Below are 57,671 nucleotides of genomic sequence, written 5' to 3'. Positions count from 1 at the left end.
CGCATCGCGGTCAACGACTACGACGTCGTGGTGCTCGACCGCGACCTTCCGCTGGTCCACGGCGACGACGTGTGCCGCAAGATCGTCGAGCTGGGCATGCCGACCCGGGTCCTGATGCTCACCGCCTCCGGCGACGTCAGCGACCGGGTCGCGGGGCTCGAACTCGGCGCGGACGACTATCTGCCCAAGCCGTTCGCCTTCAGCGAGCTCATCGCCCGGGTGCGAGCCCTGGGACGCCGTACGACCGTCGCGCTGCCGCCCGTCCTGGAACGGGCCGGGATCAAGCTGGACCCCAACCGCCGTGAGGTCTTCCGGGACGGCAAGGAGATCCAGCTGGCGCCCAAGGAGTTCGCCGTGCTGGAGGTGCTGATGCGCAGCGAGGGCGCCGTGGTCTCCGCCGAGCAGCTGCTGGAGAAGGCCTGGGACGAGAACACCGACCCGTTCACCAACGTCGTACGGGTCACGGTCATGACGCTGCGCCGCAAGCTCGGCGAGCCCCCCGTGATCGTCACCGTGCCCGGCTCCGGCTACCGGATCTGACCCGCATGGCCGCCACCCCACCGCCGCCCCACGTCCCCCCGAGGCCCACCCGCGACCCGTGGCTGCCCGCGCCGCGGCATCCCTGGCTGCGCCCCACGATCCGGATACGGCTCACCCTCCTGTACGGCGGGATGTTCCTGATCGCCGGCGTCGTGCTGCTGACGATCATCTACCTCCTGGCCGCCCAGGCCCTGAACGTGGGCAATGAGCTGCCGTTCAAACTGGTCACCGGCCGGGTGCTGCCCACCAACGACACCTGCCCGGAGATCGTCGGCAAGCAGCTCCAGCCCGACGTCTTCAACCAGGCGCTCAACGACTGCATGCAGGAGCAGCGGCAGATGGCCCTGGACGGCCTGCTGCGCCGCTCACTGCTGACCCTCCTCGGGCTGTCGGTGATCGCCTTCGCGTTCGGCTTCGCCATGGCCGGCCGGGTGCTCTCGCCGCTGGGCCGGATCACCCGCACCGCGCGCCAGGTGGCGGGCTCGGACCTGTCCCGGCGGATCGAGCTGGACGGGCCCGACGACGAGCTCAAGGAGCTGGCGGACACCTTCGACGAGATGCTGGAGCGGCTGGACCGGGCGTTCACCGCGCAGCAGCGGTTCGTGGCGAACGCCTCGCACGAGCTGCGTACGCCGCTGGCGATCAACCGGACCCTGCTGGAGGTCCAGCTCTCCGATCCGGCCGCGTCGCCCGAGCTCACCCAGCTCGGCAAGACGCTGCTGGCGACCAACGAGCGCAGTGAGCAGCTGGTGGAGGGCCTGCTGCTGCTGGCCCGCAGCGAGAACGAGATCGTCGACCGCAAGCCGGTGGATCTGGCCGAGGTGGCGACCCAGGCGCTCGACCAGGTGCGGGGCGAGGCGGAGGCCAAGGGCGTGGAGCTGCGCGGGTTCCGCCGGGCGGTCGTGGTCCAGGGCAACGGAGTGCTGCTGGAGCGGATCGCGCTGAACCTGGTGCAGAACGCGGTGCGCTACAACGTGCCGGACGGGTGGCTCGAGGTCACCACCGAGGCGCAGGGCGGCCACGCGGTGCTGGTGGTGACGAACACCGGTCCGGTCGTTCCCGCTTACGAGGTGGACAACCTCTTCGAGCCCTTCCGCCGGCTCCGTACGGAGCGTACAGGCAGCGACAAGGGCGTCGGCCTGGGGCTTTCCATCGCGCGCTCGGTGGCGCGGGCGCACGGCGGGCGGATCTCGGCGGAGCCGCGCGAGGGCGGCGGGCTGATCATGCGAGTCGTTCTTCCGCGCTGAGATCTGAGACCATGTCCCCAGGTCGTGCGATCGCGCACTGGTTCGCTTTAGGCGGAATTTTCCTGATCCGATCACCACCTTGTTCGTGTGTGATCGATCACAGGGACGAATTTCCGGCCATCCACGCTGAGTGATCGCCACGGTCGGCGGAAGGCCGGGAAAATCCGGGTTTCCGGGCGTCCCGCTCACGGGAAGTACACGTCAAGGCGGGTGCGCCACGCGCCTCGCGGACCGTGTACGGTCCCCTTCGCCACTCAACTCGATCGCCTCTTGGAGGCGCGGTTGGGTGTCGATTGAGTAACAGACCTTGATGTGAGGCAAAATCTCCGCCTCGGGTCGGGCACAAGTCCGGCCTCTCACGCGTTACGTGCGCTGGAGACACCGCAGACACCCAGAGGGGGAGAGCGACATGGCAACGGACTACGACACCCCACGCAAGACCGACGATGACGTCAACGAGGACAGCATCGAAGAGCTGAAGGCTCGCCGGAACGACAAGTCGACCTCGTCGGTCGACGTCGACGAGTTCGAGGCCGCCGAAGGGCTGGAGCTGCCCGGCGCGGACCTCTCGAACGAGGAGCTGGCCGTCCGGGTGCTGCCGAAGCAGCAGGACGAGTTCACCTGCATGAGCTGCTTCCTCGTGCACCACCGCAGCCAGCTGGCCGAGGAGAAGAACGGCCATCCGATCTGCCGCGACTGCGCGGCCTGAGGCGTGGGACCGGCGTGAGCGCGGAGCTGGGCGACGCGAGCGTCGAGCGGGGCCGCGGGGCCTCGCTCGCGGCCGCGGTCGGCCGGCGCGCCCGCGTAGGCGGCCGAGGTGTGCGGACGGGGCTGACCACCACCGTCGAGCGCATCATCGCGAACGCCCCGCGCGTCCCGGTCCGCGACCTCGCGACCCTGCGCACGCAGTTCCCCGGGCTCGGCCCCGAGGAACTGGCCGACGCACTGGTGGCCGGTGCCGTCAAAGGCACCTCCACCGTGGGTGCGGGCATCGGCGCGGCGGCGATGCTGCCGGTTCCCCCCGCGCTGCCCGCCGAACTGGCGGCCGAGATCATCGGCGTGGCCGCCGTGGAGTTCAAGCTCGTCGCCGAGCTGCACGAGGTCTACGGCCTGCGCGCGCCCGGCGGCATTCGCCAGCGCACCGCCGCGTACCTCGCCTCCTGGGCCGAGGAGCGCGGCATCGACGTGGCCGCCCCGGTCACCGTCAACGCGGCGCTCGGCGTCCAGCTCCGGCGCGAGCTGCGCCAGAAGGTCCTCAAGCGGTCCTTCCGCAATCTGCCCGGCCTGGCGCCCTACATGATCGGCGCGGCCGTCGGCGCCACGACCAATCGGCGCGAGACCAGGAGACTCGCCGAGAAGATCCGCAAGGATCTGCGCGCCCGGCAGCTGACCTGGGAGGCGCTGCCGCTTCCCGAACCGCTTCCGCCGGGCTGACGGGCGAACCGCCTTCGGGGGCCGGCGAGCCCGCCCCGCGCCGTCGTCCCGCTCAGCCCGCCCGTACGGCGTCCAGCGCCGCTGCCAGCCGCTCCGGATGGCGTGTGGAGAGATAGACGTACGGCGTCGGATCGGACGGGTCGGTGACCTCCACCCGCACCGCGGTCCGGATGTACCCCCGCAGCAGCATGAACGCCCGCGGATCGGCCTTGTGCGTGCGCCAGGCCGCCGCCTCGTCCGCGTTCAGCGCCTCGGCGGTGCCCAGGGCCGACACCGGGATCCGGGCGTCCCCCGCGACCAGCGACCCCGCCACCACCCGGACCCGTGCCGAGCCGTACGAACTCACCGCCACGGCCGCCAGCGCCGTCCCGCCGATCAGCCCGCCCACCAGCGGCAGCGTGCCCAAGGGCAGCATGATCAGCCCCAGCGCGACCCCCACCAGGGCCGTCATGAACCACCAGGAACGGGGCGCGGTCAGACGTTCTTCGTAAGGCTGCATGACAGCAAGCTTGGCACGGCGGAGGATCCGCACCTGTCGCGCGGGTAAGGTTCGGCGCTGTGAGTGGAAGAACGACAGCGCTGACGCCGCCGGCCGGGGCGAAACCGCCGGTACGGCACCCCGACGCCCCCGCGCCCGGGGAGCCCTTGGGATCGCACTACGCGCAGTGCTTCGGCTGCGGCGAAGGGCAGCCGCACGGGCTGCAGCTCGCCGTGCGGGCGGGCGAGGGCGTGAGCCTGACCGCCGAGTTCACCGTGCAGACCGCCCACCAGGGCGCGCCGGGCCTGGCCCACGGCGGGGTGCTGACCACGGCGCTGGACGAGGCGATGGGCGCGCTCAGCTGGCTGCTGCGGGTGATCGCGGTGACCGGCCGCCTGGAGACGGACTTCCTCTCACCGGTGCCGGTCGGCACCGTACTGCACCTGGAAGCGCGGGTGACCGCCGTGGACGGGCGCAAGATCTACTCCACCGCGACCGGCCGGATGGGCGGCCCGGACGGACCCGTCGCGGTCCGCGCCGACGCCCTCTTCATCGAGGTGAAGGTCGACCACTTCATCGAGAACGGCCGCGCGGAGGAGATCGACGCGGCACTCGCCGACCCCGACCAGATCCGGGTGGCGCGTGCCTTCGAGGTGAACCCGTGACCGTATGCCCCGCAGGCGGCAGGCCCGTGACCGCGGGCATGGAAGCGAACAGGAGGACGGCGTGACCCGGACGCCCGTCGATGTGTTGATCCGCAGGGTGGACCCCGAGGTGCCCCTGCCCGCGTACGGCCACCCCGGTGACGCGGGCGCGGACCTCGTCACCACCGAGGCCGCCGAGCTCGCCCCTGGTGAGCGGGCGGTGCTGCCGACGGGGGTGTCCATCGCCCTCCCGGACGGGTACGCGGCGTTCGTGCACCCGCGGTCGGGCCTGGCGGCCCGCTGCGGTGTGGCACTGGTGAATGCCCCGGGGACGGTCGATGCCGGGTACCGTGGAGAGATCAAGGTGATCGTGGTCAACCTGGACCCCCGTGCGAACGTGCGGTTCGAGCGGTTCGACCGGATCGCCCAATTGGTCGTCCAACAGGTCGAGAAGGTGCGCTTCCACGAGGTCGCGGAGCTTCCCGGTTCGGCTCGGGCCGACGGGGGCTTCGGGTCCACCGGCGGACATGCCGCCGTGGACGGCTCGACGGGTGGGAATGGATACGCTTCGGTCGGTTCCGACCGGGAAGGACAGTGACGTGTTCGGACGTCGCCGCAAGCGCAGCGAGGAAGACGTCGAGAAGCTCGACGTCGCCGCCGAGGAGTTGGCCGAGGACACCGCGGAGGACGCGGAGGACGCGGCCGTGAGCAGGGTGAGCCTGCCACCGGCGCCGCGCCCCGACGGCCCTTGGGACGTCTCCGAGGTGGCCCGGCCCGCTGAGGGCCGGGTGGACCTCGGGGGGATGTTCGTGCCCGGCGTCGAAGGCATGGAACTGCGGGTGGAGGTCGCGGGGGACGCGATCGTGGCCGCCACCGTGGTGCTGCGGGACAGCGCCGTGCAGCTCCAGGCGTTCGCCGCGCCCAAGAAGGAAGGCATCTGGGGCGAGGTACGGGAAGAGATCGCCGGCGGCATCACCCGGCAGGGCGGCGTCGTGGACGAGGTCGAGGGCCCGCTCGGCTGGGAGCTGCGCGCCCAGGTGCCGGTGCAGCTGCCCGACGGGACCAACGGCGTGCAGATGGTGCGGTTCGTCGGCGTCGACGGCACGCGCTGGTTCCTGCGCGGCGTGATCTCCGGCCAGGGCGCGGTCAAGCCCGAGACCGGGAGCCTGCTGGAGGCGATCTTCCGGGACACCGTGGTGGTCCGCGGCGAGGGCCCGATGGCTCCGCGCGACCCGATCGTCCTCAAGCTTCCCGAGGACGCGCAGATGGTGCCGGACGGCGTGCAGCAGGACGAGGCGCAGGGCTCGCGGTTCGCGGGCGGCGCCGACAGGCTGCAGCGCGGGCCCGAGATCACCGAGGTGCGCTGAGACAAGGCAGAACCGGCCGCGAACGGCCGGAAGCGGCCGTTCCAAGAGGGCCGCACTCCGTGATTCGGAGTGCGGCCCTCTGGCGTTTCCGCAGGTAGAGGCGATCGGCGTATGGATGTCGTCAAGAGCGCGCTAATGGCCGTAAGGGAGCCGTCAACGGCGTTCTTGCGGGGGCGGGCAGACGGTTTCCTTTGGGGGTCCGTTCAACCGAACCTCATCTTGTAGGAGCACCGATGGCCGACGTGGCCTTCGTCGTCACCACGCTCGCGGTCTTCGCGCTGGTGGCATTCGTCGCCAAGGGGGTCTCGAAGCTATGACCGTCGAGAATGTCGTCGGCTTGGTCGTGGCGGTGGCCCTGCTGGGCTACCTGGTCCTCGCCCTTGTCTTCCCGGAGAGGTTCTGAGCACCAATATGAGCCCCGTCCTCGCTGATGTGCTCCAGGTCTCCGCGCTGATCGTCGCGCTGGCCCTGGTCCACCGTCCCCTCGGCGACTTCATGGCCGCCGTCTACACCTCCAAGAAGCACCTGCGTGTAGAGCGGCTGATCTACCGCTGTGTCGGCGCCAACCCCGACGCCGAAATGCGCTGGCCCGCCTACCTCCGCGGCGTCCTGGCGTTCTCCGCGGTCGGTGTCCTGTTCCTCTACGCGCTCCAGCGCTTCCAGGACAAGCTGCCGCTCTCGCTGGGCTTCAAGGCGATCACCCCGGATCAGGCGTTCAACACCGCCGCGTCCTTCGTCTCGAACACCAACTGGCAGTCCTACTCGGGCGAGTCGGCCATGGGCCACCTCGTCCAGACCGGCGGCCTCGCGGTCCAGAACTTCGTGTCGGCGGCCGTCGGCATGGCGGTCGCGATCGCGCTCGTACGCGGCTTCGCCCGCTCCCGCACCGGCGACCTCGGCAACTTCTGGGCCGACCTGGTCCGCGGCGTCGTGCGGATCCTCGTCCCGATCTCCGTGGTCGCGGCGATCCTGCTGGTCGCGGCCGGCGCGGTGCAGAACTTCTCGGACGTCCACCAGATCACCACGCTCACCGGCGACAAGCAGAGCATCACCGGTGGCGCGGTCGCCTCGCAGGAGGCCATCAAGGACCTGGGCACCAACGGCGGCGGCTTCTACAACGCCAACTCCGCGCACCCGTTCGAGAACCCCAACGGCTTCTCCAACCTGCTCACGATCTTCCTGCTGCTGGTGATCCCGTTCTCGCTGCCCCGCACCTTCGGCAAGATGGTCGGCAGCGTGAAGCAGGGCTACGCCGTCGTCGCGGCCATGGGCATCATCTGCTTCGGCGCGGTCATCGCCGTGACCGTCACGGAGTTCGCGCATCCGGGCACCGCCTCGCAGCTGGCCGGCGGCGCCATGGAGGGCAAGGAGCAGCGGTTCGGTGAGGGCGCCTCCTCGCTGTTCTCGGTCGCCACGACCATGACCTCGACCGGTTCGGTCAACTCCTTCCACGACTCGTTCGAGGGGCTCAGCGGCGGTGTGCTGCTGCTCGGCATGATGCTCGGCGAGATCGCGCCCGGCGGCGTCGGCTCCGGCCTCTACGGCATGCTGGTCATGGCCATCATCGCGGTCTTCATCGCGGGCCTCATGGTCGGCCGTACGCCCGAGTACCTCGGGAAGAAGATCGGCACCCGCGAGATCAAGCTCGCCGCCTGCTACATCCTCGTCACCCCGGCGCTGGTGCTCACCGGCACCGCACTGGCGATGGCGCTGGGCAAGGGCGAGAGCTCCATGACCAACACCGGTGCGCACGGCTTCTCCGAGGTGCTGTACGCCTACACCTCGGCGTCGAACAACAACGGCAGCGCGTTCGCCGGATTCGTGGCCAACACGGAGTACCACAACACCGCGCTGGGCCTGTGCATGCTGCTCGGCCGCTTCATCCCCATGGTGTTCGTCCTGGCGCTGGCCGGCTCGCTGGCCGAGCAGAAGCCGGTCCCGGCCACCGTGGGCACGCTGCGCACCGAGAAGCCGCTGTTCACCGGGCTGCTGGTGGGGGCGATCCTGATCATCACCGGCCTCACCTTCTTCCCGGCCCTGGCGCTCGGTCCGCTCGCTGAGGGGCTCTCGGTATGAACACTGAAGTAACCAAAGAGGAGCCTCGCTCCATGTCCACCACGCAAGCCCCGACCACCGCGCCGCACCAGGACGTGCCCACCGGGCACAAGCCGGAGGGTGGCCGGGTGGGCGGCGGGCTCTTCGACCCCAGCCAGCTGGTCAAGTCCCTGCCGGACGCCTTCCGCAAGCTCGACCCGCGGGTGATGGTCAAGGCCCCGGTGATGTTCGTCGTAGAGATCGGCTCGGTGCTCACCACCGTGCTGGCGGTCAAGGACCCGGGCGACTGGTTCGGCTGGGCCATCACGGCGTGGCTGTGGCTGACCGTGATCTTCGCCAACCTGGCGGAGGCGGTCGCCGAGGGCCGCGGCAAGGCCCAGGCCGACACCCTGCGCAAGGCCAAGACCGACACCGTCGCCCGCCGGCTGTCCAAGGACGGCACGAGCGAGGAGCAGGTGCCGGGCACCCAGCTGCGCGTCGGCGACCTGGTGGTCTGCGAGGCGGGCGACATCATCCCCGGCGACGGTGACGTCGTCGAGGGTGTCGCGTCCGTCGACGAGTCCGCGATCACCGGTGAGTCGGCTCCGGTCATCCGTGAGTCCGGTGGCGACCGGTCCGCGGTCACCGGCGGTACGAAGGTGCTGTCCGACCGCATCGTCATCAAGATCACGACGAAGCCCGGCGAGACCTTCATCGACCGGATGATCAACCTGGTCGAGGGCGCCGCGCGGCAGAAGACGCCGAACGAGATCGCGCTGAACATCCTGCTCGCCTCGCTCACGATCATCTTCCTGCTCGCGACCGTCACCCTGCAGCCCTTCGCGGTCTACGCCGACGCCGAGCAGTCGCTGATCGTGCTGACCGCGCTGCTGGTCTGCCTGATCCCGACCACCATCGGCGCGCTGCTGTCCGCGATCGGCATCGCCGGCATGGACCGCCTGGTCCAGCGCAACGTCCTGGCGATGTCCGGGCGCGCGGTCGAGGCGGCGGGCGACGTCTCCACGCTGCTGCTGGACAAGACCGGCACCATCACGTACGGCAACCGCCAGGCGGCCGAGTTCGTGCCCGTCAAGGGCACCACGGCCGCAGAGGTGGCGGACGCCGCCCAGCTCTCCTCGCTCGCCGACGAGACGCCCGAGGGCCGCTCGATCGTCGTCCTGGCCAAGGAGAAGTACGGCCTGCGCGAGCGCCACGAGGGCGAGCTCGTGGGTGCCGAGTGGGTGCCGTTCACCGCGCAGACCCGCATGTCGGGCGTCGACCTCGTCGAGGACGGCGTGTCCCGCAGGGTCCGCAAGGGCGCGACCGCCTCGCTCATCACGTGGGTCAAGGAGCGCGGCGGCACGGTCGCGGCCGACGCCGACGAGCTCGCCAACCAGATCTCGCAGGCCGGCGGCACCCCGCTGCTGGTCGCCGTCGAGGACGACAAGGGCGCCCGCGTCCTGGGCGTCATCCACCTCAAGGACGTCGTCAAGGACGGCATGCGGGAGCGGTTCGAGGAACTGCGCCGCATGGGCATCAAGACCGTCATGATCACGGGTGACAACCCGCTGACCGCCAAGGCGATCGCCGACGAGGCGGGCGTGGACGACTTCCTCGCGGAGGCCACGCCCGAGGACAAGATGGCGCTCATCAAGCGGGAGCAGGCGGGCGGCAAGCTCGTCGCCATGACCGGTGACGGCACGAACGACGCGCCCGCGCTGGCCCAGGCGGACGTCGGCGTGGCCATGAACACCGGCACCTCGGCCGCCAAGGAGGCCGGGAACATGGTGGACCTGGACTCCAACCCGACCAAGCTGATCGAGATCGTGGAGATCGGCAAGCAGCTGCTCATCACGCGCGGCGCGCTGACCACCTTCTCGATCGCCAACGACGTCGCGAAGTACTTCGCGATCATCCCGGCGATGTTCGCCAGCTTCGAGGGCCTGGAGGGCCTCGACAAGCTGAACATCATGCAGCTGGGGTCGGCGCAGTCCGCGATCCTGTCCGCGGTCGTCTTCAACGCGCTGGTGATCATCGCGCTCGTGCCGCTCGCCCTGAAGGGCGTGCGCTACCGGCCGGTCAGCGCGGACAAGATGCTCCGCCGCAACCTGGGCATCTACGGCCTGGGCGGCCTGATCGCGCCGTTCATCGGCATCAAGCTCATCGACCTGATCATTTCTGCGATCCCCGGGATCGGGTGACCCTCATGATGAAATCCGTACAGAGCACCACCCGGCTGGTGGTGGCCGCGTTCCGCGCGCTGCTGGTACTCACCGTGGTCACGGGCGTGCTCTACCCGCTCGTCATCACGGGCGTCGCCCAGGGCGCGTTCCACGACAAGGCCAACGGCTCCATGATCAAGGTGGACGGCAAGGAGGTCGGGTCCAAGCTGATCGGCCAGACCTACAACCTGCCCGCCAAGGAGGGGGAGGAGCCGAAGCCGGACCCGAAGTTCTTCCAGGGGCGGCCGTCCAACAGCGGCTACGACCCGCTGACCACGGGCTCCAGCCAGCTCGGCACCAGTGACTCGGATCTGGTCGGGATGGTGCGCAAGGCCAAGGCGCAGGTCGCGGACTTCAACAAGGTGGAGGAGTCCGACGTCCCCAAGGACGCGGTCACCGGCTCCTCCTCGGCCATCGACCCGCACATCTCCAAGAAGTACGCGGAGATCCAGATCAAGCGCGTCGCCAAGCACAACGGCCTGACCGAGGCGCAGGTCGAGCAGCTGGTGAAGGACAACACCGAGGGCCGCACCGCCGGCTTCCTCGGCGAGCCGCACGTCAACGTGCTCAAGCTCAACATCGCGGTGCAGAAGCTCGCCAAGAGCTGATCGCCCGGCGCCAAGAGCTGACCGCCCGACGGTCCGGCGGCCCGTGGCCCCCCGTACGAGGGGCGCCACGGGCCGCTCCCGTTTGCGGGCGGGGCAGCGGGAAGGGCACGTCAGGACTGTGTCAATACCGCCGTACCGCTGCCCCCGTGTCTCATTTGTCCGCTCCCTGGGCCGTAGAGTCGAGGTTGCATATTCGATAGGCAGGGCGGTCTACCGGCCCAAGCACGAAAATGGGGCCCATGGGACGCGGCAAACTTCGGATCTACCTCGGTGCGGCACCAGGCGTCGGGAAGACCTATTCGATGCTGTCGGAAGGCCACCGGCGGGTCGAGCGGGGCACGGACCTCGTCGTCGCGCTGGTCGAGCACCACGACCGCCCCCGCACCGAGGTCATGCTGCACGGGCTGGAGGAGGTGCCGCGCCGCGCGATGGAGTACCGGGGGACCACCTTCACCGAGATGGACGTGGACGCCGTCCTCGCCCGCCGCCCCGCCGTCGCGATCGTCGACGAACTGGCCCACACCAACGTCCCCGGCTCCCGCAACACCAAGCGCTGGCAGGACATCGAAGAGCTGCTCCAGGCCGGCATCGACGTCATCTCCACCGTCAACATCCAGCACCTCGAATCGCTGGGCGACGTGGTGGAGTCCATAACGGGCGTCCGCCAGCGCGAGACCGTGCCCGACGAGGTGGTCCGCCGCGCCGACCAGATCGAGCTGGTCGACATGTCGCCCCACGCGCTGCGCCGCCGCATGGCCCACGGCAACATCTACAAGCCGGACAAGATCGACGCGTCGCTCTCCAACTACTTCCGGCCCGGCAACCTCACCGCCCTGCGCGAACTGGCGCTGCTGTGGACCGCCGACCGGGTCGACGAGTACCTCCAGCAGTACCGCGCCGACCACCGGGTCTCCACCATCTGGAGTGCCCGTGAGCGCATCGTCGTCGGCCTCACCGGAGGCCCCGAGGGCCGCACCCTCATCCGCCGCGCCGCCCGCATGGCCGCCAAGGGCGCCGGCGGCGAGATCCTCGCCGTCTACATCGCCCGCAGCGACGGGCTGACCTCCGCCTCCCCGAAGGAGCTGGCCGTCCAGCGGACCCTCGTGGAGGACCTCGGCGGAACCTTTCACCACGTCATCGGCGAGGACATCCCGCACGCGCTGCTGGAGTTCGCACGCGGCGTCAACGCCACCCAGATCGTGCTCGGCTCCAGCCGCCGCAAGGCATGGCAGTACATCTTCGGGCCGGGCGTCGGCGCCACCGTGGCGCGGGACTCAGGACCGGACCTGGACGTTCACATCGTCACCCATGACGAGGTCGCCAAGGGCCGCGGCCTGCCCGTCGCCCGCCGCGCCCGGCTCGGCCGGCCCCGCATCGTCGCCGGCTGGCTGGTCGGCATGGTCGGCCCCGTCCTCCTCTCACTGCTCCTCACCGGCATCAACGCCAACCCCGACGCCTACGACTCCGGGCCGGGCTTCGCCAACGAGGTGCTGCTGTTCCTGTTCATCAACGTGGTGGCGGCGCTGCTGGGCGGCATGCTGCCCGCCCTGGCCTCCGCGGCCTTCGGCTCCCTGCTGCTCAACTACTACTTCACCCCGCCCACCCGCACGCTGACGATCCAGGACCCGAAGAACATCGTCGCGATCGTGATCTTCTTCGCGGTCGCCGCCCTGGTCGCGTCCGTCGTCGGCACCGCCGCCCGCCGCACCCACCAGGCCGCCCGGCTGCGCGCCGAGTCCGAGGTGCTCTCCTTCCTCGCGGGCAGCGTGCTGCGCGGGGAGACCAGCCTGGAGGCGCTGCTGGAGCGGGTCCGGGAGACCTTCGGTATGGACTCGGTGGCGCTGCTGGAGCGCACCAGCGAGGTCGAGCCCTGGACCTGCGCGGGCAGCGCGGGCAGCGGCGACGCCCCGCCGCCGGTACGGCCCGAGGACGCCGACGTCGACATGCCGGTCGGCGACAACATGGCCCTGGCGCTCAGCGGCCGGGTGCTGCCCGCCGAGGACCGCCGGGTGCTCGCCGCCTTCGCCGCCCAGGCCGTCGTCGTACTGGACCGCCAGCGGCTGGTCGGCCAGGCCGAGCGCGCCCACGAGCTGGCCGAGGGCAACCGGATCCGCACCGCCCTGCTGGCCGCCGTCAGCCACGACCTGCGGACCCCGCTCGCCGGCATCAAGGCGGCCGTCACCTCGCTGCGCTCGGACGACGTCGCCTGGTCGGAGGAGGACGAGGCGGAGCTGCTGGAGGGGATCGAGGAGGGCGCCGACCGTCTGGACCACCTGGTCGGCAACCTCCTGGACATGTCCCGGCTCCAGACCGGCACCGTCACCCCGCTGATCCGCGAGGTCGATCTGGACGAGGTGGTCCCGATGGCCCTCGTCGGCGTCCCGGAGGGCAGCGTCAGCCTCGACATCCCCGAGGCGCTGCCGATGGTCGCCGTGGACCCCGGCCTGCTGGAGCGCAGCGTCGCCAACATCGTCGAGAACGCCGTCAAGTACAGCCCCGCGGACACCCCGGTCCTGGTCAAGGCCAGCGCCCTGGGCGAGCGGGTGGAGCTGCGCGTCGCCGACCGCGGTCCCGGCGTCCCCGACAGCGCCAAGGACCGCATCTTCGAACCCTTCCAGCGGTACGGCGACGCCCCGCGCGGCGCCGGGGTCGGCCTCGGCCTCGCCGTCGCCCGGGGCTTCGCCGAGGCGATGGGCGGCCAGCTCACAGCCGAGGACACCCCCGGCGGCGGGATGACCATGGTCCTCACCCTCCAGGCCGCACCGGGCCGGCCGCCGGCCCGCCCCGACCTCCCGGCCCAGGTCACCACGTGACCGGCCGCAACCGAGACGACAACAGACCAGAAGGGCAGGCCGCCGAATGAACCGGGTGCTCGTGGTGGACGACGAGCCGCAGATCGTACGCGCCCTCGTGATCAACCTGAAGGCGCGCAAGTACGAGGTGGACGCCGCCCCCGACGGCGCGACGGCCCTCCAGCTCGCCGCCGCCCGCCACCCCGACGTGGTCGTCCTCGACCTGGGCCTGCCCGACATGGACGGCGTCGAGGTGATCAAGGGGCTGCGCGGCTGGACCAGGGTCCCGATCCTGGTGCTCTCCGCGCGTCACACCTCCGACGAGAAGGTCGAGGCGCTGGACGCGGGGGCCGACGACTACGTCACCAAGCCGTTCGGCATGGACGAGCTGCTGGCGCGGCTGCGCGCCGCTGTGCGCCGCGCCGAGCCCACCGGGCAGAGCGACGACGCGGTGGTGATCAAAACCGACAGCTTCAGCGTCGACCTGGCCGCCAAGAAGGTCCACCGCGGTGACCGCGACGTCCGGCTGACCCCCACCGAGTGGCATCTGCTGGAGGTGCTGGTCCGCAACACCGGCCGGCTGGTCAGCCAGAAGCAGCTGCTCCAGGAGGTCTGGGGGCCCTCGTACGGGACCGAGACCAACTACCTGCGCGTCTACATGGCGCAGCTGCGCCGCAAGCTGGAGGCCGATCCCTCCCACCCGCGGCACTTCATCACGGAGCCGGGGATGGGGTACCGCTTCGAGGGGTGAGCCGCACCGGCCGGGGGTCCGGGGGTTGCCCCCGGGAGATTCAGTATCACGGAGCCGGGGATGGGCTACCGCTTCGAGGGGTGAGCCGGGGCCCAGGAGGGGTTCCCGCGTTCGAGGGGTAGCCCGCGCGGGGGACCCCGGTACGCTGACCGTATGAGTGCCGTACCCCGAACCGACAAGCCCGCCGGGCGTTTCCGGCGCATGCTCGACCGGTTGTCGAGCTCCCAGGAGGAGCTCCACTCCGCCGAGCTGGAGCAGGACGCGGAGGCCACGGGCTGCACCAAGATAGGCGAGTGCGGTGACCGGCAGATCGTCAAGGTGACCGGTACACTGCGCACGGTCACGCTGCGGCCGCGGGCCGGGGTGCCCGCGCTGGAGGCGGAGCTCTTCGACGGCACCGCCGCCCTGGACGTGGTGTGGCTGGGCCGGCGCTCCATCATCGGGATAGAGCCGGGCCGCAAGCTGATAGCCACCGGCCGTATCTCCATGAGCCACGGGCGCCGGGTGCTGTTCAACCCCAAGTACGAGCTCCGACCGCTCGGACAGGAGTGACGGGTGACGTCTGAAGGCAAGCAGGCCCTGACCGACACCGACCAGGACGCCGCGGCCGCCGCCGCGCAGAGCAGGGCGGCGGCCGACACCGCGCTGCTGGAGGCGTTCGGCGGGGTGCGGGGGATGGTCGACACGACCGTTCCCGGTCTGGTCTTCGTCCTGCTCTACACCATCAAGCGGGACATCCATCTGGCGGCCATCGCCGCGCTCGCGCTGACCATGCTGCTCGCGGTCGCCCGGCTGGTGCGCAAGGAGACCCTCAAGCACGCCTTCAGCGGCGTCTTCGGGGTGGCCTTCGGCGCGATCTTCGCGATGATGTCCGGGGACGCCAAGAACTTCTACCTGCCCGGCATGCTCTACACGCTGGGCCTGGCGATCGCCTACATCCTCTCGGCGATCTTCCGCTTCCCGCTGATCGGGGTGCTGCTCGGCCCGATGCTCAAGGAGAACCTCTCCTGGCGCACCCGCAATCCGGGGCGGTTCCGCGCGTACACCAAGGCCACGTGGGCATGGGGTCTGATCCTGCTGGCGAAGTCGGCGATCCTCTTCCCGCTCTACTGGTGGGGCGACGCCACACAGCTGGGCTGGGTCAAGGTGGCGCTGGGCATCCCGCCGTTCCTGCTGTGCGTCTACCTGACCTGGATCTTCCTGGCCAAGGCGCCGCCGCCGATCGACGTCATCGCCGAGATGGAGGCGGAGGAGCAGGCCGAGCGGGAGCGCGAGCGCACGGCGCGCGCCCAGGTCGAGACCTCCTGACCGAGGTCCCAGCCCGGACACGGTCCTCAAACGGCGGACTCCCCCCAGCCGCAGCCGGGGGGAGTCCGCCGTTTCGGTACGCCTACGCGGGCGTCACTCGGCGGCTTCCTCGCGCTGGACCGACAGCAGGTCCTCCAGCTGCTCCTCGCGCGCCGGGGCCGCCACGAACAGCAGCTCGTCACCCGCCTCCAGCACATCGTCCTTGCTGGGGGTCAGCACCCGCGTGCCGCGGATGATCGTGACCAGGCTGGTGTCCTCGGGCCACGCCACCTCGCCGACCCGGGTGCCCGCCAGCGCCGCCTCCGGCGGCAGCGTCAGCTCCACCAGGTTCGCGTCGCCGTGGCTGAAGCGCAGCAGCCGCACCAGGTCGCCGACGCTCACCGCCTCCTCGACCAGGGCGGACATCAGACGCGGCGTGGAGACGGCGACGTCGACGCCCCAGGACTCGTTGAACAGCCACTCGTTCTTGGGGTTGTTCACCCGGGCCACCACCCGCGGCACGCCGTACTCGGTCTTCGCCAGCAGCGAGACGACCAGGTTCACCTTGTCGTCGCCGGTCGCCGCGATGACGACGTTGCAGCGCTGCAACGCTGCCTCGTCGAGCGAGGTGATCTCGCACGCGTCGGCCAGCAGCCACTCGGCCTGCGGTACCCGTTCCACCGAGATGGCGGTCGGCGCCTTGTCGATGAGGAGCACCTCATGACCGTTCTCCAGGAGCTCACCCGCGATGGAGCGGCCCACCGCGCCGGCCCCGGCAATGGCAACCCTCATCACGCTTCCTCCGGCCCTGCCGCGAACGCGGCCTCGACCTTCTCGACCTCGTCCGAGCGCATCATCACGTGCACGAGATCGCCCTCCTGCAGCACCGTCTGCGAGGTCGGCAGCATCGCCTCGCCCAGGCGGGTGAGGAACGCCACCCGCACCCCGGTCTCCTCCTGCAGCCTGCTGACCTTGTGCCCGACCCAGGACGGCGCGGCGTGCACCTCGGCGAGCTGCACTCCGCCGCTCGGGTCGCGCCACAGCGGCTCCGCGCCCGAGGGCAGCAGCCGCCGCAGCATCTGGTCGGCGGTCCAGCGCACCGTGGCCACGGTGGGGATGCCGAGCCGCTGGTAGACCTCGGCGCGGCGAGGGTCGTAAATACGGGCCGCGACGTTCTCCACGCCGAACATCTCCCGGGCCACCCGGGCCGCGATGATGTTGGAGTTGTCGCCGCTGCTGACCGCGGCGAACGCGCCGGCCTCCTCGATGCCCGCCTCGCGCAGGGTGTCCTGGTCGAAGCCGACGCCGGTCACCCGGCGGCCGCCGAACCCGGCGCCCAGCCGGCGGAAGGCCGTGGGGTCCTGGTCGACGACGGCGACCGTGTGCCCCTGCGCCTCCAAGGTCTGGGCGAGCGCGGCGCCCACCCTGCCGCAGCCCATGATCACGATGTGCATGGCCTGTCTACCCCGCACTCCTGGTCGGCCCGCTGATTCCGGTAAACAACCCGTTCACATCTTCCTTCTGTGCTTTCCGCATGTCTGGGTCCACCGTAGCGGCAACCCCCGGCCGGGGATCCGTCGCGTCGCGGGGCCGCCCGTCCGCCCGCCAATTGCCTCACGGGTTCGCAAATAGTTACGGCGAGCGGACGCATGGTCACCGGCGTGGCTAGGATGATCGCCGTATTCCGCTTCTGGACTCCTGTACGCCCCCGTCCATGAGGAACTGATGACAGATCACATATCGGAGGTGATGGTCTGGTGCCTGGCCGCGGTCCTGCTCGTCGTCCTGGTCCTGCTGCTGCGCCAGCACCGCATCACCGCCGCCGTGCGCCAGCGAACCGCCGTTCTGGAAGGCAGCCTCCAGGCACGTGACGAGGAGCTCCAGCACCTGGTCGCGGCCCGCCTCCCGGCCGTCGTCGACGCGCTGAGCCAGCCGGGTCCGCTGCCCGGACTGAGGGACGGACGGCTCGCCGGAACGGCGTACGCGCAGAGCCTCCAGACGCTCCTCGACCTCTTCGCCCAGGCGGGGGAGAAGGCCCAGGCGAAGGCCGATGCCTCGGCGAAGGCGGCACTGAAGGCGTCCATGCGGGCGCTCCAGGGGCTCGCGCACGAGCAGCAGCTGTCCATCTCCGACATGCAGGACCGGCACGACAACCCCGATGTGCTCCGCGACCTGCTGGAGATCGACCACGCGAACTCCCAGTTCGGACGGCGCGCCCAGGCCATCGCCGTGCTGTGCGGCTCGTGGCCCGGCCGGCAGCGGGCCGCCTCCCCCCTCACGGACGTGGTACGGGGCGCCAAGTCCCGTATCCGCGACTACCGCCGGGTCCAGGTGCACAGCCAGATCGACATCGCCGTCGCCAGCCGCGCCGTCGAGCCGGTGGTGCTCGCGGTCGCCGAGCTGCTCGACAACGCCGCCCGCCACTCGCAGCCGAACACCACCGTCGAGGTCAGCCTGCAGCCGGTGCACAACGGCGCCTGCGTGGTGATCGACGACGCGGGCGTCGGCATGGACGGCCAGGAGGCGCAGCGGGCCACCGCCCATCTGACCGGCCGCCGCCCGGTGGACGTCGCCCGGCTCGGCGACCCGCCGCAGTTCGGCTTCCCGGTGATCGGCGTGCTCGCCGCCCGGTACGGCTTCAGCGTCTCGGTCGACACCCGCTCGCCGTACGGGGGTGTACGCGCGGTGCTGTTCCTGCCCAGCGCGCTGCTCACCCATCTGGACCCGGACGGACCCCGCACCATGCCCGCCACCGCCCCGCCCGCGGCCGACTCCCCCAGACTCCGTCCGGGGGGACCCCCAGCGGCCCCCCAGGCCGCCCAGCCGTCCCAGCCGCAGCCCCGGTCGCAGCCCCAGCCCCCGGCCGCGGCCCGCCCGGCGGCGCCCGAGCCCCGGACCCCGCTGGGCCACCCGGAGGTGGGCGACGACGTGCCCCGTACATACCCGTCGACGGCCGGCGGGCTGCCCAAGCGCCGCCGCCGCCAACCGGCCGCGGGGCAGCAGCAGGTGGACGACTGGCCGACGGCCGACGGGCAGCAGGCCGCGGCCGAGCCCGACACCGGTTCGCACCGCATCCGCTCGGCGGAGGAGACCGCCCGGCGCATGGGGGCCTTCGCACGCGGCACCCGGTCGGGCCGCGCGGAGTCCCGAGACGACGCAGCCCCCCACCACGACGAAGGGAATCGCCAGGCATGAACGACCACATGAACAACGAGCTGGGCTGGATGCTCGACGAGGTCGTGAGGATGCCGGAGGCGCGGCACGCGATCCTGCTCTCCGCGGACGGCATGCTCCGCAGCCACTCCGAGGGCATCGACCGGGACGAGGCCGAGCGCCAGGCCGCCGCGCTCTCCGGACTCCAGTCGATCAGCCGCAGCACCTCCGAGTTCTGTGACCACGAGGAGACGCCCTGGCGGCAGACGCTGGTCGAGTTCGCCGGCGGCTACGTGTTCCTCATAGCCGCCGGCCCCGGCGCCTACCTCGCCGTCTCCGCCACCGAGGACGTGGACATGGAGGCCGTCACCTACCGGATGCAGAAGCTGGTCGACCGGCTCGGCAAGGAACTGACCAGCCCACCGCGGCAGAACACCACCTGGCTCGGCAGCCCGGCATGACCCCGCCGCGGAAGCGCGAGGAACGAGGGCTGGTCCGGCCGTACGTCGTCACCGACGGCCGCGCCCACCCGACCCGTAACACGTTCGACCTGGTCACGCTGGTGATGGCGCACGGAGACCGGCCGCTGGCCGGGCTCAGCCCCGAGAAGCGCAAGCTGATGGAGCTGTGCCTGGGCGGAGCCCTGTCCGTCGCCGAGATCGCCGGCCACCTGCGGCTGTCCGTCAGCGTCACCAAGGTCCTGCTCGGCGACCTCGTGGACAGCGGCCACATCACCACCCGGTCCCCCATCCCCTCGGCGCGACTGCCCGAGGCCCAGCTCCTGCAGGAGGTGCTCGATGGACTCCGTGCTCGCCTCTGACTCCGGCGTCTATCTGCGGCAGACGGTGCGGACGGCGGTCAAGCTCCTGGTCGTCGGGCACTTCGCGGTCGGCAAGACGACCTTCGTCGGCTCGCTGTCCGAGATCAAGCCGCTGCGTACCGAGGAGACGATGACGCAGGCCGGCGCGCTCGTCGACGACCTCGCCGGCATCAAGGACAAGACGACCACCACGGTCGCCATGGACTTCGGCCGACTCACCCTCAGCGACTCACTCGTGCTGTACCTGTTCGGCGCCCCCGGACAGCAGCGCTTCACCCGGCTGTGGCAGGACATGACCCGCGGCGCGCTGGGCGCCCTGGTGCTCGCCGACACCCGCCGCCTGGAGCAGTCCTTCGACGTCATGGGCCTGCTGGAGGAGCACGGGCTGCCCTACGCCGTCGCCGTCAACCACTTCGACGGCGCGCCGGCGCACTCCGAGGCCGAGATCCGCGAGGCCCTCGACCTTCTTCCGGAGACCCCGCTGGTCACCTGCGACGCCCGTGACCGCGTCTCCTCCACCCAGGCGCTGATCTCCCTCGTCCAGTACCTGCACGCCCGTACCACCCAGGAGCCCGTGTGACCTTCTCCCCCGACACCGGTGCCGTGCCGCCACCCGGCTGCCCCGCGCACACGGGCGGCACCGGCCACGCCGCGCGCGAGCCGTTGTACGGCCCCGAGTTCGCCGCCGACCCGCACGCCGTCTACGCCCGGCTGCGGCAGTACGGGCCGACCGCGCCGGTCGAACTCGCCCCCGGCGTGCACGCCACCTTGGTGACCGGCTACCAGGCCGCCCTCGAAGTGCTGCGCAGCCCCGAGAAGTTCGCCAAGGACGCCCGGCGCTGGAAGGCGCTGGCCGACGGCCGGGTCGCCCCGGACAACCCGGTCGTGCCGATGATGCACTACCGCCCCAACTGCCTGTTCAACGACGGCGAGACGCACGCCAGGCTGCGCCAGCCGGTCACCGACAGTCTGGACCGGGTGGACCCCAACGCCCTGCGCGGCTATGTCGAGCGTAGCGCCGACACCCTCATCGACCGGTTCGCCCCCACCGGGGAGGCGGACCTGCTCGGCGACTATGCCAAGGTCCTGCCGCTCCAGGTCTTCCAGCAGCTCTTCGGCTGCCCGCCCGCGCTCGGCGAGCGGCTGGTCAAGGGCATGTCGGGGATCTTCGACGGGGTCGACGCCGAGCGCGCCAACGCGCTGCTCACCGAGACGTGCATCGAGCTGATCTCGCTCAAGCGCCGGCAGCCGGGCGCCGACATCACCTCCTGGATGCTGGCCCACCCGGTGCGGCTGACCGACGAGGAGATGATCCACCAGCTCGTCGTCCTCATGGGCGCCGGAACCGAGCCCCAGCAGAACCTGATCACCAACGCGCTGCGGCTGCTGCTCTCCGACGACCGCTTCGCGGGCGACCTGTCCGGCGGCAGCCTGCCGGTCGACGACGCGCTGGACGAGGTGCTCTGGCTGGACCCGCCGATGGCCAACTACGCCATCCACTACCCCGTGCACGACCTGGACTTCGGGGGCGTACGGCTGCTGGAGGGCGAGCCGGTCGTGATCAGCCTCGCCGCCGCCAACAACGACCCCGCCCTCGTCTCCGACCACCGCGCGGGCAACCGCGCCCACCTGGCCTGGAGCGCCGGACCGCACACCTGCCCCAGCAAGGACGCGGCCCGGCTGATCGCGGCGGTCGCGGTGGAGAAGCTGCTGGACCGGATCCCCGACATCGAGCTCGCCGTCCCGGCGGACCAGCTGACCTGGCGGCCCGGCCCCTTCGCCCGCGCCCTCGCCGCGCTGCCCGTCCGCTTCCCCCCGGTGCCCCTGACCGTGACGACGCCGCTGCCGACGCAGGTGTCGGCACCCGAGGCCGTACCCGCGCGCGACCACATCGACCCCACATCTGGAGACAGCCGATGGAACGCCAGTCAAGCCAGTCAGGCCCCGTCCAGTCAGGCCCCGTCGTCATCGACCCCACAGGGCGCGACATCCACGCCGAGGCAGCCCGGATCCGCGCCCAGGGGCCCGCGACGCCTGTGGAGCTCCCTGGCGGCGTGGTGGCATGGGCGATAAGCCGCCAGTCGCTGCTGAAGGAACTGCTCACCGACCCGCGCGTCTCCAAGGACCCGCGGCAGCACTGGCCCACCTGGATCAACGGCGAGGTCTCACCCGAGTGGCCGCTGTTCACCTGGGTCGCCGTGCAGAACATGTTCACCGCGTACGGCCCCGACCACAGGCGGCTGCGCACCCTGGTCGCCAAGGCGTTCACCGCCCGCCGCACCGCCGCCCTGCGGCCCCGTATCGAGGAGATGACCGCCGAGCTTCTCGACACCCTGGCGGCCACCCCGTCCGGTGAGGCGGCTGACCTGCGCGAGGGATACGCGTACCCCATCCCGATCCAGGTGATCTGCGAGCTGTTCGGCATCGACGACCAGGAGACCCGGGAGGGGCTGCGGCGCTGCGTCGACAGCATCTTCCACACCTCCGCCGATCCGGAGGAGGTCACCCGCACCTACGAGCAGATGTACGTCATCATCGGCGGCGTGATCGCCCACAAGCGCGAGCACCCGGGCGACGACCTCACCAGCGGGCTGATCGCGGCCCGCGACGAGGACGGCGACTCCCGGCTCACCGAGCAGGAGCTGGCCGACACCCTGCTCCTGCTGATCAGCGCCGGGCACGAGACCACCGTCAACCTGCTCGACAACGCCATCCACGCCCTGCTCACCCACCCCGACCAGCTGGAGCTCGTCCGGTCCGGGCAGGCGAGCTGGGACGATGTGATCGACGAGACACTGCGCGTCCAGGCGCCGGTGGCCAACCTGCCGCTGCGCTACGCCGTGGAGGACATCGAGCTCGACGGCGGCGTGGTGCTGCGCAAGGGCGACGCGATCGTCGCCGCCTACGCCGCCGCGGGCCGCGACCCGGAGCTGCACGGCGAGGACGCCGACCGCTTCGACCTCACCCGCAAGCTCAAGGACCACCTGGCCTTCGGGCACGGCGTGCACTTCTGCCTGGGGGCGCCGCTGGCCAGGCTGGAGGCGCAGATCGCGCTCCCGGCGCTGTTCGAGCGCTTCCCCGGACTGCGGCTCGCCGCGCCGCCGGAGGGGCTCGCCCCGGTGGAGTCGTTCATCTCCAACGGGCACCGCACGCTGCCCGCCCGGCTGAGCTGACCCGGACCCTCACGCGGCTCCCGCCCGCCGCCCGCACGGGCGGCGGGCGGGACCTCGTTTGACTGATGGTCTTGACGACCGCTTAACATCCTCTCTTGTGTCCAAACTGACCGACGTACCGAAACGGATTCTGATCGGCCGGGCGCTGCGCAGCGACAAGCTGGGAGAAACGCTCCTCCCCAAGCGCATCGCCCTCCCGGTCTTCGCGTCCGACCCACTGTCCTCCGTGGCGTACGCGCCGGGCGAGGTGCTCCTCGTCCTGTCCGTGGCGGGTGTGTCGGCCTACAGCTACAGTCCCTGGATCGCCGTCGCGGTCGTCGTGCTGATGTTCACGGTCGTCGCCTCGTACCGCCAGAACGTCCGCGCCTACCCCAGCGGCGGCGGTGACTACGAGGTCGCCACCACCAACCTCGGGCCCAAGGCCGGCCTGACCGTGGCCAGCGCCCTGCTGGTCGACTACGTGCTCACCGTGGCCGTGTCGATCTCCTCCGGCGTGGAGAACCTCGGCTCCGCCATCCCGTTCTTCATCGAGCACAAGACGCTGTGCGCGATAGGCATCATCGTCCTGCTGACGCTGATGAACCTGCGGGGCGTAAAGGAATCCGGCAAGCTCTTCGCCATCCCGACCTACGTCTTCGTCGCGGGCGTCTTCCTGCTGCTGGCCTGGGGCGCCTACCGCGGTCTGGTCTCCGGGGACGGGATGAAGGCCCCCACCGCCGACTACGAGATCCACCCCGAGCAGACCGGGCTGGCCGGCTTCGCGCTCGTCTTCCTGATGCTGCGCGCCTTCTCCTCCGGCTGTGCGGCGCTCACCGGCGTCGAGGCCATCAGCAACGGCGTGCCCGCCTTCCGCAAGCCCAAGAGCAAGAACGCGGCGACCACGCTGGCGCTGATGGGCGGCCTGGCCGTCACCATGTTCTGCGGCATCATCGCGCTGGCCATGGCCACCGATGTGAAGATGGCCGAGAACCCGGCCCACGACCTGCTCAAGGACGGCACCCCGGTCGGCGCGGACTACACCCAGGACCCGGTCATCTCGCAGGTCGCGGCCGCCGTCTTCGGCGACGGGACCTTCCTGTTCATCCTGCTCGCCACCGCCACCGCGCTGGTGCTGTTCCTGGCCGCCAACACCGCGTACAACGGTTTCCCGCTGCTCGGCTCGATCCTGGCCCAGGACCGCTACCTGCCGCGCCAGCTGCACACCCGGGGCGACCGGCTGGCGTTCTCCAACGGCATCGTGCTCCTCGCCGGTGCCGCGATGATCCTCGTCTACGTCTACGGCGCCGATTCCACCAAGCTGATCCAGCTCTACATCGTCGGCGTCTTCGTCTCCTTCACGCTCAGCCAGACCGGCATGGTGCGGCACTGGAACCGCCACCTGGAGAACGAGAGCGACCCGGCCAAGCGCCGCCACATGATCCGCTCCCGCGCCATCAACGCGTTCGGTGCCTTCTTCACCGGCCTGGTGCTGGTCGTCGTCCTGCTGACCAAGTTCACCCACGGCGCGTGGGTCGCCCTGCTGGGCATGGTGATCTTCTACGTCATCATGACCGTGATCCGGCGGCACTACGACGGTGTCGCCGACGAGCTGGCGGCCGACGACGCGCCCTACGACGACGCCGTACGCCCCTCGCGGGTGCACGCCATCGTCCTCGTATCCAAGATCCACAAGCCGACGCTGCGGGCTCTCGCCTACGCCAAGCTGATGCGCTCCCACAACCTGGAGGCACTCAGCGTCGGCGTCGACGCGGCCGAGACCCAGGCGCTGCGGACCGAGTGGCACGAGCGTGGCATCGACGTCCCGCTGAAGGTCCTCGACTCTCCCTACCGCGAGATCACCCGGCCGGTCATCGACTACGTCAAGGGCCTGCGGCGGGAGAGCCCGCGCGACGTGGTCAGCATCTACATCCCCGAATACGTGGTCGGCCACTGGTACGAGCACCTGCTGCACAACCAGAGCGCCCTGCGCCTCAAGGGGCGGCTGCTGTTCACGCCGGGCGTGATGGTGACGTCGGTGCCCTGGCAGCTGGACTCCTCCGAGCAGGCGAAGAAGCGGGCGCGCAAGCGGGCCGAGTGGCACGCGCCGGGCGCGGTGCGGCGCGGCCCGGTGGCCCAGCCCAAGGGCGAGAAGGCGGCCGCGAAGCCGTCCACCGAGGCGGCGACGAAGAAGTAGGTCGTGCGACGCGGCGGCGACGGGACGTAGACTGGACGGCTGGTGTCCCGGAAGGGGACGAGAGCCGTCGAACCCCGCCGCCGCCCTCCGCACCTCTGACGCACCCGCCCCTGCCTGCCGCACCCCTCACGTACTGGAGCCACCACGCCATGCAATCCGAAGCCCACGCATCGCTGGTCGGCGAGGAGTACGAGGTCGAGGTGGGCCCCGTCGCGCACGGCGGGCACTGCATCGCCCGCACCGCGGAGGGCCGGGTGCTGTTCGTCCGGCACGCGCTGCCCGGTGAGCGGGTCGTCGCCCGGGTCACCGAGGGCGACACGGAGTCGCGCTTCCTGCGCGCGGACGCAGTAGAGGTACGTGAGCCGTCGAAGGACCGGGTCGAGGCCCCTTGCCCCTTCTCCGGCCCGGGGGCGTGCGGCGGCTGCGACTGGCAGCACGTCGCACCCGGCGCCCAGCGCCGCCTCAAGGCCGCGGTCGTCGCCGAGCAGCTCCAGCGGCTGGCCGGACTGACGGCCGAGGAGGCCGGCTGGGACGGCACGGTGGAGCCCGCGCCCGGCGACAAGGTCGCCAAGGGCGAGGTCCCGGCGTGGCGGACCCGCGTCCAGTACGCGGTGGACGCCGAGGGCCGGGCCGGGCTGCGCAAGCACCGCTCCCACGAAGTCATGCCCATCGACCGCTGCCTGATCGCCGCCCCCGGCGTCACCGAACTCGGCGTCGAGAAGCGCGTGTGGCCGCAGATCGCCACGGTCGAGGCCATCGCCGCCACCGGTTCGCAGGACCGTCAGGTCGTCCTCACCCCGCGCCCGGGCGGCCGCCTTCCGCTGGTGGAACTCGACAAGCCGGTCTCGGTCCTGCGCGTCGACGAGAAGACCGGAGGCGTGCACCGCGTCCACGGCCGCCCCTTCGTCCGCGAGCGCGCCCTGGACCGCACCTGGCGGGTCGGCGGCGGCGGCTTCTGGCAGGTCCACCCGAGGGCCGCGGAGCTGCTGGTCGAGGCGGTGATGCAGGGCCTCATGCCGCGCAAGGGCGAGATGGCCCTCGACCTGTACTGCGGCGTCGGCCTCTTCGCGGGCGCCCTCGCCGAACGGGTCGGTGACACCGGCGCGGTGCTCGGCATCGAGTCCGGCAAGCGGGCGGTCGAGGACGCCCGCCACAACCTCCAGGACCTGGACCGGGTCCGCATCGAACAGGGCAAGGTCGAGCAGGCCCTGCCCCGCACCGGCATCACCGAGGTCGACCTGGTCGTCCTCGACCCCCCGCGCGCGGGCGCGGGCCGGCAGACGGTACGCCACGTGGCGAGCCTGGGCGCGCGCCGCATCGCGTACGTGGCCTGCGACCCGGCAGCACTGGCACGCGACCTGAAGTACTTCGCGGAGTCGGGCTACCGGGTACGGCGGCTGCGCGCGTTCGACCTGTTCCCGATGACGCACCATGTGGAGTGCGTGGCGGTGCTGGAGCCGGTGAAGAACGACCGCTGACCTGCGGCTTCTCACGTGAGCGTGATGCGTGTTGGGGGCGTTACGGGCGATGCCGTGACGCCCACCTGACGCTCGTTCTGGTCAGGTAGCCGACAGAGCAGGCCAGCAGTCCGCTGTGCAGCGGCCATTCGCTGTTGTCACCGCCCGCGCCAGACGGGTTCGCGCTTCTCGGTGAACGCCCGCGGGCCCTCGACGGCATCCGCGCTGTGCCTGCGTCGCTGCTCCCAGGCGAACGGTGTGACGAAGGCTTCCGGGAGCGGCATGTCCAGGGAGCGCATCACCGCTTCCTTGATGGCGCGCACGGCCAGGGGAGCGCTGCGCTGCAGGGCGTCGGTCCATGCGGTGACGGCCGCATCGAGCTCCTCCTCCGGCACCACCTCGTTCACCAGGCCAAGGCGCAGCGCCTCGTCCGCACTCATCCGGCGGCCGGTCAGCAGGTAGCCCATTGCGGTCTTGAGGGGGATCTGGCGTGCCAGCCGGAACGCTCCTCCGGCGCCGGGCACCAATCCGAGGGTCGCCTCGGGCAGGGCGAAGACCGAGTGGTCGGAGGCGATGACGAGGTCGCAGGCCAGGGCGATTTCGAAGCCCCCGCCGAGTGCATAGCCGTTCACGCGGGCGATGACCGGTTTGGACAGGGTGAACCGCTCAGTCAGGCGGGGCCAACCCGGTTGACCGCGGCTGCCGAACGTCGACGGGGGCACCCCCTGCCGGTCGAGCTCGGCTCGCTCGCGCAGGTCCTGTCCGACCGAGAAGGACCTGCTGCCCGCGCCGGTCAGCACGGCGACCCACACCTCGTCATCGGCCTCGACGTCGTCCCAGACCCTGGCCAGCTCCTCGTGCGTCCGCAGATTCATCGCGTTGAGTACGGCCGGCCGATTGAGCGTCACATGGGCGACATGCCCCCTCTTCTCGTACAGCACCACCGGTTCTTCTGCGTCAGTCACCGAGCTGACACCCCCTTTTACGGGCGGAGTTCGAAGGAAGCGGCGGAGAACCGGCCGATGTGTGCGTGACGTTGTGCGTGACCGGGAAACGCCAGAAAAACAGAAAGGAGAGCGGAGCACGTCCCGGATCAACGCGGAAAGCGTTGGGGAGCGCTGGAACTCTCAGCGTGCGCCATCCTTGCGCCTCTGCCCCGCACAGGCAAGAACGGGTGTGTTCAACTGCCGCGCTGCCACACTTGAACCCCTGCCGATCCTGTTAAACACCCCTTACTCCAAGGGAGAGTTCACAGAGCGGTGTTCGTTGTTCAAGCGCTTCGGGACGCTATTGATCATCTATGGGGGTCCGCGCCATAGTGCTGCACGTATCGCTCGGGTGGGCTGCGGGGCGAGGCGTGTCGACACGTCCGGCCTCCGTGCTTGCTTTGTAGTCTCCGCAGTCCAGCGTTCCGCCAGCGGTGAGTTGGCATTCGCACTGCCCGGGACGAACCATCCCGTGGAATCTCGAAGAGAGGTGGGGCAGATGTCGGATGAGCAACTGTTTCTGCGTTCGAAGGCGATAGTCGAGCCGCTGGTCGACAGGTTCTTTGTCTGGCCGCACACATTGGCGCCCGTACAGGCCGCGATGAATCTCGCGTTCCTGCAGGTTCCGATGCTCGAGTCGTATTTGCAGAACCCGAAGGTGCACGTCGCGGCGAGCAACAACCCGGAGCTGCGCGGCGGTTACTTCGTCAATATCCCCGAGGAGCGCGCCGACGAGGTGCGTGACCTGGTGGCCGCCATCAAGCGGGACCGGGCAGACATGCTGGCGTTCGCCGACGCGATCGCCAAGGGCCAGGAGCTGCTGCGCGCCAACGCCACCGGCTTCGACCTGACGCCGCTGTACCCGCAGCTGCCGAAGGAGCTCGGCGGCCTGGTAGAGCTCGCCTACGACACCGACAACCAGGCGCAGATGCGGTTCATGGAGCCGCTCGTCTACAAGAACAGCGGCCTGTACAGCGAGGCGCGCCAGTCGGTGCAGCTGTCGCTCGAGCCGGGCTACGAGCGCCCGTTCATCCTGAGCACGCCGCGCCTGCCGTCGCCGGACGTGATCGACCTGCCGCTGCCGTTCCGGCACGAGGGTCTCAAGGACCTGTTCATGTCGCGCGTGCGCCCGACGACCCTGGCGAAGCTGCGCGAGGCCCTCGAGCTCAACGACGCGCAGGCGAAGCAGCTCACGGGCCTGCTGTCCGACCGGCCGAGCCTGTCCCCGGACCGGCACATCGAGTCGGGCGGCCGCATCCGCTACTTCGGGCACGCCTGCCTGGTGCTGCAGACGCCCGAGGCCGCCATCGTGACCGACCCGTTCATCAGCGCCGACAGCACGGCCGGTGACCGGTACACCCTGGACGACCTGCCGGACTACATCGACCTGGTGCTGATCACGCACGGCCACCAGGACCACATCGTCCTGGAGACGCTGCTCCAGCTGCGCGGCCGCGTCGGCGCGATCGTCGTGCCGCGCTCCTCCCGCGGCAACCTGTCCGACCCGTCCATGGCGCTGATGCTCAAGAACGTGGGCTTCGACGTCATCGAGGTCGACGACTTCGACGAGGTGGAGTTCCCCGGCGGCAAGATCACGGCGACGCCGTTCCTGGGCGAGCACTGCGACCTCGACATCCGCGGCAAGTCCACGTTCTGGGCGGAGCTCGCGGGCAAGAAGATCTACATCGGCGCGGACTCCTCCGGGATCGACCCGATGCTGTACCGCTACGTCAAGCAGCACCTGGGCACGGCCGACATCGCGTTCCTCGGCATGGAGTGCGACGGCGCCCCGCTGACCTGGCTGTACAAGGCGCTCCTGACCATCCCCGTCTCCAAGAAGCTGAGCCACTCCCGCAAGCTTTCGGGCTCGAACGCGGAGCAGGCCGCGGCCATCATGACGGAGCTCGGCGCCCGCGAGGCCTATGTGTACGCGATGGGCGAGGAGCCCTGGCTCGGCCACGTCATGGCCACCACGTACACCGAGGACACGTACCAGATCAAGCAGATCGAAGAGTTCATGACCTGGTGCAAGGAGCGCGACATCAAGGCCGGCCACCTGTACGGCCAGCAGGAGTGGCGCTGGTAGTCAGCGCCTGACTCCCCCCGTCCCTACGACTGAGGCGGACGGCCGCTTGGGCCGTCCGCCTCCTGGGAGGCACTCCCTTGGCCGCGACCCGGCTGAAGAAGGAGGAGCTGCACACCAGCGTCTCCGACCCGGTGCTCGACACCATGAACTTCCTCAACGAGATCACCCACCGCTACCCGGAGACGATCTCGTTCGCCCCGGGCCGCCCCTACGACGGCTTCTTCGACGTCGAGCAGATCTTCACGCACATCCGCCGCTACCTGCACCACCTCGAGGAGCAGGGCAACTCGCCCGCCAAGATCCGCGACGCGCTCTTCCAGTACGGCCCGACCGGCGGCCGCATCCGCGACCTGATCGCCGACTCGCTGCGCAAGGACGAGAACATCGACGTGCCGCCCGAGGCCGTCGTCGTCACCGTGGGCTGCCAGGAAGCGATGTTCCTCGCCCTGCGCGCACTCGTCCCCACACCCGAGGACGTGCTGCTGGTCTCCAGCCCCTGCTACCCGGGAATCACCGGCGCCGCCCGCATGCTCGGCTTCGAGCCGACCCCCGTCCAGGAGCGCGTCGACGGATTCCACTGCGCGGACCTGGAGGCGGCCCTCGCGGCGGAACGCGCCCGTGGCCGCCGCCCCCGCGCCTTCTACGTGGTGCCCGACCACGCCAACCCGTCCGGCAACACCATGTCGCTCCGGGAACGGCACGAGCTGCTCGACCTGGCCGCCCGGGAGGACATCCTCGTCCTGGAGGACAGCCCCTACCGGCTCGTCAGCCCTGGACAGCAGGTGCCGACCCTCAAGTCCCTCGACCGGGACCGGCGCGTCGTCCACCTCGGCTCCTACTCCAAGACCCTGTTCCCCGGCGCCCGCGTGGGGTTCGCCGTCGCCGACCAGCCCGTCGTCGACCGGGAGGGCAACACCGCCCTGCTGGCCGACGAGCTCATCAAGCTCAAGAGCATGGTCACGGTGAACACCTCGCCGCTGGCCCAGGCCGCGGTGGGGGGCATGCTGCTCGCCGCCGACGGACGGACCGCGGACCTCAACACCGAGACCGCCGCCCACTACGGCGCGGCCATGAAGGCCGTACTCCACGAGCTGGACGCGCAGTTCCCCGAAGAGGAGCGGGCCGCGCTCGGCGTCCGCTGGAACGAGCCCGCCGGTGGATTCTTCCTCGGCGTCGACGTCCCCTTCACCGCCGACAATGCCGCACTGGTGCGCTCGGCGGAGGAGCACGGCGTCATCTGGACGCCGATGTCCTACTTCTATCCGCAGGGCGGCGGCGACCGCAGCCTCCGGCTCTCGATCAGCTATCTGACCCCCGACGACATCGTCGAGGGCATCGCCCGGCTCGCGCGCTTCATCAGGGCCGAGGCCCCGGGCCGCGGCTGATCGCGGCCCGACCCGTCCGTGTCCACCGCCTACCGGAAAGTGATCAGTGTGATGGCAGCACAGTCCCGTGACCGCAGCAAGCGTCGTATGTGGGGGTGGAAGTACCGATGAGCGTAGACCTGACCCTTCCCGGCACCGGCGTCCTGGACGCCGTCGACCCGGGCCGCGGCAAGACCCCGGGCCGTGCCCGGATCACCAGCGTGGCCACCGCCACCACCGAGCACTCCTACACCCAGCGTGAGGTGCTCGACCTCTTCGACATCACGGACCCCAAGGTCCGCTCGGTGTTCCTCAACAGCGCGATCGAACGCCGCTTCCTGACCCTGCCGCCCCGGGACGCCGACGGCGCCCTGCGCAGCGAGGTCCAGGGCGAACTCCTCGACAAGCACAAGCGCATCGCCCTCGACATGGGAGCCCGCGCCGTGCGGGCCGCCCTGGACAACGTCGGCCTCGACATCGCCGACATCGACTACCTGTGCTGCACCACCACCACAGGCTTCCTCACCCCCGGCCTGAGCGCCCACCTCATACGTGACATGGGCATTCCGGCGAAGACCAGCCGCGTCGACGTCGTCGGCATGGGCTGCAACGCCGGGCTGAACGCTCTGAATGCCACGGCCAGCTGGGCCATGGCCAACCCCGGCAAGGCCGCCGTCATGCTGTGCACGGAAGCCTGCTCGGCCGCCTACGTCATCGACGACACCCTGCGCACATCCGTCGTGAACAGCCTCTTCGGCGACGGCGCCGCCGCGATCGTCCTGATGGCCGACGCCCCCGACACCGCCTACGCGGGGGCCGACGTGCCCGCCGCACCCGGCGGACCCCGGATCCTGGGCTTCTCCAGCCACCTGATCACCGACGCCATCGGCGCGATGCGCTACGACTGGGACGACGAGCAGGGGAAGTTCAGCTTCTACCTGGACCCCCACGTCCCCTACGTGGTCGGCGCCAACGCCGAACAGGTCGTCGATCGCCTCCTCGACGGCGCCGGACTGCGTCGCAGCGAGATCAGCCACTGGCTCGTGCACTCCGGCGGCAAGAAGGTCATCGACGCCGTCCGCGTCAACCTGGGCCTCACCCGTCACGACGTACGCCACACCACCGGCGTGCTGCGCGACTACGGAAACCTGTCGAGCGGTTCGTTCCTGTTCTCCTACGAACGGCTGCTCCAGGAAGGCGTCGTCCAGGCCGGCGACTACGGCGTCCTGATGACCATGGGCCCTGGCTCGACCATCGAGACAGCGCTGGTGCAATGGTGAACAACGAGCAGATGAACGGTGTCATGAACGCTATCTCCACGATCGATGCGCAGCTCGAGGCCGACGACCTGGTCCTGCGGATCGACGGAACCAAGCCCCTGTCGGCCGACGTCATCGCGGCCGTCACCGCCGTCTGCGACCGCGCCGAGGACGGCGCCGGACGGTCCCGCGTCATCGTCCAGGTCTCCGGAGCCCCGGCCGCACCGTGGACCGAGGACCTGACGACGTCGCTGGTCAGCAAGTGGGAGCGCGCGCTGCGCCGCCTCGAGCGGTTGCCCGTCGCCACTCTCGCCGTCGCCGAGGGCGACTGCGGCGGCCTCGCCCTGGACGCGCTGCTCGCCACCGACTACCGCATCGCCACCGGAACGCTCCGCCTGACGCTGCCCGTCACCGACGGCACCCAGTGGCCCGGCATGGCGCTGTACCGCCTCGCCAACCACGCGGCGAGCACCGCGATCCGCCGGGCCGTGCTCTTCGGCCTCCCCATCGAGGCCGCCGAAGCGCGCGACCTGCAGCTGATCGACGAGGTCAGCGACGACGTGGCGGGCAGCCTGGCCCAGATCACCGAACGCACGGCCGCCCTCTCGGGGAGCGACCTGGCGATCCGCCGCCAGCTGATGTTCGACGCCGCCACCACCACGTTCGAGGAAGCACTCGGCACCCACCTGGCGGCCTGCGACCTCACCCTGCGCCGGGCCGCCGCCGAGGCAGCGGCATGACGCACGCCGACGATCTGCGCGCCGTACGGGCCGACCTGGACCAGGCCCGTACGGCGATCGCCCGGGCGGCACGCGACACCGACGAGACGCTGCGCGCCCTGCCCGTACCGGAACACCGGTCACCGGAGCAGCGCGCCGCCGCACAGGCGGCGATCGACGCCACCCGCACCCTGCGCGCCGCGTTCCTCGAGACGCACGTGGAAGCCGTCTACGACGAGCTCACCACGGGCCGCACCCGCCACCTGCGGGTGACCGAACTCGCCCGCGCCGCGGCCACGGCCTTCCCCGGCCTCGTCCCCACCGACGAGCAGCTGGCCGACGAGCGCGCCCGGCCACAGGCCCACAAGGAAGGCCGCGAGATCGACCAGGGCATCTTCCTGCAGCACGTCCTGCGCTCGCCGGGGGCCGGACCGCACCTGTTCGACGCGATGCTGCGCCCGACCCCCCGCGCCCTCGAGCTCCTTCCGGAGTTCAGCCGCACCGGCAAGGTCGAACTCACCTCCGTACGCCTCGAACGCACAGGGGCCGTGGCTCGCCTCACCCTGTGCCGCGAGGACTCGCTGAACGCGGAGGACAACCAGCAGGTCGACGACATGGAGACCGCCGTCGACCTCGCCCTCCTCGACCCGGCTGTGGAAGTCGGTCTGGTCCGGGGCGGCGAGATGACCCACCCCCGCTACCGGGGCCGCCGCGTCTTCAGCGCGGGCATCAACCTGAAGACGCTGCACAGCGGCGGCATCTCCCTGACCGACTTCCTGCTGCGCCGCGAACTCGGCTACATCCACAAGCTGGTGCGCGGCGTCCTGACCGACGACGGCCCCGCCTGGCGGTCCCGCACCGTCGAGAAGCCGTGGATCGGCGTGGTCGACACCTTCGCGATCGGTGGCGGCTGTCAGCTCCTGCTGGCCTTCGACCATGTGATCGCGGCGGCGGACGCCTACGTCTCCCTGCCCGCGGCCAAGGAAGGGATCATCCCCGGGGCCTCCAACTACCGGCTGACGCGGGCTGTTGGCCCGCGCCGTGCCCGGCAGATCATCCTGGAGGGCCGGCGCCTCTTCGCCAGCGAACCCGATGCCGGGCTGCTGATCGACGAGGTCCACGACCACGGCGACCTGGACGCCGCCGTGGAACGCGCGGCCGAGCGCTTCCAGGGCTCCGCGGTCCTCGCCAACCGGCGGATGCTCAACCTCGCCGAGGAGTCACCCGAGGCGTTCCGCGAGTACATGGCCGAGTTCGCGCTCCAGCAGTCGCTGCGCCTGTACAGCTCCGACGTGATCGACAAGGTCGGGCGCTTCGCCACGGCTGCGACGACGGGACGGTAGCGGCAACGGGACGGTAGCGGCAACGCAAAAGTGTCCGCCCCGGTCCCCTCTCGAGAGGGGACCGGGGCGGACACTTTTATGCGTTACGCCGCGGTCAGCTTCACGGGCAGCCGCTCCGGCCCGTTCACCACGATCGAGTCGAGCAGCTTCGGCTCGCCGTCGAGCTCCACCCGGATCGAGCGGGTCAGCAACTCCTGGTAAAGCAACCGCAGTTCCACCTTCGCCAGCATGCTGCCGATGCAGAAGTGCTCACCGAAGCCGAGGGCCAGGTGCCGGTTGGGCTTGCGGGTGATGTCGAACGTGTCCGGGTCGTCGAAGATCCGCTCATCGCGGTTGGCCGACGGCAGCCAGAACGTGACCCGGTCGCCGACCTCCACCCGGCGCCCGTGGATCTCCGTCGGCCGCACCGCCGTACGCATGATGTGCGTGGCCGTGGACGTCCAGCGCAGGATCTCGTCGACCGCGGGCTGCAGCAGCGCCGGGTCCTCCCCGAGGCGCTGCCACTGCTCGGGGTGCTCCAGGAGCGCCAGCATGCCTCCGGAGGCGGCGATACGCGTGTTCTCCGTGCCCCCGACGAGCAGGTTGTTGCAGTTGAGCAGGACGTCCTCGGTGCTGAGCGGCTTCCCTTCGATGGTTCCCGTGACCAGCACGCTCACCAGGTCGTCGCCCGGGTCGTCCGCCTTCTCTTCCTGCAACTCCTCGAAGTACCCCATGATTTCGAGGTGGGCAAACCGGCGGGTGGCCGGGTCACCCGCGCCGAACGCCTGGCTCGTCAGGGTGTAAAGGCGCTCCCAGTCGGAGTCTGGAACGCCCATCATCTTGCAGATCACATACAGCGGTACGCGCGCGGCGACGTCCGTCACGAAGTCGCAACTCCCGCGCTCCAGGGCCGAGTCGACCACGGAGCGGGCCACGTCCTCCATCTCCGCCTCGAGTTCGCGCACCGACCGCACCGCGAACCACGAGTCGACCAGGCCGCGCAGCTGGCGGTGGCGGGGCGGGTCGGTGAGGGCAAGGGTCCGCCCGCCCCCGGGGTCGGCACCGTGGTCGGTCGGCCGCAGGAGGATTCCCTGGGCCGAGCTGAAGGTCTCGGAATCCCGATAGGCCGTGCGCACGTCCTCGTAACGGGTCAGTGCCCAGAAGCCCGGGAGTTCCGTGGGCGGATGCCAGTACATAGGCTCGTTGTCGCGGAGCCATCGCCACTGCACGAACGGGTCGCCGTCCGAATAGAGCTTGGGATCCACCAGGTTGATCTCCGGCTGCCCGGCCGGCTCACTGCGCATGCGGATGCCTCACAAGTTTTCTTGGTCCCCGGAACAGAAATGCGAGTTCCTCAAGGAGTTGGGAACGCGCCGGGAAATCGGCGAGCAAGCGGCCGGTAAGCGACGGATCACCATCCGTGAAGACGGGCCCGGCTTGACGCCGTCCATGGATTATCGACAGCGGCGCGAGTGACATTCCTTCAGGCGGATGTCACGCTGTCACGATGCTTCGCAAGTCGTCAAGATCGCGCCATCCGGCGTAATGTTCAACTGCTGCAAGGGCACAGTTGAACTGCCCGCACGAGCAATAGAGCCGCAGGTCGCGGGGTCTGCGGGCAGTGCGTGATCCAGACATTGAGTAACCGCACGGCCCTGGGTCATAGTGGATCACCACCGCAGAGTCGTGATGTCCCGTGAGGTGGCGTGGCGGCAGGTGGATTCCGGTCCCGCCATTCAGTGCGGTCTGCTGCGCCATGTATGTGCCAGCCGGCCGAAAATGCGTTGGTGAAACCCACTGACCATGCGTCCATGTCATTGCCCAGAGAGGACAACGTGATGACGAATCCGTTCGATGATCCCGATGCCAACTACCTGGTCCTGGTGAACGAAGAGGGACAGCACTCGCTCTGGCCGGTGTTCGTCGACGTACCGGAAGGCTGGGAGAAGGTCTTCGGGGAGGCCCCGCGCCAGGAGTGCCTCGACTACGTCGAGAAGTCCTGGACCGACATGCGCCCCAAGAGCCTGATCGGGGCCATGGAAGGCAAGTAGACCTACCCGGCCGCGGCCCCGGGACCGGTATCTGCCGGTCCCGGGTGTGCGCTGTGGCCCTGAGGTCCGGAGCGGGCCGTGGTCAGGCTCCCGCTCCCGGCGACGGTGTGATGGACCCACCTGCCCAACTGTCGGGCCAGGATCGCCTATTTAGCGTGAACCACCAGGTCAAAGCCTTGATCCAGAGGGCTGGGCGGTAATGCGGCACGCCCTGACGGAGGCGGGCCCCTGCTGTTCCAGTCGATGACGCGAACCGATTGGAGTATGCGGGAATGGCTACATCCGAGGCCGGACTCCGGGAACTGATGGCCGGTCAGCTCGCGGTGTGGTACGCGCAGCAGCTCGCGCCCGACAACCGCGGTTTCAACATCGCCGAGTACCTGGAGATCAGCGGCGGGGCCAAGCTCGAACTCCTGTTGGAGGCCGCACGGCGCAGGCTGCACGAGGCCGAGAGCCTGCGACTGCGCATCCGTGTCATCGACGGAACCCCTTGGCAGTACGTGCACGACGAGCGGGACTACCCCGTCCACGTCGTCGACCTGCGTGACGAGCCCGATCCGCGCGCGGCCGCCGAGGAGTGGATGCGCGCCGACCTGCGCCGCCCGGTGGACCTCGACGGCGGCCCGCTCTCCTCCCAGGCCATCATCAGGATCGGCGAGGATCTGCACCTCTGGTACACCCGCGTCCACCACCTCGTCATGGACGGCCTGGGCGGCGTGGCGCTCGCCACCCGCGGCGCCGAGATCTACACCGCCCTCCTGGAGGGCCGCGACCTCGACGACGGCGCCCTCGAGCCGGTTTCCGTGCTCCTCGACGCCGACCGCGCCTACCGTTCGTCCGGCGAGATCGAGCAGGACCGGCAGTTCTGGAACGACACCCTCGCAGGCCTGTCCGACGACACCGCCGCCGACACCGCCCACACCGGCCGACGCGCCCAGCACGCCCCCGTCCGCACCTCGGACGGCATCGACGTGCCGGAGGCCGCAGCCCTGAAGGCGGCCGCACGGCGCCTGAGGACCAACCTCGCCGGCCTGCTGATCACCGCCGCCGCCGTCTACGAGCACCGCGTCACCGGAGCCCGTGACGTGGTCATCGGCGTTCCCGTACGGGGGCGGGCGGGCCACCGCGAGGCCGCCATCCCCGGCATGACCTCCAACGTCCTGCCGGTCCGCGTGACCTTCGACCCGTCGACCACGGTGGCCGACGCCGTCCGGCAGACCTCCCGCGCGGTCCGCGAGGGCCTGCGCCACGAGCGCTACCGTCACGAAGAGATCCTCCGTGACCTGAAGATGGTCGACCGCGTCCTGTGCGGTCTGCACATCAACGTCATGGCGTTCGGCTACGACCTGCACTTCGGCGACCTTCCCGCCACCGCGCACAACCTCTCCACCGGCCCTGTCGACAACATCCGCATCGACGTCTACGACCGGTCCGGCCTCCAGATCAACGTCGATGCCAACCCGGACGTCCACGACGAGGCATCCGCCGCCGACGTACTGCGCCGCTTCCTGAACGTCGTGCAGTGGCTCACCACGACGCCTGCCACTGAACTTGTGGGGCTGGCTGAGGTGCTGGGTGAGGTTGAGCGTCGGCGGGTGCTGACGGAGTGGAATGACACTGGCGTTGAGGTGCCGTCGGGGTCGCTTTCGGGGTTGTTCGAGGCGCAGGTGGCTCGGACGCCGGGTGCGGTTGCCGTTGTTGCGGAGGGTGTTGAGGTTTCGTACGCGGAACTTGACGCTCGGGCCAATCAGTTGGCGCGGCACCTGCTCGGGCAGGGTGTCGGCCTGGAGTCTGTGGTGGGCGTGCGCTTGGAGCGTGGTGTCGACCTGGTCGTGGCACTGCTCGGCGTGCTGAAGGCGGGCGCTGCCTACCTTCCCGTTGACCCTGAACTGCCTGCTGAGCGCGTGGAGTTCATGCTCGCGGATGCGGGTGCTTCGGTGGTGGTGTCGGCGGAGACGTTCCAGGCGCTGGCTGGCATTGCCTCGGGTCCGTTGGCGGAGTCCGAGCGGGGTGTGCTGCGTGGGGATCACGCGGCGTATGTGCTGTTCACCTCCGGCTCGACGGGCCGCCCCAAGGGCGTGGTCGTCTCGCATTCGGGCATCGTGAACCGTCTGGCCTGGATGCAGTCCCGCTTTGGTCTGGTGCCGGGTGAGCGGGTGCTGCAGAAGACCCCGTTCGGCTTCGACGTGTCGGTGTGGGAGTTCTTCTGGCCGTTGATCCAGGGCGCCGTGCTGGTGGTGGCCCGCCCTGGCGGTCACCGCGACCCGGCTTATGTGGCCGAACTGATTGCAGCTGAGCGGGTGTCGACGGTGCACTTCGTGCCCTCGATGCTGGAAGCCTTCCTGAGCGACCCGGCTGCCGCGGGCGCCGGTGGGTCTTTGCGGCGTGTGGTCTGCTCCGGCGAGGCCCTGTCAACGGGCGTACAGGACCGCTTCTTTGAGGTCCTCGGCCAGCAGGTCGAGCTGCACAACCTCTACGGGCCCACGGAGGCGTCGGTCGACGTCACGGCCTGGCAGTGCGCTGCGGGCGAGCCGGTCGTGCCGATCGGTGGTCCGGTGGCCAACACCCGTCTGTACGTGCTGGATGCGGCCCTGCAGCCGGTGCCGGTCGGCGTGGGGGGCGAACTGTACATCGCGGGCGTGCAGTTGGCCCGCGGCTACACCTCCCGCGCGGGCCTGACCGCCGAGCGCTTCGTAGCCAGTCCGTACGGCGCTCCCGGCGAGCGCCTGTACCGCACCGGTGACCTGGCCCGCTGGAATGCGGACGGTCAGCTGGAGTACCTGGGTCGCGCGGATGAGCAGGTGAAGATCCGTGGCTTCCGTATCGAGCCGGGCGAGATCCAGGCCGTCATCGCCGCCCACCCGCAGGTCGCCCAGGCCGCCGTCATCGCCCGCGAGGACGCTCCGGGTGGCAAGCGCCTGGTCGCGTACATCGTCCCGGCCGAAGGCGCAAACGACGAACTGCCGCACTCTGTCCGGGAGTTCGCTGCTGCCCGCCTGCCGGAGTACATGGTCCCCTCGGCCGTCATGGTCCTGGAGGCGCTGCCGCTGACGGTCAACGGCAAGCTCGACCGCAAGGCCCTCCCCGCCCCCGAGTACATGTCCGGCTCCGGTCGTGGCCCGGAGACGGTCCGCGAGGAGATCCTCTGCGCCGCCTTCGCCGAGGTCCTGGGCCTCGACAGTGTCGGCGTCGACGACAGCTTCTTCGCCCTGGGCGGCCACTCCCTCCTGGCCATCCGTCTCGTGGAGATCCTCCGCACCCGTGGCGTGACCATCTCAGTCCCGACGCTGTTCGACTCGCCGACCGTTGCGGGCCTGGCCGCCGCGTCGGGTGCGGAGAGCGTCGTCGTGCCGCCCAACGCTATCCCCGAAGGCGCGCAGGCGATCACGCCCGACATGCTGCCGCTGGTCGACCTGACCGCCGACGAGATCGAGCGCGTCGTCGCCACCGTCGACGGCGGCGCGGCCAACGTCGCCGACATCTACCCGCTCACCCCGCTCCAGGAAGGTCTGCTCTTCCACCACCTGCTCGCCGACGGCGGCGAGGACGCCTACGTCACGCCCACGGTGCTGCGGTTCGACTCGCGTGACCGCCTTGACGCCTTTATGCACGCGCTGGAGAAGGTGGTGCAGCGGCACGACGTCTTCCGCACCTCGATGGTGTGGGAGGGCCTTCGCGCGCCCGTACAGGTGGTCTGGCGCCACGCTCAACTCGCAATCGAAGACGTTGAGCTGGACCCCCAGTGCGCGGACCCGGTGCAGGAACTGCTGACCGGGGCCGGTCTGACGATGGACCTGGGGCAGGCGCCGCTCATCCGGGTGCACGTGGCGGCCGAGCCCGATGGCGACCGGTGGCTGGCGCTGATGCGCCTGCACCACATCATCGAGGACCACACCGCGCTGGAGATCCTCGTCGGCGAGGTGGAGGCCCTGCTCACCGAGCGGGGCGCCGAGCTGCCCGAGCCGCTGGCGTTCCGCGACTTCGTCGTGCAGGCGCGTGCCGGGGTCGAGAGCGGGAAGCACGAGGCGTTCTTCGCGGGCCTGCTGGCCGACGTCGATGAGACCACCGCGCCGTACGGCCTGGTGGACACGCGCAGGGACGGCGTGGACACCGTCGAGGCGATGGTCGGCCTCGAGCCGGACCTTGTCGCCCGCGTCCGCGAGGCCGCCCGCCGCCTGGGCGCGACCGCCGCGACCGTGCTGCACGTGGCCTGGGCGCGGGCGCTGGCCGCGGTCAGCGGCCGTGACGACGTCGTCTTCGGCACCGTCCTGTTCGGGCGCATGAGCACCGGCGCCGGTGCGGGCCGGGTGCCGGGGCCGTTCATCAACACGCTGCCGGTGCGGTTGCGCCTCGACGAGACCACCGCGGTGAGGGCGGTACGGGGGATGCGCGGCCAGCTCGCCGCGCTGCTCGAGCACGAGCACGCCCCGCTCGCCCTCGCACAGCAGGCCAGCGGGGTGCCCGGGGACGCACCGCTGTTCACGTCGCTGCTCAACTACCGCCCGAACAACGGCCTCAACCGCGAGACCACCGAGCTCCTCGACGGCGTCGAGGTGGCGTTTTTCCGGGAGCGCACCAACTACCCGCTGTCGATCGCCATCGACGACGACGGCACCAAGATCGGCCTGATCGTGGAGGCGATCGCCCCGGTCGACGCGAATGCCGTGGCGGCGCTGGTGTGCACGACCACCGAGAACCTGGTGGCGGCGCTGGAGTCGGCGCTCGACGGTGGGCCTGATGTGTCGTTGAGCGGTGTTCGTGTGCTCGATGAGGGTCAGCGTCATCTGGTGCTGAGTGCGTGGAACGACACGGCGGTTGAGGTGTCGTCGGTGTTGGTGCCGGAGTTGTTTGCGGCGCAGGTGGCGCGGACGCCGGATGCGGTGGCGGTTGTCGCTGACGGTGTCGAGGTGTCGTACGCCGAACTGGACGCGCGTGCCGGTCAGTTGGCGCATCACCTGATTGCTCTGGGTGTGGGTCCGGAGTCGATCGTTGGTCTGTGTCTGCCGCGTGGGGTGGACATGGTGGTCGGGATTCTTGCGGTGTGGAAGGCGGGCGGTGCGTATGTGCCGTTGGATCCGGAGTATCCGGTGGAGCGCCTGGAGTTCATGCTCGCTGACAGTGGGGCCCAGGTCGTCATCGGCCACGGGGCCACGGTTTCCGGGCTGACGGGTTCGTTGCCGCTGGTGTGCCTGGATGACCCGCAGATGGCCGGGGAGCTGGCGCAGCTGCCCACGGTTTCGCCGAACGTGACGGTGGCCTCTGACGGTCTCGCGTACGTGATCTACACCTCCGGCTCGACGGGGCGCCCCAAGGGTGTCGCAGTCCGTCACGGTGGTGTGGCCAACCTCGTCTCGGTGTTTGGTCCGTTGATGGAGGTCGGGCCGGGGGTGGGTGTGCTGCAGTTCGCCTCCTTCAGCTTCGATGCCTCCGTCCTGGACGTCGCGGTCACTCTGAGCCGGGGTGGCTCGCTGGTGGTGGCGGGTGCTGCGGAGCGGGCCGAGCCGCGTCTGCTGCGGGATCTGGTGACCTCTGCCGGGGTGCGTTCGGCCAGTGTGGTGCCGTCCCTGTTGGGTGTGTTGGAGCCGGAGGATCTGGCGCAGGTCAGCTCGCTGGTGATCGGCGCGGAGGCGGTCGAGCCGGGGCTTGCGGCTGCGTGGGCCAAGGGTCGACGCCTGGTCAATACGTACGGGCCGACCGAGGCCACGGTCATCGTGGCCACCGGTGTGGTGGACCCGGAGGAAGCGGCCGACGGTGGTGTGGTGCCGTTCGGGTCTCCTGCTGCCAATACGCAGATGTACGTGCTCGACCGGAACCTCGAGCCGGTGGCGCCGGGTGTCGTGGGTGAGCTGTATGTGGCGGGCGCTCAGCTCACGCGCGGGTATGTGCGCCGTGCCGGTCTGACGGCGGAGCGGTTCGTGGCCTGCCCGTTCGGGGCGCCGGGTTCGCGGATGTACCGGTCCGGCGACTTGGCGCGGTGGACCGACGACGGACAGTTGGTGTTCGCGGGTCGTGCGGATGAGCAGGTCAAGGTCCGTGGCTTCCGTATTGAGTTGGGCGAGGTGCAGGCGGCGGTGGCCGCGCACCCGCAGGTCGCCCAGGCCGCGGTGATCGCCCGCGAGGATGCTCCGGGCGACAAGCGTCTTGTCGCGTACGTCGTTCCGGCCGAGGGCGCGGGCAACGGTGAACTGTCGGGGTCCGTCACTGAGTTGGTGGCTTCGTCACTGCCTGCGCACATGGTGCCCTCCGCGGTCGTCGTCCTGGACGCGCTGCCGTTGACGGTCAACGGCAAGCTCGACCGCGCCGCACTGCCGACGCCGGAGTACGCGACGGGTTCGGGTCGTGGGCCGTCGACGGTGCGCGAGGAGATCCTTTGCGCCGCGTTCGCCGAGGTCCTGGGCCTGGACAGTGTCGGCGTCGACGACAGCTTCTTCGTCCTCGGTGGCCACTCCCTCCTGGCGATTCAGCTGGTGGAGGTCCTGCGCACCCGTGGCGTGACCGTGTCGGTGCGGGCGCTGTTCGACGCGCCGACCGTGGCGGGTCTTGCCGCCGCGTCGGGTGCGGAGAGTGTCGTCGTGCCGCCCAACGCGATCCCCGAAGGCGCGCAGGCGATCACGCCGGAGATGCTGCCGCTGGTCGACCTGACCGCGGAGGAGGTCGAGCGTGTCGTCGCCACCGTCGAGGGCGGCGCGGCGAACGTCGCCGACATCTACCCCCTCGCCCCCCTTCAGGAGGGCATGCTCTTCCACCACCTCCTCGCCGAGGGCGGCGAGGACGCCTACGTCATGCAGACGGTCCTCGAGCTCGACGGCCGCGAACGCCTTGACGCGTTCGCCGACGCCCTCCAGCAGGTACTGGACCGGCACGACACCTTCCGTACCGCCATCGTGTGGGAGGGCCTGCGCGAGCCGGTCCAGGTGGTGTGGCGGCACGCCCAACTCCCCGTAGTGGAAGCCGAACTCGACCCGCGGGGTGGCGATCCCGTCGAGCAGCTCTTGGCCGCCGGTGGTCTGTCGGTGGACCTGGGCCGGGCCCCGTTGCTCGGACTCCACGTGGCCGCCACGCCGGACGGCCGGTGGCTGGCGCTGCTGCGGATGCACCACATGGTGCAGGACCACACGACCCTGGAGCTGCTGCTCCAGGAAGTGCAGACCGTCCTCGCCGGGCGGGCTGCCGAACTGCCGGAGCCGGTGCCGTTCCGTGCCTTCGTGGCGCAGGCCCGCGCCGGGCAGGGCAGCGGGGAACACGAGCGGTTCTTCGCCGAGCTGCTCGGTGACGTCGACGAGCCCACGGCGCCGTACGGGCTGCTCGACGCGCACGGCGACGGCATGGACTCGGTGCAGACACGGCGGGAACTCGCGGTGGATCTCGAGGCGCGGCTGCGCGAGGTGGCGCGGCGGCTCGGCGCGAGCCCGGCGACCGTGCTGCATGTGGCGTGGGCGCGTGTCCTCGCCGCGGTCAGCGGCCGTGACGACGTGGTGTTCGGAACCGTCCTGTTCGGGCGCATGACCGCTGGTGCCGGTGCGGACGTGCCCGGTCTGTTCATGAACACGCTGCCGGTGCGGCTGCGGGTGGACGAGACTAGCGCGGTCGCGGCGGTCGCGGCGATGCGGGGTCAGCTGGCGGGGCTGCTCGAGCACGAGCAGGCCCCGCTCACCCTGGCGCAGCAGGCCAGCGCGCTGCCGGGGGACGCACCGCTGTTCAGCTCGATGCTCAACTACCGCCACAACACCGGCTACGACAGCCGGCGCGCGGTCCGGATCGGCGACGGCGTCCAGGTGGTGTTCGTACGCGAGCGCACCAACTACCCGCTGGCCGTGGTCTTCGACGATGACGGTGACGGCCTCGGCCTGACGGTGGACGCGATCGCTCCGATCGACGCGGACGCCGTGGCGGCGATGGTGGACACGGCCGCGGAGAGCCTCGTGGTCGTGTTGGAGCGGGCCCTGGAGGGGGGTCCGGAGCTGCCGTTGAGCACCGTGGAGGTGCTGGACGGGGCCGAGCGTCAGCGTCTGCTCGTCGAGTGGAGCGGTAGTGCCGCGGCCGGCACATCGGATGAGGCGTCGCTGTCGACGATTCCGCAGGTGTACGAGGCGCAGGCGGCGCGGACTCCGGATGCGGTGGCCGTGTCCGGTGACGGCCTCGAGGTGTCGTACGCGGAGCTGGACGCGCGCGCGAACCGCCTTGCGCGGCTGCTGGTCGGCCGGGGTGTGGGTGCGGAGTCCGTGGTGGGAGTGTGCCTGGAGCGCGGCGTCGACCTGATCGTGGCACTCCTGGGCGTACTGAAGACGGGCGCCGCGTACCTGCCGATCGACCCGGCCCACCCCGCCGAGCGGATGGCCTTCGTGTTGGGGGACGCGGCTGCTGGTGTGGTGGTCACGGATCTGGACTGCCGTGACCGGCTGCCCGGCCGGAACGGCGCGGACGGCCTTGAGGCGCTGGTCCTTGACGAGCCTTCAACGGCACGTGAACTGGCCGAAGTGGACGCCTCGGTGTTGTCGGATGCGGAGCGCGGTGGGCCGCTGTTGGCGGGTCATGCGGCGTATGTGATCTACACGTCGGGGTCGACGGGTCGCCCGAAGGGTGTGGTGGTGTCGCATGCGAATGCGGTGCGGCTCTTCACGGCGACCGGGCGGTGGTTTGAGTTCGGGGCCGGGGATGTGTGGACATGGTTCCACTCGTTCGCGTTCGACTTCTCGGTGTGGGAGTTGTGGGGCGCGTTGCTGCACGGCGGCCGTGTTGTGGTGGTGCCGTTTGAGGTCTCACGTTCCCCGCGAGAGTTTCTGCGGTTGCTGGTGCGTGAGCGGGTGACGGTGTTGAACCAGACGCCGTCGGCGTTCTACCAGCTGATGCAGGCTGAGGCGGTTGAGCCGCAGCTGGGTGCGGAACTCGCGCTGCGTGCAGTGGTGTTCGGTGGTGAGGCATTGGATCCGGCGCGGTTGCGGGAGTGGTATGCCCGCCACGAGGCGGATGCGCCGCGGTTGGTGAACATGTACGGGATCACCGAGACCACGGTGCACGTCACCTATGCCCCGTTGGATGAGCGGGCGGCGGTGGAGGGTGCGGCCAGCGTGATCGGGCGGGGGATTCCTGATCTGCGGCTGTATGTGCTGGATGGGCGTCTGGAGCCGGTTCCGGCTGGTGTTGCTGGTGAGTTGTATGTGGCCGGTGCGGGTGTGGCTCGGGGCTATCTGGGCCGCACAGCGCTGTCTGCGCAGCGGTTTGTGGCCTGTCCATACAGCGTTGCTGGTGGGCGGATGTACCGCACTGGGGATGTGGTGCGGTGGAACGTGGCTGGTGAGCTGGAGTTCGTCGGGCGCGTTGATGACCAGGTGAAGGTCCGGGGTTTCCGGATCGAGACCGGTGAGGTCGAGGCGGTGCTGGCGGCGTGCGAGCGGCTGGCGCAGGCGGCGGTCGTGGTGCGTGAGGACACCCCGGGCGACAAGCGCCTGGTGGCCTACGTGGTCCCCGCTGAGGGCGTGAATACCGAAGAGCTGACGGAGCCGGTCCGGGAGTTCGCCGCTGAGCGGCTGCCGGGATACATGGTGCCGTCCGCGGTCGTGGTCCTGGACGTGCTGCCGCTGACCGTCAACGGCAAGCTGGACCGCAAGGCGCTCCCCGCCCCCGAGTACGGGACGGGTTCGGGTCGTGGGCCGTCGACGGTGCGCGAGGAGATCTTGTGTGCCGCGTTCGCCGAGGTCCTGGGCGTGGAGAGCGTCGGTGTCGATGACAGCTTCTTCGCGCTGGGTGGTCACTCGCTGCTGGCGATCCGGCTGGCGGAGATCCTGCGCACCCGTGGCGTTTCGGTGTCGGTGCGGGCGCTGTTCCAGACTCCGACCGTGGCGGGTCTTGCGGCTGCGTCGGGCGCGGAGAGTGTCGTCGTTCCGCCCAACGCCATCCCGGCGGACGCGCAGGTGATCACGCCGGAGATGCTGCCGCTGGTCGACCTGACCGCTGAGGAGGTCGAGCGGGTCGTCGCCACCGTCGAGGGCGGTGCGGCCAATGTGGCGGACGTCTACCCGCTGGCTCCGTTGCAGGAGGGCCTGCTCTTCCACCACCTGCTCGCCGATGGCGGCGAGGACACGTATGTCCTGCCCACGGTGCTGGAGTTCGACAGCCGTGCGCGCCTTGATGCGTTCACCGATGTGCTGCAGCAGGTCATGGACCGGCACGACATCCTGCGCACCGCCATCGTGTGGGAGGGCCTGCGTGAGCCGGTGCAGGTGGTGTGGCGGCACGCCCGACTCCCCTTCACAGAGATCGAACTCGATCCGCGGGGTGGCGAGCCGGTGGGGCAGCTTTTGGCTGCCGGTGGTCTGTCGATGGATCTGGGTCGGGCGCCGCTGCTCGGGCTGCACGCGGCACAGGTTGCCGAGAGTCGCTGGCTGCTGCTGATCCGCGTGCATCACATGATCCAGGACCACACGGGTCTGGAGCTTCTGCTCGGTGAGGTGGAGGCGCTGCTCGCCGGTCGTGGTGCGGAGCTGGCCGAGCCGTTGGCGTTCCGTGACTTCGTGGCGCAGGCGCGCGGCGGAATGGAACGCGCCGAGCACGAGCGGTACTTCGCCGAGCTCCTTGGCGATGTGGACGAGCCGACCGCGCCGTACGGCATGGTCGACGTGCACGGCGACGGCATGGACGCGGTCGAAGTGCGGCAGGACCTCGCTCCGGGCCTCGAGGCGCGGGTGCGTGAGGTGGCGCGGCGGCTCGGTGCGAGCCCGGCGACCGTGCTGCATGTGGCGTGGGCGCGTGTCCTCGCCGCGGTCAGCGGACGTGACGATGTCGTGTTCGGCACTGTGCTGTTCGGGCGTATGACGGCCGGCGCGGGGGCGGACCGGGTGCCCGGTCCGTTCATGAACACGCTGCCGGTGCGGCTGCGGGTGGACGAGACCACCGTGGTCGCGGCGATCTCGGCGATGCGCGGTCAGCTCGCGGGTCTTCTCGAGCACGAGCACGCGCCGCTGGCGCTGGCGCAGCAGGCCAGTGGGGTTGCGGCGGATGCTCCGCTGTTCACCTCCATGCTCAACTATCGCCACAGCACCGGTTCCAGCCAGGACGTGGCTGACATTGGCGAAGGCATCGAGTTGGTGTTCTCGCGCGAGCGCACCAACTACCCGTTGAGCGTTGTCGTCGATGACAGCGGCGATGGTCTCGGGCTGACCGTGGACGCGGTCGCTCCGATCGACGCGGGTGCTGTGACGGCGATGGTGGGCACGGCCACGGAGAGCCTGGTGGCCGTGTTGGAACGGGCCTTGGAGGGTGGTCCGGATCTGCCGTTGAGCGCGGTGGAGGTGCTGGGTGAGGTTGAGCGTCGGCGGGTGCTGACGGAGTGGAACGACACGGCGGTTGAAATGCCGGTGTCTTCGAAGACGCTCTCGCAGTTGTTTGAGGCGCAGGTGGCTCGCACTCCGGATGCGGTTGCGGTCGTATTCGAGGGTGCTGAGGTTTCGTACGCCCGACTCGACGCCCGGGCCAATCAGTTGGCGCGTCACCTGCTCGGTCAGGGTGTGGGCCTGGAGTCCGTGGTGGGCGTGCGTTTGGAGCGCGGCATCGACCTGGTCGTGGCGCTCCTTGGCGTCCTGAAGGCGGGTGCTGCGTATCTGCCGGTGGATCCTGACCTGCCTGCTGAGCGGGTGGAGTTCATGCTCGCGGATGCGGGTGCTTCGGTGGTGGTGTCGGCGGAGATGTTCCAGGCGGTGGCCGGTATTGCCTCGGGTCCGTTGTCGGAGTTGGAGCGGGGTGTGCTGCGTGGGGATCACGCGGCGTATGTGTTGTTCACCTCGGGGTCGACGGGCCGCCCGAAGGGTGTGGTGGTTTCGCATGCGGGCATCGTGAACCGGCTGGCGTGGATGCAGTCCCGCTTCGGTCTGGTGCCGGGTGAGCGGGTGTTGCAGAAGACGCCGTTCGGGTTTGACGTGTCGGTGTGGGAGTTCTTCTGGCCGCTGCTTGAGGGTGGCGTGTTGGTGGTGGCCCGTCCGGGCGGCCACCGCGACCCGGCCTATGTCGCCGAGGTGATCGAGAAGCAGCGGGTGTCGACGGTGCACTTCGTGCCCTCGATGTTGGAAGCCTTCCTCAGTGACCCTGCCGCCGCTGGCGCCGGCGAGCAGCTGCGGCGCGTGGTCTGCTCCGGCGAGGCCTTGACAGCGAGCGTGCAGAACCGCTTCTTTGAGGTCCTGGGCGCCGGGGTCGAGCTGCACAACCTGTACGGGCCCACGGAGGCGTCGGTCGACGTGACTGCCTGGCAGTGCGCTGCGGGTGAGCCGGTCGTGCCGATCGGTGGTCCGGTGGCCAACACCCGCCTGTACGTTCTGGACGCGGCGCTGCAGCCGGTGCCGGTGGGGGTGGGCGGCGAACTGTATATTGCGGGCGTCCAGTTGGCGCGCGGCTACGCGTCCCGCGCTGGCCTGACCGCGGAGCGGTTTGTGGCCAGCCTGTATGGCGGGCCGGGTGAGCGCCTGTATCGCACCGGTGACCTGGCCCGCTGGAACAGTGACGGTCAGCTGGAGTATCTCGGTCGCGCTGACGAGCAGGTCAAGATCCGTGGGTTCCGTATCGAGCCGGGTGAGGTGCAGGCCGTGGTGGCCGCGCATCCGCAGGTGGCCCAGGCCGCGGTGATCGCCCGCGAGGACTTCCCCGGTGACAAGCGTCTGGTCGCGTACGTGGCGCCGGATCAGGGCGAGGGGCGTGAACTGTCGGAATCCGTCCGGGAGTTCGCTGCCGCGCGACTGCCGGAGTACATGGTGCCGTCCGCGGTCGTGGTCCTGGACGTGCTGCCGTTGACGGTCAACGGCAAGCTGGACCGCAAGGCGCTGCCCGCCCCCGAGTACACCACCGGTTCGGGCCGCGGCCCCTCCTCCGTTCGTGAGGAGATCCTGTGCGCCGCGTTCGCCGAGGTCCTGGGCCTGGACAGCGTCGGCGTCGATGACAGCTTCTTCGCGCTGGGTGGTCACTCGCTGCTGGCGATCCGGCTGGTGGAGATCCTGCGCACCCGAGGTGAGTCCATCTCGGTGCGGGCGCTGTTTGATTCGCCGACCGTGGCCGGTCTTGCGGCTGCGTCGGGTGTGGAGGGTGTCGTTGTTCCGCCCAACGCCATCCCGGCGGACGCGCAGGTGATCACGCCGGAGATGCTGCCGCTGGTGGAGCTGACCGCGGAGGAGGTCGAGTGTGTCGTCGCCTCCGTCGACGGTGGCGCGGCGAACGTCGCTGACATCTACCCGCTGGCTCCCCTCCAGGAGGGCTTGCTCTTCCACCACCTCCTCGCTGATGGTGGCGAGGACGCCTACGTCACGCCCACGGTGCTGGAGTTCGACAGCCGTGCGCGCCTTGACGCGTTCACCGATGCGCTGCAGCAGGCCGTGGACCGGCACGACATTCTGCGGACGGCCATCGTGTGGGAGGGGCTGCGTGAGCCGGTGCAGGTGGTGTGGCGGCGCGCCCGGCTTCCCTTCGTGGAGGTTGAGCTTGACCGGCAGGGTGGCGAGCCGGTGGGGCAGCTTTTGGCTGCCGGTGGTCTGTCGATGGATCTGGGTCGGGCGCCGCTGCTCGGGCTGCACGCGGCACAGGTTGCCGAGAGTCGCTGGCTGCTGCTGATCCGCGTGCATCACATGATCCAGGACCACACGGGTCTGGAGCTTCTGCTCGGTGAGGTGGAGGCGCTGCTCGCCGGTCGTGGTGCGGAGCTGCCTGAGCCGTTGGCGTTCCGGGACTTCGTGGCGCAGGCGCGCGGCGGAATGGAACGCGCCGAGCACGAGCGGTACTTCGCCGAGCTCCTTGGCGATGTGGACGAGCCGACCGCGCCATACGGCATGGTCGATGTACATGGTGTGGGCGCGGATGTGTCGCGTACGGTGGCCGACTTGGGGTCGGACCTCTCCGGGCGGCTGCGCGATGTGGCGCAGCGACTCGGTGCGAGCCCGGCCACGGTGATGCATGTGGCGTGGGCGCGTGTCCTCGCCGCGGTCAGCGGCCGTGACGACGTGGTCTTCGGCACCGTCCTGTTCGGGCGCATGAACGCCGGTGCCGGCTCGGACCGGGTCGCCGGTCCGTTCATCAACACGCTGCCGGTGCGGACACGCCTGGACGACGGTGCGGGTGTCCTCGCTGCGCTGCGGGGGATGCGGGGTCAGCTCGCGGGTCTTCTCGAGCACGAGCACGCGCCGCTGGCGCTGGCGCAGCAGGCCAGTGGGGTTGCGGCGGATGCTCCGCTGTTCACCTCCATGCTCAACTATCGCCACAGCGCTGGCTCTGGCCAGGGTGTGGCCGACGTCGGCGACGGTATCCAGGTGGTGTTCTCGCGCGAGCGCACCAACTACCCGTTGACTGTTGTCGTCGATGACGACGGTGACGTCCTTGGGCTGACGGTTGATGCGGTCGCTCCGATCGACGCGGGTGCTGTGGCGGCGATGGTGGGCACGGCCACGGAGAGCCTGGTGGCTGTGTTGGAACGGGCCTTGGAGGGTGGTCCGGATCTGCCGTTGAGCGCGGTGGAGGTGCTGGGTGAGGTTGAGCGTCGGCGGGTGCTGACGGGGTGGAATGACACGGCGGTTGAAATGCCGGTGTCTTCGAAGACGCTCTCGCAGTTGTTTGAGGCGCAGGTGGCTCGTACTCCGGATGCGGTTGCGGTCGTATTCGAGGGTGCTGAGGTTTCGTACGCCGAGCTGGACGCTCGAGCCAATCAGTTGGCGCGATATCTCCTCGGTCAGGGTGTGGGCCTTGAGTCTGTGGTGGGCGTGTGTCTGGAGCGTGGCGTCGACCTTGTCGTGGCGCTCCTTGGTGTGCTGAAGGCGGGGGCTGCCTACCTGCCGGTGGATCCGGAACTTCCCGCTGAGCGTGTGGGGTTCATGCTTGCGGATGCTGGTGCTGCGGTTGTGGTGTCGGCGGAGACGTTCTCAGCGTTGGCGGGTGTTGACGCGTCTGCGTTGTCGGACGCGGAGCGTGGCGGCCCGCTGTTGGCGGCGCATGCGGCGTATGTGTTGTTCACCTCGGGGTCGACGGGTCGGCCTAAGGGCGTCGTCGTCTCGCATGCGGGCATTGTGAACCGTTTGGTGTGGATGCAGTCCCGGTTTGGTCTGGTGCCGGGTGAGCGGGTGTTGCAGAAGACGCCGTTCGGGTTTGACGTGTCGGTGTGGGAGTTCTTCTGGCCGCTGCTCGAGGGTGGGGTGCTGGTGGTGGCCCGTCCGGGCGGCCACCGCGACCCGGCCTATGTCGCCGAGGTGATCGAGACGCAGCGGGTGTCGACGGTGCATTTTGTGCCCTCGATGCTGGAGGCGTTCCTGAGCGATTCCGGTGCCGCTGGGGCCAGTGGTCACCTGCGGCGTGTGGTCTGCTCGGGTGAGGCGCTGGCGCCAGGCGTACAGGACCGTTTCTTCGAGGTCCTTGGCCGGCAGGTGGAGTTGCACAATTTGTATGGGCCGACGGAGGCGTCGGTGGACGTCACGGCTTGGCAGTGTGCTCCGGGTGAGCCGGTCGTGCCCATTGGTGGTCCGGTTGCGAATACCTGTCTGTATGTGCTGGACGCTGCGCTGCAACCGCTACCGGTGGGTGTGGGTGGGGAGCTGTATATCGCTGGTGTGCAGTTGGCTCGTGGTTATGCGTCTCGTGCGGGCTTGACGGCGGAGCGGTTTGTGGCCAGCCCGTATGGCGGGGCGGGTGATCGCCTTTATCGCACGGGTGACCTGGCCCGCTGGAACAGTGACGGCCAGCTGGAGTATCTGGGCCGTGCGGACGAGCAGGTCAAGATTCGTGGGTTCCGTATCGAGCCGGGTGAGGTGCAGGCCGTGGTGGCCGCGCACCCGCAGGTGGCCCAGGCCGCGGTGATCGCCCGCGAGGACATCCCCGGTGACAAGCGCCTGGTCGCCTACATCGTTCCGGCCGACGACGCGGACCGCGACGAACTGGCTCAGAAGTTCAGCCAGTTCCTGGTCGGCCGGCTGCCGGAGTACATGGTGCCCTCAGCCGTCGTCGTCCTTGACGTGCTGCCGCTGACGGTCAACGGCAAGCTGGACCGCAAGGCGCTGCCCGCGCCCGAGTACACCACCGGTTCGGGCCGCGGCCCCTCCTCCGTTCGTGAGGAGATCCTGTGCGCGGCGTTCGCCGAGGTCCTGGGCCTGGACAGCGTCGGTGTCGATGACAGCTTCTTCGCCCTCGGCGGCCACTCCCTCCTCGCCATCCGGCTGGTGGAGATCCTGCGCACCCGAGGCGTGACCGTCTCAGTGCCGACGCTGTTCGACTCGCCGACCGTGGCCGGTCTTGCGGCTGCGTCCGGTACGGAGAGCGTCGTCGTTCCCCCCAACGCCATCCCGTCGGACGCGCAGGCGATCACGCCCGAGATGCTCCCGCTGGTCGACCTGACCACCGACGAGATCGAGCGGATCGTCGCCACCGTCGAGGGCGGCGCGGCCAATGTCGCCGACATCTACCCGCTCGCCCCCTTCCAGGAGGGCCTGCTCTTCCACCACCTCCTGGCCGAAGGCGGCGAGGACACGTACGTCACGCCCACGGTCCTGGAGTTCGACTCCCGCGGACGGCTCGACACCTATGTCGACGCCCTCCAGCAGGTCGTGGACCGGCACGACGTTCTGCGCACCGCAGTCCTGTGGGAAGGCCGACTGCGCGAACCGGTGCAGGTCGTGTGGCGCCATGCCCAACTCTCTGTCGAGGAAGTCGAACTCGACCTCCAGGACACGGGCACGGACCCGGTGCAGAAGCTGCTGACGACAGTGGGTCTGTCGATGGACCTGGGCCGGGCGCCGCTTCTCGGGCTGCACGCGGCGCCTGTCGTGGACGGCCGTTGGCTGCTGCTGATCCGCGTGCACCACATGATCCAGGACCACACGGCGCTGGAGGTGGTACTCGGCGAGGTCGAGGCGCTTCTCGCCGGGCGGGGTGCCGAGCTGCCCCAGCCGCTGCCGTTCCGGGACTTCGTGGCGCAGGCGCGTGCCGGTATCGAGAGCGGGAAGCACGAGGGCTACTTCGCCGACCTGCTGGGCGATGTCGACGAGCCGACCGCACCGTACGGCTTGGTCGACGCGTACGGCGACGGCATGGACTCGATGCAGGTGCGGCGGCACTTCGCGCCGGACTTCGAGGCGCGGCTGCGTGACGTGGCGCGGCGGCTCGGTGCGAGCCCGGCCACGGTGATGCATGTGGCGTGGGCGCGTGTCCTCGCCGCGGTCAGCGGCCGTGACGACGTGGTCTTCGGCACCGTCCTGTTCGGGCGCATGAACGCCGGTGCCGGTGCGGACCGGGTGCCCGGTCCCTTCATGAACACGCTGCCGGTGCGCGCGCGCCTGGACGACAGCACGAGTGTCGTCGAGGCGGTGCAGGGGATGCGCGGTCAGCTGGCCGCGCTCCTCGAGCACGAGCACGCGCCGCTCACCCTGGCGCAGCAGGCCAGCGCGGTGTCCGGCGACGGACCCCTGTTCACCTCGATCCTCAACTACCGCCACAACGTCAGCTACAGCCACGACACGGTCGACATCGGCGACGGCATCGAGATGGTGTTCGTCCGCGAGCGGAGCAACTACCCGCTGGGCGCCGTCTTCGACGACGACGGTGACGGCCTCGGTCTGATGGTGGACGCGGCCGCTCCGGTCGACGCGGACGCCGTGGCGACGCTGCTGTGCACGGTCATCGAGAACCTGGTGGCGGCGCTGGAACAGGCCGTCGACGGCGGCACCGACGTCGCGTTGAGCGACATCCGCGTACTCGACGAGGGGCAGCGCCACCAGGTGCTCACCGAGTGGAACGACACCGCGGCCGAGGTGCCGACGGGGACGGTTCCGCAGCTGTTCGAGGCGCGGGCGGCCCGCACCCCGGACGCCGTCGCCGTCGTCGCCGACGGCTCGGACGTCTCGTACGCGGAGCTGGATGCCCGGGCCAACCGCCTGGCGCGCCACCTCGTCGCGCTGGGCGTCGGCCCGGAAGCCGTGGTCGCCGTGGCGCTGGAGCGCGGCACGGACCTGATGGTGTCGCTGCTCGCGGTCCTCAAGGCCGGTGGCGCCTATATGCCGATCGACCCCGAGTACCCGGCCGACCGCATCGCGTACATGTGCGCCGACGCGGCACCGGTGGCGGTGCTCGCCACGCGGGCCACCGCCACCGTCCTGCCCGTGGACGCGGACACCACGGTGGTGCTGCTCGACGCGCCCGAGGTGGCCGGGGCCCTGGAGGCCCTGCCGTCCGGTGCGCTCGACGACGCCGAACGGCGGGCACCGCTGCGGACCGCACACCCCGCGTACGTGATCTACACGTCCGGTTCCACGGGCCGCCCCAAGGGCGTCCTGGTCTCCCACGCGGGCGTGGCCAGCCTCGTGGCCGGTCACATCCGGTACCTCGGCGTGGGCTCGGGGCACCGAGTCGGGCAGTTCGCTTCGGCCAGCTTCGACACCTTCGGCTGGGAGTGGTTCATGGCGCTCCTGTCCGGGGCCGCCCTGGTGGTGGTCCCGCAGGAGCGGCGCCTCGGCACGGCGCTGCCCGAGTTCCTCACCGCACAGGGCGTGACGCACGTGACGCTGCCGCCCGCCGTCCTGGCCACCCTGGACGAGACGTCGATCGGTACGGACACCGTGCTCGCCGTGGCGGGAGAGGCCTGCCCGCCGGACGTGATGGCGCGCTGGGCGCGGGGCCGTGCGATGTTCAACTCCTATGGCCCGACCGAGACCACGGTCGACGCCACCCTGTGGCGCTGCGACCCCGCCGGCGAGGTCGCCATCGGATCGCCGGTGGTCAACACCCAGGTGTATGTGCTCGACGAGCACCTGAACCCCACCCCGCCCGGTGTGGACGGCGAGATGTACGTGTCCGGTGCCGGACTGGCCCGCGGCTACCTCGGGCGCGCCGCGTTGACCGCGGAACGCTTCGTGGCGAACCCGTTCGGCCCGGCCGGATCCCGCGTCTACCGCACCGGTGACCGGGCCCGCTGGACCCCAGAAGGCCAGCTGGTCTTCGCGGGCCGCTCCGACGACCAGGTGAAGATCCGGGGCTTCCGGATCGAACTCGGCGAGATCGAGAGCGTGCTCACCGGGCACGCCTCGGTGACCCAGTCCGCGGTGATCGTCCGTGAGGACACCCCGGGCGACAAGCGCCTGGTGGCGTACGTCGTGCCCGCCGACGGCGTGGCGACGGCCCAGCTGCCGGCGGCGCTCAGCGGCCTCGCGGCCGAGCACCTGCCCGAGTACATGGTTCCCGCGGCGGTCGTCGTCCTCGACGAGCTGCCACTGACGGTCAACAAGAAGCTGGATCGCAGGGCCCTGCCCGCCCCGGAGCTCGCAGCCGCGACGACGGCCGGCCGCGCCCCGGCCAACCCGCGCGAGGAAATCCTCTGCGCCGTCTTCGCGAAGGTTCTCGGCGTGGAGAGCGTCGGCGTCGACGACGACTTCTTCGCCCTCGGCGGCCACTCCCTGCTCGCGGTGCGCCTGGCCAGCCGGGTGCGCTCGGTGCTCGGCGTCGACCTGGAGATCCGGGAGCTGTTCGACGCGCCCACCGCGGCCGGGCTCGCCGCCCGCCTCGCAGGAGGGAGCACCACCCGGGCCGCCCTGACGGCACAGGAGCGCCCCGAGCGCCTGCCGCTGTCGTACGCCCAGCGCCGCCTGTGGTTCATCGGCCAGCTGGACGGCCCGAGCCCCACCTACAACATCCCGGTGGCGCTGCGCCTGACGGGCCACGTGGACAGGGAGGCACTGAACGCGGCGCTGCGCGACGTCATCGCCCGCCACGAGGTGCTGCGCACGGTGATGGCCACCGCCGACGGCGACGAGCCGTACCAGCACGTCCTGGACGTGGCGGACCTGGACTGGCGGCTGCAGGTCGCCGACGCCGCCCCGGCGGACGTCGACGCCGCGGTGGCCGAGACGGTGCGGTACACGTTCGACATCTCCGCCGAACTGCCCATCCACGCCCGGCTGTTCGCCGTGGCACCGGAGGAACACGTCCTGGTCGTGGTGGTGCACCACATCGCCGGTGATGGCTGGTCGATGGGCCCGCTGGCACGCGACCTGTCGGTGGCGTACGAGGCGCGCTGCGCGGGCCGCGCTCCCTGGTGGGAGCCGCTGCCGGTGCAGTACGCGGACTACGCGCTGTGGCAGCGGGCGCTGCTCGGCGACGAGAACGACCCGGAGAGCGTGCTCTCGCAGCAGGTCGCCCACTGGCGCGAGGCCCTGGCCGGTGCGCCGGAGGAGCTGGAGCTCCCCTACGACCGGCCCCGCCCGGCCGTGGCCGGCGGCTTGGGCCACCAACTGCCGTTGGAAATCCCGGCGGAGGTGCACGCCCGCCTCGTGGAGGTGGCGCGGGCCGAGGGCGTGACGGTGTTCATGGTGCTCCAGGCGTCCTTCGCCGTGCTCCTCTCCCGCCTCGGTGCGGGCACCGACATCCCCATGGGCCTGGCGAATGCGGGTCGTACCGACGAAGCCGTCGACGACCTGGTCGGCTTTTTCGTGAACACGCTGGTGCTGCGCGCGGACCTGTCGGGCGACCCGACGTTCCGCAAGCTCCTGTCCCGCGTGCGAGAGGCGGGCCTGTCCGGCCTCGCGCACCAGGACGTGCCGTTCGAGCGCCTGGTGGAGGAGCTGGCGCCGACGCGTTCTCTGTCCCGGCACCCGCTGTTCCAGGTGATGCTCACCCTGCAGAACAACGCCGAAGCCGTCATGACCTTGCCCGGCGTACGCGCCGAAGGGATGCCCGCGGACACCGCGGTGGCCAAGTTCGACCTGGACGTCAGCGTGGCCGAGACCTTCGACGCCGACCGCGCACCAGCCGGACTCAACGGCCTCCTCACGGTCGCCGCGGATCTCTTCGACCGGGTCTCGGGTGAACGGCTCGTGGAGCGCTGGGTCCGCGTCCTGGACACGCTCACCACCAACCCGCGGACGCGGCTGAGCGCGGTGGACGTGCTGGGCGAGGCCGAGCGGCATCAGGTGCTTGCCGCGTGGAATGACACGGCCGCCGAGGTGTCGTCGACCTTGGTGCCTGAGCTGTTTGCGGCGCAGGTGGTGCGGACGCCGGATGCGGTGGCAGTGGTCGCTGATGGTGTCGAGGTGTCGTATGGCGACCTTGACGCGCGTGCCTGCCAGTTGGCTCATCATCTGGTGGGTCTGGGCGTGGGTGCCGAGTCGGTTGTGGGTCTGTGTCTGCCGCGTGGTGTGGACATGGTGGTGGGCATCCTCGCGGTGTGGAAGGCGGGGGGTGCTTATGTGCCGTTGGATCCGGAGTATCCGGTGGACCGGCTGGAGTTCATGCTCCGCGACAGTGGTGCTCAGGTCGTGGTCGGCCATGGCGCCACGGTTGCGGGGCTGACGGGTTCGCTGCCGCTGGTGTGCCTGGATGATCCGCGGATGGTCGGGGAGCTGGCCGGACTGCCTGTCACGTCGCCGATTGTGACTGTGGCGCCTGATGGTCTGGCGTATGTGATCTACACCTCTGGTTCCACGGGTCGTCCCAAGGGCGTCGCGGTCCGGCATGGCGGTGTGGCGAATCTGGTGTCGGTGTTCGGTCCGTTGATGGAGGTCGGGCCGGGTGTGGGTGTGTTGCAGTTCGCCTCGTTCAGCTTCGACGCCTCTGTTCTGGATGTGGCCGTCACGTTGAGCCAGGGTGGCTCCCTGGTGGTGGCGGGTGCTGCGGAGCGTGCCGAGCCGCGGTTGCTGCGGGATCTGGTGGCTTCGGCTGGGGTGCGTTCGGCGAGTGTGGTGCCGTCGCTGCTGGGTGTGTTGGAG

The 57,671-nt window shown here is 70.2% G+C and carries 35 protein-coding genes (2 of these 35 only partly in view); 30 read left to right on the top strand and 5 right to left on the bottom strand.

Annotated elements, in window-relative coordinates; all coding sequences use genetic code 11:
- From ACQUSR_RS07490 to ACQUSR_RS07475, 4 genes are all read left to right on the top strand, one after another.
- On the top strand, nucleotides 1-540 hold the 3' portion of the coding sequence (locus ACQUSR_RS07490; RefSeq protein ID WP_304464365.1) for a response regulator transcription factor. Its footprint begins 114 nt before the window's first position; only the last 540 of its 654 coding nucleotides appear in the window; its start codon lies beyond the left edge, outside the window; the stop codon is at nucleotides 538-540.
- A gap of 5 nt (nucleotides 541-545) precedes the next feature.
- Nucleotides 546-1,787, top strand: coding sequence for a sensor histidine kinase (locus ACQUSR_RS07485; RefSeq protein ID WP_431041768.1), 1,242 nt, complete (start codon nucleotides 546-548; stop codon nucleotides 1,785-1,787).
- A 409-nt stretch (nucleotides 1,788-2,196) separates the two neighbouring features.
- Entirely contained in the window at nucleotides 2,197-2,496 is a 300-nt protein-coding gene (locus ACQUSR_RS07480; protein ID WP_431041767.1) for a DUF4193 domain-containing protein, read from the top strand.
- Nucleotides 2,497-2,510: 14 nt separating this feature from the next.
- Nucleotides 2,511-3,221: a hypothetical protein gene (locus ACQUSR_RS07475; RefSeq protein ID WP_431041766.1), complete on the top strand. Its 711-nt coding sequence runs from the start codon at nucleotides 2,511-2,513 to the stop codon at nucleotides 3,219-3,221.
- A gap of 52 nt (nucleotides 3,222-3,273) precedes the next feature.
- Here the strand turns inward: ACQUSR_RS07475 and ACQUSR_RS07470 are convergent, their stop codons facing one another.
- Nucleotides 3,274-3,720, bottom strand: coding sequence for a DUF3093 domain-containing protein (locus ACQUSR_RS07470; RefSeq protein ID WP_431041765.1), 447 nt, complete (start codon nucleotides 3,718-3,720; stop codon nucleotides 3,274-3,276).
- A gap of 59 nt (nucleotides 3,721-3,779) precedes the next feature.
- Between ACQUSR_RS07470 and ACQUSR_RS07465 the strand changes: the two genes are divergently transcribed.
- The 11 genes from ACQUSR_RS07465 to ACQUSR_RS07415 all read left to right on the top strand — a co-directional run bounded on the left by ACQUSR_RS07465 (nucleotide 3,780) and on the right by ACQUSR_RS07415 (nucleotide 15,425).
- A complete protein-coding gene (locus ACQUSR_RS07465) occupies nucleotides 3,780-4,364 on the top strand; it encodes a PaaI family thioesterase (RefSeq protein ID WP_431041764.1) in 585 nt (194 codons plus the stop codon).
- Nucleotides 4,365-4,425: 61 nt separating this feature from the next.
- Nucleotides 4,426-4,941, top strand: a complete 516-nt coding sequence (gene dut / locus ACQUSR_RS07460; RefSeq protein ID WP_431041763.1) for a dUTP diphosphatase — start codon at nucleotides 4,426-4,428, stop codon at nucleotides 4,939-4,941.
- 1 nt (nucleotide 4,942) lies between these two features.
- The gene (locus ACQUSR_RS07455) at nucleotides 4,943-5,710 is read left to right on the top strand and encodes a DUF3710 domain-containing protein (protein ID WP_431041762.1); all 768 of its coding nucleotides are present in this window, start codon (nucleotides 4,943-4,945) and stop codon (nucleotides 5,708-5,710) included.
- A 313-nt stretch (nucleotides 5,711-6,023) separates the two neighbouring features.
- On the top strand, nucleotides 6,024-6,113 hold the full coding sequence (gene kdpF / locus ACQUSR_RS07450; RefSeq protein WP_023537980.1) for a K(+)-transporting ATPase subunit F: 90 nt from the start codon (nucleotides 6,024-6,026) through the stop codon (nucleotides 6,111-6,113).
- Nucleotides 6,114-6,121: 8 nt separating this feature from the next.
- Complete coding sequence (gene kdpA / locus ACQUSR_RS07445) at nucleotides 6,122-7,786, top strand: potassium-transporting ATPase subunit KdpA (RefSeq protein ID WP_431041761.1); 1,665 nt, start codon at nucleotides 6,122-6,124, stop codon at nucleotides 7,784-7,786.
- 32 nt (nucleotides 7,787-7,818) lie between these two features.
- Complete coding sequence (gene kdpB / locus ACQUSR_RS07440; protein WP_431041760.1) at nucleotides 7,819-9,945, top strand: potassium-transporting ATPase subunit KdpB; 2,127 nt, start codon at nucleotides 7,819-7,821, stop codon at nucleotides 9,943-9,945.
- A gap of 5 nt (nucleotides 9,946-9,950) precedes the next feature.
- Entirely contained in the window at nucleotides 9,951-10,574 is a 624-nt protein-coding gene (kdpC, locus tag ACQUSR_RS07435; protein WP_431041759.1) for a potassium-transporting ATPase subunit KdpC, read from the top strand.
- Between the two features lie 239 nt (nucleotides 10,575-10,813).
- The gene (locus ACQUSR_RS07430) at nucleotides 10,814-13,387 is read left to right on the top strand and encodes an ATP-binding protein (protein ID WP_431041758.1); all 2,574 of its coding nucleotides are present in this window, start codon (nucleotides 10,814-10,816) and stop codon (nucleotides 13,385-13,387) included.
- A 46-nt stretch (nucleotides 13,388-13,433) separates the two neighbouring features.
- A complete protein-coding gene (locus tag ACQUSR_RS07425) occupies nucleotides 13,434-14,117 on the top strand; it encodes a response regulator (protein WP_431041757.1) in 684 nt (227 codons plus the stop codon).
- A gap of 153 nt (nucleotides 14,118-14,270) precedes the next feature.
- Nucleotides 14,271-14,669: an OB-fold nucleic acid binding domain-containing protein gene (locus ACQUSR_RS07420; RefSeq protein ID WP_431041756.1), complete on the top strand. Its 399-nt coding sequence runs from the start codon at nucleotides 14,271-14,273 to the stop codon at nucleotides 14,667-14,669.
- A gap of 3 nt (nucleotides 14,670-14,672) precedes the next feature.
- Entirely contained in the window at nucleotides 14,673-15,425 is a 753-nt protein-coding gene (locus ACQUSR_RS07415) for a DUF3159 domain-containing protein (RefSeq protein ID WP_431041755.1), read from the top strand.
- Between the two features lie 93 nt (nucleotides 15,426-15,518).
- Here the strand turns inward: ACQUSR_RS07415 and ACQUSR_RS07410 are convergent, their stop codons facing one another.
- Nucleotides 15,519-16,196, bottom strand: coding sequence for a potassium channel family protein (locus ACQUSR_RS07410; RefSeq protein WP_431041754.1), 678 nt, complete (start codon nucleotides 16,194-16,196; stop codon nucleotides 15,519-15,521).
- The gene (locus tag ACQUSR_RS07405) at nucleotides 16,196-16,858 is read right to left on the bottom strand and encodes a potassium channel family protein (RefSeq protein WP_431041753.1); all 663 of its coding nucleotides are present in this window, start codon (nucleotides 16,856-16,858) and stop codon (nucleotides 16,196-16,198) included. Before ACQUSR_RS07405 ends, ACQUSR_RS07410 begins: the two co-directional genes overlap by 1 nt.
- A 271-nt stretch (nucleotides 16,859-17,129) precedes the next feature.
- Between ACQUSR_RS07405 and ACQUSR_RS07400 the strand changes: the two genes are divergently transcribed.
- The 8 genes from ACQUSR_RS07400 to ACQUSR_RS07365 all read left to right on the top strand — a co-directional run bounded on the left by ACQUSR_RS07400 (nucleotide 17,130) and on the right by ACQUSR_RS07365 (nucleotide 26,201).
- Nucleotides 17,130-18,599 (top strand): ATP-binding protein, encoded by a 1,470-nt coding sequence (locus ACQUSR_RS07400; RefSeq protein WP_431041752.1) that lies wholly within the window; start codon nucleotides 17,130-17,132, stop codon nucleotides 18,597-18,599.
- A complete protein-coding gene (locus ACQUSR_RS07395) occupies nucleotides 18,596-19,018 on the top strand; it encodes a roadblock/LC7 domain-containing protein (RefSeq protein ID WP_431041751.1) in 423 nt (140 codons plus the stop codon). Before ACQUSR_RS07400 ends, ACQUSR_RS07395 begins: the two co-directional genes overlap by 4 nt.
- Complete coding sequence (locus tag ACQUSR_RS07390; RefSeq protein WP_431041750.1) at nucleotides 19,015-19,377, top strand: DUF742 domain-containing protein; 363 nt, start codon at nucleotides 19,015-19,017, stop codon at nucleotides 19,375-19,377. The genes ACQUSR_RS07395 and ACQUSR_RS07390 overlap by 4 nt, the downstream gene beginning before the upstream one ends.
- Nucleotides 19,355-19,957 carry a GTP-binding protein gene (locus ACQUSR_RS07385; protein WP_431041749.1) on the top strand — a complete coding sequence of 201 codons (603 nt, stop codon included), beginning with the start codon at nucleotides 19,355-19,357 and terminating at the stop codon, nucleotides 19,955-19,957. The genes ACQUSR_RS07390 and ACQUSR_RS07385 overlap by 23 nt, the downstream gene beginning before the upstream one ends.
- Nucleotides 19,954-21,450 (top strand): cytochrome P450, encoded by a 1,497-nt coding sequence (locus ACQUSR_RS07380; RefSeq protein ID WP_431041748.1) that lies wholly within the window; start codon nucleotides 19,954-19,956, stop codon nucleotides 21,448-21,450. Before ACQUSR_RS07385 ends, ACQUSR_RS07380 begins: the two co-directional genes overlap by 4 nt.
- A complete protein-coding gene (locus tag ACQUSR_RS07375; protein WP_431041747.1) occupies nucleotides 21,432-22,550 on the top strand; it encodes a cytochrome P450 family protein in 1,119 nt (372 codons plus the stop codon). Before ACQUSR_RS07380 ends, ACQUSR_RS07375 begins: the two co-directional genes overlap by 19 nt.
- 97 nt (nucleotides 22,551-22,647) lie before the next feature.
- The gene (locus ACQUSR_RS07370; protein WP_431041746.1) at nucleotides 22,648-24,723 is read left to right on the top strand and encodes an APC family permease; all 2,076 of its coding nucleotides are present in this window, start codon (nucleotides 22,648-22,650) and stop codon (nucleotides 24,721-24,723) included.
- A gap of 149 nt (nucleotides 24,724-24,872) precedes the next feature.
- Nucleotides 24,873-26,201, top strand: coding sequence for a class I SAM-dependent RNA methyltransferase (locus ACQUSR_RS07365; protein ID WP_431041745.1), 1,329 nt, complete (start codon nucleotides 24,873-24,875; stop codon nucleotides 26,199-26,201).
- 137 nt (nucleotides 26,202-26,338) lie between these two features.
- On the opposite strand, the gene dpgD is transcribed toward ACQUSR_RS07365, so the two are convergent.
- Nucleotides 26,339-27,145 carry an enoyl-CoA-hydratase DpgD gene (gene dpgD / locus ACQUSR_RS07360; RefSeq protein ID WP_431041744.1) on the bottom strand — a complete coding sequence of 269 codons (807 nt, stop codon included), beginning with the start codon at nucleotides 27,143-27,145 and terminating at the stop codon, nucleotides 26,339-26,341.
- Between the two features lie 520 nt (nucleotides 27,146-27,665).
- On the opposite strand from dpgD, the gene ACQUSR_RS07355 reads away from it, so the two are divergent.
- The 5 genes from ACQUSR_RS07355 to dpgC all read left to right on the top strand — a co-directional run bounded on the left by ACQUSR_RS07355 (nucleotide 27,666) and on the right by dpgC (nucleotide 33,937).
- The gene (locus tag ACQUSR_RS07355; RefSeq protein WP_431041743.1) at nucleotides 27,666-29,252 is read left to right on the top strand and encodes an MBL fold metallo-hydrolase; all 1,587 of its coding nucleotides are present in this window, start codon (nucleotides 27,666-27,668) and stop codon (nucleotides 29,250-29,252) included.
- 77 nt (nucleotides 29,253-29,329) lie between these two features.
- A complete protein-coding gene (locus ACQUSR_RS07350; RefSeq protein ID WP_431041742.1) occupies nucleotides 29,330-30,637 on the top strand; it encodes a PLP-dependent aminotransferase family protein in 1,308 nt (435 codons plus the stop codon).
- Between the two features lie 107 nt (nucleotides 30,638-30,744).
- The gene (gene dpgA, locus ACQUSR_RS07345; RefSeq protein ID WP_431041741.1) at nucleotides 30,745-31,896 is read left to right on the top strand and encodes a 3,5-dihydroxyphenylacetyl-CoA synthase DpgA; all 1,152 of its coding nucleotides are present in this window, start codon (nucleotides 30,745-30,747) and stop codon (nucleotides 31,894-31,896) included.
- Nucleotides 31,897-31,919: 23 nt separating this feature from the next.
- Entirely contained in the window at nucleotides 31,920-32,615 is a 696-nt protein-coding gene (gene dpgB, locus ACQUSR_RS07340) for an enoyl-CoA-hydratase DpgB (RefSeq protein WP_431041740.1), read from the top strand.
- Entirely contained in the window at nucleotides 32,612-33,937 is a 1,326-nt protein-coding gene (gene dpgC / locus ACQUSR_RS07335) for a (3,5-dihydroxyphenyl)acetyl-CoA 1,2-dioxygenase DpgC (RefSeq protein ID WP_431041739.1), read from the top strand. Before dpgB ends, dpgC begins: the two co-directional genes overlap by 4 nt.
- Before the next feature lie 83 nt (nucleotides 33,938-34,020).
- Here the strand turns inward: dpgC and ACQUSR_RS07330 are convergent, their stop codons facing one another.
- On the bottom strand, nucleotides 34,021-35,220 hold the full coding sequence (locus tag ACQUSR_RS07330) for a cytochrome P450 (RefSeq protein ID WP_431041738.1): 1,200 nt from the start codon (nucleotides 35,218-35,220) through the stop codon (nucleotides 34,021-34,023).
- A gap of 534 nt (nucleotides 35,221-35,754) precedes the next feature.
- Between ACQUSR_RS07330 and ACQUSR_RS07325 the strand changes: the two genes are divergently transcribed.
- Together ACQUSR_RS07325 and ACQUSR_RS07320 are read left to right on the top strand one after the other, a co-directional pair.
- Nucleotides 35,755-35,967, top strand: coding sequence for an MbtH family protein (locus ACQUSR_RS07325; protein WP_431047434.1), 213 nt, complete (start codon nucleotides 35,755-35,757; stop codon nucleotides 35,965-35,967).
- Nucleotides 35,968-36,239: 272 nt separating this feature from the next.
- Nucleotides 36,240-57,671 carry the 5' portion of a non-ribosomal peptide synthase/polyketide synthase gene (locus ACQUSR_RS07320; RefSeq protein WP_431041737.1) on the top strand. Its footprint extends 1,035 nt past the window's final position, so only the first 21,432 of its 22,467 coding nucleotides appear in the window; the start codon lies at nucleotides 36,240-36,242; its stop codon lies beyond the right edge, outside the window.

It is taken from the genome of Streptomyces sp. P1-3, assembly GCF_050613155.1.
Lineage (GTDB): Bacteria > Actinomycetota > Actinomycetes > Streptomycetales > Streptomycetaceae > Streptomyces.
This window is presented reverse-complemented; position numbering and strand designations above follow the sequence as displayed.

Bases quoted from the DNA above. Each gene is read 5' to 3' on its own strand.
- ACQUSR_RS07330 (WP_431041738.1), bottom strand. From the start codon at position 35,220: ATGCGCAGTGAGCCGGCCGGGCAGCCGGAGATCAACCTGGTGGATCCC.
- ACQUSR_RS07480 (WP_431041767.1), top strand. From the start codon at position 2,197: ATGGCAACGGACTACGACACCCCACGCAAGACCGACGATGACGTCAAC.
- kdpA (WP_431041761.1), top strand. From the start codon at position 6,122: ATGAGCCCCGTCCTCGCTGATGTGCTCCAGGTCTCCGCGCTGATCGTC.
- kdpB (WP_431041760.1), top strand. From the start codon at position 7,819: ATGTCCACCACGCAAGCCCCGACCACCGCGCCGCACCAGGACGTGCCC.
- ACQUSR_RS07410 (WP_431041754.1), bottom strand. From the start codon at position 16,196: ATGAGGGTTGCCATTGCCGGGGCCGGCGCGGTGGGCCGCTCCATCGCG.
- ACQUSR_RS07395 (WP_431041751.1), top strand. From the start codon at position 18,596: ATGAACGACCACATGAACAACGAGCTGGGCTGGATGCTCGACGAGGTC.
- ACQUSR_RS07470 (WP_431041765.1), bottom strand. From the start codon at position 3,720: ATGCAGCCTTACGAAGAACGTCTGACCGCGCCCCGTTCCTGGTGGTTC.
- ACQUSR_RS07485 (WP_431041768.1), top strand. From the start codon at position 546: ATGGCCGCCACCCCACCGCCGCCCCACGTCCCCCCGAGGCCCACCCGC.
- dpgC (WP_431041739.1), top strand. From the start codon at position 32,612: ATGACGCACGCCGACGATCTGCGCGCCGTACGGGCCGACCTGGACCAG.
- dpgB (WP_431041740.1), top strand. From the start codon at position 31,920: ATGAACGCTATCTCCACGATCGATGCGCAGCTCGAGGCCGACGACCTG.
- ACQUSR_RS07405 (WP_431041753.1), bottom strand. From the start codon at position 16,858: ATGCACATCGTGATCATGGGCTGCGGCAGGGTGGGCGCCGCGCTCGCC.
- ACQUSR_RS07325 (WP_431047434.1), top strand. From the start codon at position 35,755: ATGACGAATCCGTTCGATGATCCCGATGCCAACTACCTGGTCCTGGTG.
- ACQUSR_RS07400 (WP_431041752.1), top strand. From the start codon at position 17,130: ATGACAGATCACATATCGGAGGTGATGGTCTGGTGCCTGGCCGCGGTC.
- ACQUSR_RS07430 (WP_431041758.1), top strand. From the start codon at position 10,814: ATGGGACGCGGCAAACTTCGGATCTACCTCGGTGCGGCACCAGGCGTC.
- ACQUSR_RS07385 (WP_431041749.1), top strand. From the start codon at position 19,355: ATGGACTCCGTGCTCGCCTCTGACTCCGGCGTCTATCTGCGGCAGACG.
- ACQUSR_RS07355 (WP_431041743.1), top strand. From the start codon at position 27,666: ATGTCGGATGAGCAACTGTTTCTGCGTTCGAAGGCGATAGTCGAGCCG.
- ACQUSR_RS07420 (WP_431041756.1), top strand. From the start codon at position 14,271: ATGAGTGCCGTACCCCGAACCGACAAGCCCGCCGGGCGTTTCCGGCGC.
- ACQUSR_RS07365 (WP_431041745.1), top strand. From the start codon at position 24,873: ATGCAATCCGAAGCCCACGCATCGCTGGTCGGCGAGGAGTACGAGGTC.
- ACQUSR_RS07425 (WP_431041757.1), top strand. From the start codon at position 13,434: ATGAACCGGGTGCTCGTGGTGGACGACGAGCCGCAGATCGTACGCGCC.
- kdpC (WP_431041759.1), top strand. From the start codon at position 9,951: ATGATGAAATCCGTACAGAGCACCACCCGGCTGGTGGTGGCCGCGTTC.
- dpgA (WP_431041741.1), top strand. From the start codon at position 30,745: ATGAGCGTAGACCTGACCCTTCCCGGCACCGGCGTCCTGGACGCCGTC.
- ACQUSR_RS07390 (WP_431041750.1), top strand. From the start codon at position 19,015: ATGACCCCGCCGCGGAAGCGCGAGGAACGAGGGCTGGTCCGGCCGTAC.
- kdpF (WP_023537980.1), top strand. From the start codon at position 6,024: ATGACCGTCGAGAATGTCGTCGGCTTGGTCGTGGCGGTGGCCCTGCTG.